Source organism: Gilliamella sp. Pra-s60, from assembly GCF_009795755.1.
Classification (GTDB): Bacteria; Pseudomonadota; Gammaproteobacteria; order Enterobacterales; family Orbaceae; genus Gilliamella.
Genome location: NZ_WTFA01000003.1, coordinates 1 through 57,671, shown reverse-complemented (window position 1 = coordinate 57,671; position 57,671 = coordinate 1). Strand labels below are relative to the sequence as shown.

Annotated in this window: 44 protein-coding genes, 1 tRNA gene, 1 other RNA gene and 2 pseudogenes (1 of these 48 running past the window's edge); 27 read left to right on the top strand and 21 right to left on the bottom strand. The window is 36.2% G+C overall.

The window, feature by feature from the left end; translation table 11 throughout:
* From nrdB to GQ596_RS03305, 3 genes are all read left to right on the top strand, one after another.
* Positions 1 to 1,006 carry the 3' portion of a class Ia ribonucleoside-diphosphate reductase subunit beta gene (gene nrdB, locus GQ596_RS03315; protein WP_160400464.1) on the top strand. It extends 125 nt beyond the left edge of the window, so 1,006 of the gene's 1,131 nt are visible here — the last part of the coding sequence; the start codon falls outside the window, past its left edge; the stop codon is at positions 1,004 to 1,006.
* A gap of 174 nt (positions 1,007 to 1,180) precedes the next feature.
* Positions 1,181 to 3,841 carry a bifunctional uridylyltransferase/uridylyl-removing protein GlnD gene (gene glnD / locus GQ596_RS03310; RefSeq protein ID WP_160400266.1) on the top strand — a complete coding sequence of 887 codons (2,661 nt, stop codon included), beginning with the start codon at positions 1,181 to 1,183 and terminating at the stop codon, positions 3,839 to 3,841.
* Positions 3,842 to 3,866: 25 nt separating this feature from the next.
* A complete protein-coding gene (locus tag GQ596_RS03305) occupies positions 3,867 to 4,790 on the top strand; it encodes an AEC family transporter (RefSeq protein WP_160400265.1) in 924 nt (307 codons plus the stop codon).
* A 100-nt stretch (positions 4,791 to 4,890) separates the two neighbouring features.
* Here the strand turns inward: GQ596_RS03305 and GQ596_RS03300 are convergent, their stop codons facing one another.
* Positions 4,891 to 5,571, bottom strand: coding sequence for an HD domain-containing protein (locus tag GQ596_RS03300; protein WP_160400264.1), 681 nt, complete (start codon positions 5,569 to 5,571; stop codon positions 4,891 to 4,893).
* A gap of 352 nt (positions 5,572 to 5,923) precedes the next feature.
* Between GQ596_RS03300 and mprF the strand changes: the two genes are divergently transcribed.
* Positions 5,924 to 8,527, top strand: a complete 2,604-nt coding sequence (gene mprF, locus GQ596_RS03295) for a bifunctional lysylphosphatidylglycerol flippase/synthetase MprF (protein WP_202113732.1) — start codon at positions 5,924 to 5,926, stop codon at positions 8,525 to 8,527.
* Position 8,528: 1 nt separating this feature from the next.
* Entirely contained in the window at positions 8,529 to 9,809 is a 1,281-nt protein-coding gene (locus GQ596_RS03290) for a virulence factor family protein (protein ID WP_160400263.1), read from the top strand.
* Positions 9,810 to 9,891: 82 nt separating this feature from the next.
* Here the strand turns inward: GQ596_RS03290 and GQ596_RS03285 are convergent, their stop codons facing one another.
* Entirely contained in the window at positions 9,892 to 10,788 is an 897-nt protein-coding gene (locus GQ596_RS03285; protein ID WP_160400262.1) for a DMT family transporter, read from the bottom strand.
* 617 nt (positions 10,789 to 11,405) lie between these two features.
* On the opposite strand from GQ596_RS03285, the gene GQ596_RS03280 reads away from it, so the two are divergent.
* Entirely contained in the window at positions 11,406 to 12,383 is a 978-nt protein-coding gene (locus GQ596_RS03280) for a D-glycerate dehydrogenase (RefSeq protein WP_160400261.1), read from the top strand.
* Between the two features lie 64 nt (positions 12,384 to 12,447).
* Positions 12,448 to 12,812: a transfer-messenger RNA gene (gene ssrA / locus GQ596_RS03275) on the top strand.
* Between the two features lie 390 nt (positions 12,813 to 13,202).
* Here the strand turns inward: ssrA and GQ596_RS03270 are convergent.
* A complete protein-coding gene (locus GQ596_RS03270; protein WP_160400260.1) occupies positions 13,203 to 13,940 on the bottom strand; it encodes a carbonic anhydrase in 738 nt (245 codons plus the stop codon).
* Between the two features lie 485 nt (positions 13,941 to 14,425).
* Positions 14,426 to 14,501: transfer RNA gene (locus tag GQ596_RS03265), tRNA-Asn, on the bottom strand.
* A gap of 146 nt (positions 14,502 to 14,647) precedes the next feature.
* Here GQ596_RS03265 and GQ596_RS03260 point away from each other — a divergent pair.
* On the top strand, positions 14,648 to 15,223 hold the full coding sequence (locus tag GQ596_RS03260; protein ID WP_160400259.1) for a TIGR00730 family Rossman fold protein: 576 nt from the start codon (positions 14,648 to 14,650) through the stop codon (positions 15,221 to 15,223).
* A gap of 55 nt (positions 15,224 to 15,278) precedes the next feature.
* Here the strand turns inward: GQ596_RS03260 and GQ596_RS03255 are convergent, their stop codons facing one another.
* From GQ596_RS03255 to GQ596_RS03200, 12 genes are all read right to left on the bottom strand, one after another.
* Positions 15,279 to 17,033 (bottom strand): fructose-specific PTS transporter subunit EIIC, encoded by a 1,755-nt coding sequence (locus GQ596_RS03255; RefSeq protein WP_160400258.1) that lies wholly within the window; start codon positions 17,031 to 17,033, stop codon positions 15,279 to 15,281.
* A 9-nt stretch (positions 17,034 to 17,042) separates the two neighbouring features.
* Positions 17,043 to 17,978, bottom strand: coding sequence for a 1-phosphofructokinase (gene fruK, locus GQ596_RS03250; protein WP_160400257.1), 936 nt, complete (start codon positions 17,976 to 17,978; stop codon positions 17,043 to 17,045).
* On the bottom strand, positions 17,979 to 19,151 hold the full coding sequence (fruB, locus tag GQ596_RS03245) for a fused PTS fructose transporter subunit IIA/HPr protein (RefSeq protein ID WP_160400256.1): 1,173 nt from the start codon (positions 19,149 to 19,151) through the stop codon (positions 17,979 to 17,981).
* Positions 19,152 to 19,363: 212 nt separating this feature from the next.
* Positions 19,364 to 20,368, bottom strand: coding sequence for a catabolite repressor/activator (gene cra / locus GQ596_RS03240; protein WP_160400255.1), 1,005 nt, complete (start codon positions 20,366 to 20,368; stop codon positions 19,364 to 19,366).
* A gap of 184 nt (positions 20,369 to 20,552) precedes the next feature.
* Complete coding sequence (locus GQ596_RS03235; RefSeq protein ID WP_160400254.1) at positions 20,553 to 21,308, bottom strand: ATP-binding cassette domain-containing protein; 756 nt, start codon at positions 21,306 to 21,308, stop codon at positions 20,553 to 20,555.
* Positions 21,305 to 22,276 (bottom strand): iron chelate uptake ABC transporter family permease subunit, encoded by a 972-nt coding sequence (locus GQ596_RS03230; protein ID WP_160400253.1) that lies wholly within the window; start codon positions 22,274 to 22,276, stop codon positions 21,305 to 21,307. The genes GQ596_RS03235 and GQ596_RS03230 overlap by 4 nt, the downstream gene beginning before the upstream one ends.
* Positions 22,266 to 23,222: an iron chelate uptake ABC transporter family permease subunit gene (locus GQ596_RS03225; RefSeq protein ID WP_160400462.1), complete on the bottom strand. Its 957-nt coding sequence runs from the start codon at positions 23,220 to 23,222 to the stop codon at positions 22,266 to 22,268. Before GQ596_RS03225 ends, GQ596_RS03230 begins: the two co-directional genes overlap by 11 nt.
* An 11-nt stretch (positions 23,223 to 23,233) precedes the next feature.
* A complete protein-coding gene (locus GQ596_RS03220) occupies positions 23,234 to 24,187 on the bottom strand; it encodes a siderophore ABC transporter substrate-binding protein (RefSeq protein WP_160400252.1) in 954 nt (317 codons plus the stop codon).
* A gap of 219 nt (positions 24,188 to 24,406) precedes the next feature.
* On the bottom strand, positions 24,407 to 25,864 hold the full coding sequence (glnG, locus tag GQ596_RS03215) for a nitrogen regulation protein NR(I) (RefSeq protein WP_160400251.1): 1,458 nt from the start codon (positions 25,862 to 25,864) through the stop codon (positions 24,407 to 24,409).
* 11 nt (positions 25,865 to 25,875) lie between these two features.
* Positions 25,876 to 26,925, bottom strand: coding sequence for a nitrogen regulation protein NR(II) (glnL, locus tag GQ596_RS03210; RefSeq protein WP_160400250.1), 1,050 nt, complete (start codon positions 26,923 to 26,925; stop codon positions 25,876 to 25,878).
* A gap of 77 nt (positions 26,926 to 27,002) precedes the next feature.
* Positions 27,003 to 28,412, bottom strand: a complete 1,410-nt coding sequence (glnA, locus tag GQ596_RS03205; RefSeq protein ID WP_160400249.1) for a glutamate--ammonia ligase — start codon at positions 28,410 to 28,412, stop codon at positions 27,003 to 27,005.
* Between the two features lie 226 nt (positions 28,413 to 28,638).
* The gene (locus GQ596_RS03200; protein WP_160400248.1) at positions 28,639 to 29,613 is read right to left on the bottom strand and encodes a DUF4952 domain-containing protein; all 975 of its coding nucleotides are present in this window, start codon (positions 29,611 to 29,613) and stop codon (positions 28,639 to 28,641) included.
* Between the two features lie 129 nt (positions 29,614 to 29,742).
* Between GQ596_RS03200 and GQ596_RS03195 the strand changes: the two genes are divergently transcribed.
* The 16 genes and pseudogenes from GQ596_RS03195 to GQ596_RS03125 all read left to right on the top strand — a co-directional run bounded on the left by GQ596_RS03195 (position 29,743) and on the right by GQ596_RS03125 (position 42,675).
* Positions 29,743 to 30,183: a rhodanese-like domain-containing protein gene (locus tag GQ596_RS03195; RefSeq protein ID WP_160400247.1), complete on the top strand. Its 441-nt coding sequence runs from the start codon at positions 29,743 to 29,745 to the stop codon at positions 30,181 to 30,183.
* 23 nt (positions 30,184 to 30,206) lie between these two features.
* Entirely contained in the window at positions 30,207 to 30,683 is a 477-nt protein-coding gene (gene secB / locus GQ596_RS03190) for a protein-export chaperone SecB (RefSeq protein ID WP_160400246.1), read from the top strand.
* 40 nt (positions 30,684 to 30,723) lie between these two features.
* Positions 30,724 to 31,737: an NAD(P)H-dependent glycerol-3-phosphate dehydrogenase gene (gene gpsA / locus GQ596_RS03185; RefSeq protein ID WP_202113730.1), complete on the top strand. Its 1,014-nt coding sequence runs from the start codon at positions 30,724 to 30,726 to the stop codon at positions 31,735 to 31,737.
* A 319-nt stretch (positions 31,738 to 32,056) separates the two neighbouring features.
* Positions 32,057 to 34,198: a bifunctional acyl-ACP--phospholipid O-acyltransferase/long-chain-fatty-acid--ACP ligase gene (gene aas / locus GQ596_RS03180; protein ID WP_160400245.1), complete on the top strand. Its 2,142-nt coding sequence runs from the start codon at positions 32,057 to 32,059 to the stop codon at positions 34,196 to 34,198.
* A gap of 15 nt (positions 34,199 to 34,213) precedes the next feature.
* Positions 34,214 to 35,401 carry a lysophospholipid transporter LplT gene (gene lplT, locus GQ596_RS03175; RefSeq protein ID WP_160400244.1) on the top strand — a complete coding sequence of 396 codons (1,188 nt, stop codon included), beginning with the start codon at positions 34,214 to 34,216 and terminating at the stop codon, positions 35,399 to 35,401.
* The gene (gene murQ / locus GQ596_RS03170) at positions 35,388 to 36,284 is read left to right on the top strand and encodes an N-acetylmuramic acid 6-phosphate etherase (protein ID WP_160400243.1); all 897 of its coding nucleotides are present in this window, start codon (positions 35,388 to 35,390) and stop codon (positions 36,282 to 36,284) included. Before lplT ends, murQ begins: the two co-directional genes overlap by 14 nt.
* 160 nt (positions 36,285 to 36,444) lie before the next feature.
* Positions 36,445 to 36,820: pseudogene (locus GQ596_RS11240) on the top strand (PTS sugar transporter subunit IIA); the annotation flags it as partial.
* 56 nt (positions 36,821 to 36,876) lie between these two features.
* Positions 36,877 to 37,419 (top strand): annotated as a pseudogene (locus GQ596_RS11235) (PTS system mannose/fructose/N-acetylgalactosamine-transporter subunit IIB); the annotation flags it as partial.
* Positions 37,420 to 37,439: 20 nt separating this feature from the next.
* Positions 37,440 to 38,240: a PTS mannose/fructose/sorbose transporter subunit IIC gene (locus tag GQ596_RS03160; protein ID WP_160400241.1), complete on the top strand. Its 801-nt coding sequence runs from the start codon at positions 37,440 to 37,442 to the stop codon at positions 38,238 to 38,240.
* Between the two features lie 16 nt (positions 38,241 to 38,256).
* Positions 38,257 to 39,168 (top strand): PTS system mannose/fructose/sorbose family transporter subunit IID, encoded by a 912-nt coding sequence (locus GQ596_RS03155; protein ID WP_160400240.1) that lies wholly within the window; start codon positions 38,257 to 38,259, stop codon positions 39,166 to 39,168.
* 169 nt (positions 39,169 to 39,337) lie between these two features.
* On the top strand, positions 39,338 to 39,712 hold the full coding sequence (locus GQ596_RS03150) for a DUF956 family protein (RefSeq protein ID WP_160400239.1): 375 nt from the start codon (positions 39,338 to 39,340) through the stop codon (positions 39,710 to 39,712).
* 257 nt (positions 39,713 to 39,969) lie between these two features.
* Complete coding sequence (gene rpsP, locus GQ596_RS03145) at positions 39,970 to 40,218, top strand: 30S ribosomal protein S16 (RefSeq protein ID WP_034900786.1); 249 nt, start codon at positions 39,970 to 39,972, stop codon at positions 40,216 to 40,218.
* A 26-nt stretch (positions 40,219 to 40,244) separates the two neighbouring features.
* Positions 40,245 to 40,772, top strand: coding sequence for a ribosome maturation factor RimM (gene rimM / locus GQ596_RS03140; protein WP_237398352.1), 528 nt, complete (start codon positions 40,245 to 40,247; stop codon positions 40,770 to 40,772).
* 16 nt (positions 40,773 to 40,788) lie between these two features.
* Entirely contained in the window at positions 40,789 to 41,541 is a 753-nt protein-coding gene (gene trmD / locus GQ596_RS03135; protein WP_160400237.1) for a tRNA (guanosine(37)-N1)-methyltransferase TrmD, read from the top strand.
* A 33-nt stretch (positions 41,542 to 41,574) separates the two neighbouring features.
* Entirely contained in the window at positions 41,575 to 41,925 is a 351-nt protein-coding gene (gene rplS, locus GQ596_RS03130) for a 50S ribosomal protein L19 (protein ID WP_034900792.1), read from the top strand.
* Positions 41,926 to 42,072: 147 nt separating this feature from the next.
* Positions 42,073 to 42,675, top strand: a complete 603-nt coding sequence (locus tag GQ596_RS03125) for a MarC family protein (RefSeq protein ID WP_160400236.1) — start codon at positions 42,073 to 42,075, stop codon at positions 42,673 to 42,675.
* A gap of 79 nt (positions 42,676 to 42,754) precedes the next feature.
* On the opposite strand, the gene GQ596_RS03120 is transcribed toward GQ596_RS03125, so the two are convergent.
* From GQ596_RS03120 to lysA, 4 genes are read right to left on the bottom strand one after another with little or no spacing between them, the layout of a single operon-like run.
* Complete coding sequence (locus GQ596_RS03120) at positions 42,755 to 44,149, bottom strand: amino acid permease (protein WP_202112508.1); 1,395 nt, start codon at positions 44,147 to 44,149, stop codon at positions 42,755 to 42,757.
* Positions 44,150 to 44,202: 53 nt separating this feature from the next.
* Positions 44,203 to 45,309, bottom strand: coding sequence for an alanine/ornithine racemase family PLP-dependent enzyme (locus GQ596_RS03115; RefSeq protein WP_160400235.1), 1,107 nt, complete (start codon positions 45,307 to 45,309; stop codon positions 44,203 to 44,205).
* 25 nt (positions 45,310 to 45,334) lie between these two features.
* Positions 45,335 to 46,741, bottom strand: coding sequence for an APC family permease (locus tag GQ596_RS03110; RefSeq protein ID WP_160400234.1), 1,407 nt, complete (start codon positions 46,739 to 46,741; stop codon positions 45,335 to 45,337).
* Between the two features lie 52 nt (positions 46,742 to 46,793).
* On the bottom strand, positions 46,794 to 48,191 hold the full coding sequence (lysA, locus tag GQ596_RS03105; protein WP_160400233.1) for a diaminopimelate decarboxylase: 1,398 nt from the start codon (positions 48,189 to 48,191) through the stop codon (positions 46,794 to 46,796).
* Positions 48,192 to 48,449: 258 nt separating this feature from the next.
* On the opposite strand from lysA, the gene GQ596_RS03100 reads away from it, so the two are divergent.
* Complete coding sequence (locus tag GQ596_RS03100) at positions 48,450 to 49,889, top strand: sigma 54-interacting transcriptional regulator (RefSeq protein ID WP_160400459.1); 1,440 nt, start codon at positions 48,450 to 48,452, stop codon at positions 49,887 to 49,889.
* 19 nt (positions 49,890 to 49,908) lie between these two features.
* Here GQ596_RS03100 and GQ596_RS03095 read toward each other — a convergent pair whose 3' ends face one another.
* Positions 49,909 to 51,090 carry an NAD(P)/FAD-dependent oxidoreductase gene (locus GQ596_RS03095; protein WP_160400232.1) on the bottom strand — a complete coding sequence of 394 codons (1,182 nt, stop codon included), beginning with the start codon at positions 51,088 to 51,090 and terminating at the stop codon, positions 49,909 to 49,911.
* A gap of 378 nt (positions 51,091 to 51,468) precedes the next feature.
* Here GQ596_RS03095 and gltB point away from each other — a divergent pair, with 378 nt between their 5' ends.
* Both gltB and GQ596_RS03085 read left to right on the top strand, forming a co-directional pair.
* Positions 51,469 to 55,926: a glutamate synthase large subunit gene (gltB, locus tag GQ596_RS03090; RefSeq protein ID WP_160400231.1), complete on the top strand. Its 4,458-nt coding sequence runs from the start codon at positions 51,469 to 51,471 to the stop codon at positions 55,924 to 55,926.
* Between the two features lie 13 nt (positions 55,927 to 55,939).
* Entirely contained in the window at positions 55,940 to 57,352 is a 1,413-nt protein-coding gene (locus GQ596_RS03085; protein ID WP_160400230.1) for an FAD-dependent oxidoreductase, read from the top strand.
* Positions 57,353 to 57,671 lie beyond the last annotated feature (319 nt).

Here is a 57,671-nt window from a genome sequence, read left to right as displayed (position 1 = left end):
AAAACAACTGTCCTTTTTTTGGCGCCCTGAAGAAGTAGATATATCACAAGATCGCATCGATTATGCCGCTTTACCAGAACATGAAAAACATATTTTTATCAGTAATTTAAAATATCAAACGTTACTCGATTCAATCCAAGGCCGTAGCCCTAATGTGGCACTACTTCCACTTATTTCAATTCCTGAACTTGAAACATGGGTAGAAACGTGGTCATTTTCAGAAACGATTCATTCTCGCTCTTATACACATATTATTCGTAATATTGTTAACGATCCTTCTGTGGTTTTCGATGATATCGTCACCAATAAAGAGATCCAAAAAAGAGCTGGTGATATTGCAGGTTATTATGATGATTTAATTAGCTACGCAAGCTATTATAATTTATTTGGCGAGGGCAAACATAACATTAATAATCGCACTGTTTCGATTAATTTACGTGAACTTAAAAAGAAACTTTACCTTTGCTTAATGAGTGTTAATGCACTTGAAGCAATTCGTTTTTATGTCAGTTTTGCTTGCTCATTTGCATTTGCCGAACGTGAACTTATGGAAGGTAACGCAAAAATTATCAAGCTTATTGCCCGCGACGAAGCCCTCCATTTAACTGGCACACAATTTATGATTAACACGCTACGCAGTGGTGAGGACGATCCCGAAATGGCTGCTATCGCCAAAGAGTGTGAACAAGAGTGTTATGACCTCTTTTTGCAAGCAGCAAATCAAGAAAAAGAGTGGGCAGAATACCTGTTTGAAGGTGGTTCAATGATTGGTTTAAATAAAGATATTTTATGCCAATATGTCGAATACATTACCAATATCCGCATGCAAGCAGTTGGGCTAAAATTACCATTTGAAGCAAAATCTAATCCAATTCCATGGATCAACAATTGGCTGGTATCTGACAACGTACAAGTTGCGCCACAAGAAGCCGAAATGAGCTCTTACTTAGTTGGGCAAATTGATGCTGAAATGAATGAGGATGATTTAAGCGATTTTACCTTATAAGATTTATACTAAATCCTAATCATTACCTTAAACCTATTTACCTAAGGAACAGATCAACTGTTCCTTTTTTATGTTAATGTTCAGTAACAAATCATCATCTTATTCTAACGCTAACTTGACACTCATTGAAAATCGGGTAACGATATGGCTATTGAATTGTCTTAATTTGATAATATGTCCATGACAAGAACGCATTTATGTTACCCTGTATCACCGCTTCATTTTAGTGATGAACAAATAAATATTCCTTATCTAAAACAGCAGCTTGAAGCATTCCAACAATGGTCTATGGTGCAATTTGAGCAACAGGTTGATATTGATACACTCGTGCATTTACGTAGTGAATTTATTGATCATTTGCTTGAACGTTTATGGGGCTTTTACCAAATTCCTAAACATGTTTCCTCTTTTTTTAAACGTAATCGTATTGCGTTGGTAGCGGTTGGCGGTTATGGTCGGGCTGAATTGCATCCATTATCAGATATTGATATTTTGATTCTCAGCGATTACCCTTTAACCAAGGAAATTGAAAAACAGATTGGTGATTTAGTCCGTTTATTATGGGACCTACATTTAGATATAGGGCATAGTGTTAGAACATTAAGGATCTGCCTACAAGAAGCAAAAAACGATATATCAATTATGACCAATTTGATTGAGTCAAGGCTTATTTCTGGCAATCAATTACTACTAGATGAGTTACACAAACAGATTTTTAGCGATAAAATCTGGCCATCTCGAGAATTTTATAAAGCCAAAGTACAAGAACAACAAGATCGTCACAAACAATATCATAGCACCTCTTATAATTTAGAACCCGATTTGAAAAATAGCCCTGGTGGTTTGCGAGATATGCAAATCATTCAGTGGATAGCGATCCGCCATTTTGGCGGTGAGTTTTTGCAAAAAATAGCAGACTTCAACTATTTAACGCCTGAAGATATTGAGGACTTTAAAACGTGTCGTAAATTTTTATGGCGCATACGTTTTGCGCTTCATTGTGTGATAACACGTTATGATAATCGTCTACTATTTGATCGTCAGTTAAGCATTGCCAAAATGTTAGGCTATAAAGGCGAAGGGAATGCGCCTGTTGAAAAGATGATGCACGATTATTATCGCGTTGCACACAATATTACCGAACTAAATCAAATGCTATTACAGCTGTTTTATGAATCTATTCTTGAGCATAATTCGAAAAATAAACCTTATGATATTGATGAGCATTTTCAAATTCGCGACAAGCTCATTGATGTAAAAGATGATGAGATCTTTAAAAAAGATCCTGTTATGATTATGCAGCTTTTTTATACAATGTTGCTTAATCCTCAAGTTATCGGTCTTTATTCAAATACCATTAGGCAATTGCGTTCAGCAAGACGTTTACTCACTAATTTACTTTGTGAAAATGCCAAAGCAAGATCGCTGTTTATGTTGATCATCAAACACCCTGATGCAATTGAAAAAGCCATTTTACCAATGCATAAATATGGCATACTTTCGGTTTATATTCCGGGTTGGAAACAGATATCTGGTATGATGCAATTTGACCTATTTCATGCATATACTGTTGATGAACATACCATCCGTTTACTACTTGAACTCGATAGTTTAAAAACCGAAAACGGCAAACAAAAACACCCCAATAGCGCAAATGTCTTTGCTAAATTGTCTAAACCTGAATTATTAGTCATTACTGGGTTATTTCATGATATTGGTAAAGGTAGGCATGGTGATCATTCCGAAATTGGCGCGCATCTAGTTGAAGAATTTTGTCAATTACATGAACTAGAAACCAAAGATACCGACTTAATTATTTGGTTAGTGCGTTATCATCTATTAATGTCGGTAACGGCACAAAGCCGCGATTTACAAGATCCTGCGGTTATCAATGAGTTTATTCAAATTGTCAAAAGCAAACGCCGTTTGCAGTATTTGCTTTGTCTAACCGTCGCCGATGTCTGTGCAACAAACGAAACGCTTTGGAATAGTTGGAAACAAAGTTTAATGCGCGAACTCTATTTTAGTGCTAAAAACTCTTTTGATTCAGGTATTCGCCAAATTCCTGAACAGCGAAGCATCGCACGACAAAATAAACAAGAAGCATTAGCAATTTTAGTTAAGCAAAATTATGATGAACAAACGATTAAAGCTTTTTGGCAAAGCTATCGTGTTGATTATTTTCTTCGTTATACAAAAGAACAAATTGTATGGCATGCACAACTTTTATTACAACATGATTTAACTAAAACACAGGTTGCGATAAACCCAAACCCGTATCATGGTGGTAGTGAGATTTTTATTTATTCTCCAGATAGACCTTACTTATTTGCAACTGTCTGTAATATATTAAGTATGCATAATTTAACGATTCACGATGCACTTATCATTACAAATAAAAAAGGGTTTGCGCTTGATACTTTTATTGTATTAGATCCTAACGGACAAACACTGCAAGAAGATCGAAATCAAGGTCTAATAAGTGCACTTAATAAAGCATTACAACAACCTGTTTATAAAGCTGTAACTATTAAACCACCTAAACAACGGCTGCGATCGTTTTTAGTACCAACTCAAGTTAACTTTCTGTCTGCTTTCAATGACAGCCAAACTTATATGGAACTTATTGCACTTGATAGACCGGGATTGCTTGCTTGTGTGGGCGAAATATTCGCTAACTTAGACTTATCATTACGCAGTGCAAAAATTGCGACTATTGGCGAACATATTGAAGATCTGTTTATTTTAACCAACAAACACAACCAAGCACTTGATGATAATACTTGTCAAAAACTTCGTGAATCAATCATTATTGCTCTTGATTCAATGAATTAATAAAATTAACCAAAAGATATAACTTATGCAATTTTTTATTATTTTATTTCCAATTTTTTGTATTTTTATTGTAGGATTTATTGCTCAAAAGGCCTTAAAGCTTGATGTTGCTAACTTATCAACAATGTCACTTTATGTCCTGTCACCTTTTTTAGCATTTAAAATATTTTATACCCACACCTTAACCACCGATTATCTATTTTATATTGCTTATATCTTTGGTTTGTGCTTTTCATTAGTTATGATCGTTTCAATTTGGTCGCTGATAATGAAATATTCTGATAAAGAGCGATGTGCCATGATTTTAAGCTCGTGTTTTATGAATAATGGAAATTATGGCACACCAGTACTTTTAGTCTTTTTTGGTGCCGTCGGGTTTGATTTAGGTGTCATTATGATGGTATTGCAGCAGTTTGTTATGAGCACTGTTGGTATTTACTACGCAGCAAAAGGAAGTGCTCGTGAAGATATCAGTAGTCAAAAAGATGTCATCAATAAAGTGATACGTATGCCCGTTGCTTATGGGGCTTTATTAGGAATTATATTTCAGCTATGTCATATTCCTTTATCTAAATCGATTATGACTTCAATTGGAATGGTTGGGGATGCTTCGATTGTGGTGATCATGATTATTTTAGGTATGCAACTGGCCAAAATAAAAATCAAACAACTCGATTATCCTAAACTTTCGTTTGCCTTAATAAATCGTATGGCGATTTCACCTATTGTGGCGCTTTGTATGGTCTATTTTATGCCAATAGCGCCTGTTTATAAACAAGTACTGATTGTGTTAGCTGCTATGCCAAGTGCAGCCAATACGACACTAATGTCAGTACAGTTTGATACAAAACCCGAACTGGTATCAAGTGCTACCTTTTTTAGTACGCTATTAAGCTTAATTACATTACCCATTGTGTTGTGGCTTGTTGGTGCACCAGTACCTTTTTAACCGTGAAAAGGTATAACTATCTTAAGACCGATTAAAGTTGGTTTCTAAGTTAGTCAATGCCTACTTACTTAATATAAGTATCAAAAAATTAAATTAATAATCAACTTTCACCCACCCACTCTTTTTCAAACTGGGCGACAAATTGAACTAAAAAGTGATGTCGCTGTTCAGCCATTTTTTTAGCAGTTTGTGTATTCATTATATCTTTAAGCAAAAAAAGTTTTTCGTAAAAGTGATTAATAACAGTATTAGGTTGCTTATAGCTCTGTTCATTCATTGATGTTCTTGGTGGAATTGAAGGATCGTGCATCATATTGTGTTTATTTCCACCATAATAGAAAGTTCGCCCAATACCAATTGCCCCTAAGGCATCTAAACGATCAGCATCCTGTACAATTTGCCCTTCAAGCGATAACGTTTTTTTATTTGAAAGATTTTTTCGATATGACATATTTTCGATAATAGCAAAAACTAGCTCAATTTCGTTATCAGTCAAAGCCAACGATATTAGATATTGACGTAGTTCTGTAATAGCTTGGTTAACATCGTCAACCACTTTATCGTCAATAACATCGTGTAAATAAGCACTCACAATCACAATAAAGTGGTTAGCTTTAGGTTCATGCTGTAAAATCTGCTCAGCCAATCTTACTACTCGCTCAATATGAGCTATATCATGGCCTGTAAAGTCATTGGCAAGTTTTTGCTTAACAAAAGATTGAATATTCAACACAATTTTTTGCTGCTGCTGTGTTAATTGTGTATTTGGTAATTTATTCATTCTGTTTTTACTCAAAAAATAGTTAATAAATACTTTACTGAACATAGTAACTCAATACCCATTTGTGATGAATAACTAATCTTAGTCATTTGCATATCATTGTGATAGGAATTTTATTATTTTAATAGCATTTATTGGCTGTCTCTTTTTGTGTACTTTTAGGATGATATTTCTATTATATAAATAAATAGACCACTAACTATTAATACTAAAAATGTCAAAAACCTGAAAACATAAATCAAAAAAAAATTAATGAGAATATTTTTTATACTTCCATGATTGTTTTAACGAGATTGGACAGGTAGAATGCGCAAATAAAAATATTATCAAAGCAAATATTGGAGTTGATTAAGTGAAAATATCAGCGCGTAAAGTTTTGCCTTGGCAGTTTATAGAATACTTCACCCGCTACCGCCAATTTTTAGCTCTACTATTTGGCCTATCAATCTTTTTTATTGCACTTATTGTATGTTGGCACTTACTTAAAGAAATCAATCTTAACGAGTTAAAACATGCTATAAATCACCTACCAGCACATGCAATTGTATTTTCAAGCCTATGTGCGATAGGTAGCTACTTAATGCTAATCTGTTACGAATGGTCTGCAGCTCGTTATGCAGGTGTTAAATTAAAACCCACAACGATTATTAGTGGTGGAATTTGTGCTTCGGCCATTGGTAATGCAATCGGACTATCAGCATTATCTGGCGGTGCAGTGCGGTGCAGGCTTTATTTTAAACAAGGTTTAACTACCATTGATGTGGCTAGGATGTCATTTTTTGTGACATTATCATTAGGATTTTCATTACCATTATTTGCAGCAATCGCCGCTCTTATTCACACTCATCAAACCATGTTAGCTCTCCATATGACCAAAAATAGCATATGGTTAACAGCCGGCACCGTATTTAGCATCTATGCCTTATTACTCGTTTTTTTATATTGTCATCGATTGCCAGAAAAACCAAATAAAGACACCCAATTATTTAAATTATATCGTTGGACAATCCGTTTACCTAACATACGCTTAGCAAGCTGTCAGCTTGTTATCACGCTATTTGATGCCATTTTCGCCGGTGCTATCCTTTATTTTTTATTGCCAGTGCAACCCAATTTTTTCACTTTTATTATGATTTATATCCTCGCATTAGTTGCGGGCGTATTAAGCCATGTACCTGGCGGTGTGGGGGTATTTGAAGCCATTATACTAGCGGCATTATCTTCAGAAATTGGTACTGCATCATTAACCGTTGCACTGGTTATTTATCGTATTATTTATATATTAATCCCCCTCATTCCTGCCACTATTTTATTGCTTGCAAACGAGGGAAAAAGCTTTTTATCTGCGCCACAAGTTAAACAAACAGAAACAGGCATTGCAGCTAGTGTCATGGCTGTGACAGTATTTTTTGCTGGTGTTGTAATGATGTTTTCAAGTGTCTTGCCAGGTTTTAACCGAAAATTAGTTGCCTCGCTCATTCCCGAAAAAGTAATCAATATTGCACATCTAAGTGCCAGCTTAATTGGTATTTTATTTTTATTACTTGCAATGGGACTTCGCCGACGATTATTTTCAGCTTGGGGCGTATCAGTCATATTATTACTGATTGGCAGTATGCTTTCATTACTACGAGGATTACACTGGATAGAAGCCGGTGTACTATTATTTGTTGCCATTTTATTAATCCATTTTAAACACGCCTTTTATCGAAAAAGTCGCTTAATTGTCATTCCATTTTCGTTTAATTTCTTTGCTATTTGTTTTTGCATGATAGCCCTTTTTGTTTGGGTAATATTATTCATCTATCAAGATGTACCTTATAGCCACTCATTATGGTGGCAATTTGAGTTAGATAGCAAAGTTCCTCGTGCATTACGAGCAGCGTTAGGGAGCTTTATTTTATTAAGTTGTGTAATGTTATTTTGGATTTTTCGTCCTGCATTGCCCATTTTACTCACACCAACTAATGAACAACTTAGCAAGGCTCGAAAAATTATTTTAGGCTCAAAACAGCCTGAAGGTGGGCTTGCCATGAGTGGGGATAAATCATTACTTTTCAATGCTAACGAAACCGCATTTATTATGTACGCAAGACGTGGACGAAGCATGGTCGCCCTTTATGATCCGATAGGGGATAACGCCGAAAAAGCCGATTTGATTTGGTCGTTTCGTGATTTATGTGACGAACATCACCTGCGCCCAGTATTTTATCAAGTCAAAGCAGCCAATCTGCCTTTCTATATGGATATTGGTTTGCGCACAGTTAAACTTGGCGAAGAGGCATTAGTTAACTTAAAAATATTTGATTTAACATCAAAAAATTATAAAGATCTTCGCTATACATGGAATCGTGGTCAACGCGATGGTCTTTCTTTAAAATTCTACTCACCAGGAACCGCACCACTTGATGAGCTAAAAGCGGTATCTGATGCTTGGCTTAAAAATAAAAATTCAAAAGAAAAAAGATTTTCGTTAGGTGCTTTTTCTAAACAGTATTTAGATAATTTTACAATCGCAGCTATTGAATATGAAGGACGAATTATTGCTTTTGTTAATCTGTTAGAAACAGATCAAAACTATTCAGCCAGTATCGACTTAATGCGCGTTGTGCAAGATATCCCCAAATTAACAATGGAATTTTTAATGGTCGGTTTGATTTTACACTATCAAGAAAAAGGCTTTAAATACTTTAGTTTAGGGATGGTACCACTTGCAGGTATGCAACGTCGTCGTGGCGCACCGATGATTCAAAGACTTGGAGCATTAGTGTTTCGTCGCGGTGGGCGTTTTTATAATTTCCAAGGATTACGCCGTTTTAAAGAGAAGTTTGCAACACATTGGGAACCCCGTTATATGGCCGTTCCTGCAGGACTTGATCCTTTAGTTGCGATCATTGACACAACCATGCTTATTTCAGGTGGAATAACTGGGCTTAAGAAAAGTAAGAAACCATAATATGAAAAAACTGTTACGCTATATTTTATTGCTAATAATCCTAATACTCATAACATTACTCGCCTTTCTTGGGGGGCATTGGATAAAAAATCAAAGCAGTGCATCAGTAAAAACGATAACAATTAGCAATGATTTTTCGATCATATCAGCAACGCCTAAACAAACAGCCGAAGCCGCAGCGATTATTATTGCGACCAATGAAAATCATTTTACAGAACAAAAACTGTTAGAGTTATCTAAAAAAATGGGAGCAAAGCTGGTTCAATTTGAACTAAAACCACAAGCAAGTTGTGCCGAACAACAAAACCGATTTAACCAAGCGGTAAAAATATTAGACGAGTCTGATTTTGCTGTTGCTGGAATGCGTGAGGGTGCTACTTTTGCTTATCGATGGTTGGCCGAACAACAAAGTGACGATGCAAAAGCATTATCAATAGAATTTACTTTAGACCATAAAGACTGCAATGATCCACTACCAACCCAAGCAAACCATGGAACATGGCAAGTAATTTGGAACAACCCACCAGAAGAAGAGGTGGCAGTCTTTCCGCGGGAACAAAAAAAAATCGCTGTCACTACATCAATTGGTGAATATCAAGCATCACCAGTTGAATTATTAAGCCTGCATCTTGCATCAGTTCTATTTGGAAAACATGAGCAGCTGCCTGTTATTGAATTACCAGCAACCATCAAAGAAGTTCATCCAAATACTGTGACGCTTTATTATTCGGGAGATGGTGGTTGGCGTGATTTAGATAAAGTATCGGCCGAATACATGGCTTCGCACGGTTATTCTGTTGTGGGTGTTGATGCATTAAAATTATTTTGGCAACACCGTTCGGTTGAGCGTAGTGCCAAAGATCTGGCTTACTTAATGCAACAATATCGTGAAAAATGGGGAACAACCCATTTTGTACTTACAGGATATTCATTTGGAGGTGACATTTTACCGTCACTTTATAACCGTTTACCAATGGCAGATCAAAATAGCATCCAAGCCATTGTTATGATCGCCTTTTCAAAAGATGCTAATTTTGAAATCGAAATCAGTGGTTGGCTTGGTCAATCAGGTAATGAAATGAAAACAGGTCCAGAAATCAGCAAAATCCCAGCAGGTAAACTATTTTGCATTTATGGTGAAGAAGAAAAAGACGAAACAGGATGTTTACAGCCTGAAATGAAAGGTGAAGCATTCAAATTACCCGGTGGACACCATTTTGATGAAAATTACCAACACCTTGGGCAAATTATTATGGATGCAATCGACAAAAGGACGCAATAACTTAATTAACCATCTCAAATATAAAAACTGTTTTCAATCCCAAGGCACTCATGTGCCTTGGGGATTTTTATAAGTATTAAAATTAATGTCTTTTTATGCGAATTTTACCTTCTGACAATAATACACCACAAAGCGTAAATAATGTGCCCATAGCTGCAATCCAAGTAAAAGGTTCATTCAAAATAACTACAGCTGCAATAATGGTAAGAATAGGCACTAAATATAAATAAATACTAATTTTAACTGCACCTACTAATTTAACAGCATAATTCCAAGAAGCAAAACAAATTGCCGAAGCGCCAATACCCAAAAATAATATATTGAGCAAGTTAACAGGAGAAGTAAAACGAGATAAATTCCATTCAAAATCCAGAAAAGACAACACGGGAAACATCAACATCAAACCATAAAAAAAGAATCGTCTTGTTAACAAAATCGTATTGTAACCATAATTACTACTTTTTTTTGTTAAAATCGAATAGCACGCCCAAAATAGACAAGCTAACATAGTGAGCAAATCGCCAAGCGGATTGAGCGAAAGTACAAACTGCCCATTAAAACTAATTAAGCCAACACCAACAACGGCAAATAAACAACCAATATAAAAACGCTTAGGCGGTGTTTCGACCTTTAAAAAAAATATCGATAATATTGCAGTAAATATTGGCGCTAAAGTGGTAATGATTCCAGCATTAGATGCCGTTGTATAGGTTAATGCAATATTCTCACACAAAAAGTAACAAGTGACACCACAAAACCCTGCGCACAAAAACATAAACTCTTGCTTAACACCCTGCCAAGCAAAAAACCGTGGTGATAAAACCCAAAGAACAACATAACCCAAACTAAATCGAAAAAATAAAATTTCAATTGGCTTAAAATCAATTAATAAAATTTTAGTCGCAATAAAGGTTGTTCCCCAAATAAACACTGTCATCAGTGCAATAAGGTGCCCTTGTGTTCTTTTTGAAAATAACATGAAAGCTCCCTAAGCTCACATAAATAAAATCATCACCAAAGCACCCAGTGTTGCTTGGTATTTATTTTTAGAATTAGCCACTCAACATAAAAAGAAAATATTATGGAAGGAATTGATAACAAAAAATAACACTAATAATTAAAATAGATATTATATTCCTGTTTAACTAAGTGCAAATTATTTTAACTAAACACAAGGCAAAAAAAATCCACTCGAATATTCGAGTGGAGGGCAAAAAATGAAAAACATAATCTGTTAATATAGACAAGCTAAACGACAAAAAGTTCAATTTAATTTCACTTATTTTTTAATTTTTAACAAAAATTAAATTAACATCATAATTTTTAACAAATAATTTTTTTCATTTTTTTTCAAATTTAAAAAAATTATCAATATAATAAACTTTATCTATTAATTTTAATCAAAATACTAAATACCATTACCCAATCGATACCACTAATCAAATTATTACAAACTTTATTTTTGCCTTATAAACATACTTTCTTAAAACTTATTAGCAAACATAACGTTTACTAATTTTGATTGAATTGCAATTCTAAAAATAATAGAGATATACTGTCATAAAATGATGTAATTAAAATTGTGTAGGAGAGTATATGAAAAAGAACGTCATTTTATTCAGTAATATTCCTGCTGACCAACAAGCAAGATTAGAACAAGCTTTCAATTTAACCGTATTGAACAACAACACAGACTTTAATTCAACAACTTATACTAATGCATTAGCTAAAGCTGACGGCATAATTGGCAACCTTCCTACTCGTGTTGATGATAACTTTTTAGCAAAAACGCCAAATCTAAAAGCAGCTGCCACTATTTCTGTTGGTTTTGATAACTACGACCTTCATGCCTTAAAAAAACGTGGCATCCGATTAATGAATACACCAAAAGTGTTAACTGAAAGCACTGCTGATCTGATATTTACACTACTTATGGCAACGGCTCGCCGAACCGTTGAATTATCTAATCTAATTCATAATGGCAAATGGGAAAAAGGGATCACTCCTGAATATTATGGAACTGATATTTATGGTAAAACCATAGGTATTTTAGGAATGGGACGAATCGGTCAAGCCATTGCCAAACGGGCTTATCGTGGTTTTGATATGAATATTGTCTATTATAACCGTTCCGCCCATACCGAAATTGAACAAGCCTATAATGCTAAACGTCTTGCACTTGACAACGTATTAAAACAAGCCGATTTTGTTGTTATCATCCTACCTTTAACTGAAGAAACAACAAAACTAATCACAAAAGAAAAACTTGCCTTAATGAAACCATCAGCAATACTCATTAATGGCGCACGCGGTAAAATTATTGATCAGCAAGCGCTATTTGAAGCACTAAAAAATAAAACTATCAAAGCAGCAGGCTTAGACGTATTTGAAATAGAACCACTTCCGACTAACTCACCATTATTACAGCTTGATAACGTATTATTATCACCTCATGTAGGATCAGCAACAGTAGAAACGCGTTACGCAATGGCAAAATGTGCTGTTGACAATATCATTACAGCATTAAAAGACGAAAAACCAACCGAAAACTGGGTCAATCCCGAAGTCGGCTAACTTGTATTCATCCTTGAATTCACCTATAATGCCCTGATATTGTACTTAGTTACAATTCACAATTGGGGCTGATTCTGGATTCGACGGGATTTGCGAAACCCAAGGTGCATGCCGAGGTGCGGTAGGCCTCGTAAATAAACCGCAAAAAAATAGTCGCAAACGACGAAAACTACGCACTAGCAGCTTAATAACCTGTATAGAGCCTTCTCTCCCTAGCCTCCGCTCGTAGGACGGGGATCAAGAGGAGTCAAACCTAAACGAGATCGTGTGGAAGCCTTGCTTGGGGCGGAAGCATTAAATTTAATCAAGCTAGTTTATCAGTGGCGTGTTTGTTCGCAGCGGGTAGATGAAACTTAAAAACAAACTACGCATGTAGTACCAAGGATGTAGAGATTTCGGACGCGGGTTCAACTCCCGCCAGCTCCACCACCTATTCCCCATAAAACTCCATCAAAGACAATAATCTAATCATAACGCAATTAAACTATCTCTTACTCATAACGACAGAAACGAAATACGGTAAATCTATTACATTTCAACTTACTTAATTAACTAATTCGATAAGATAAAAGAGTGAACTCCCCCACAAAATCTGGATTGTTTAAAATCTACTTTTTTGGTGGTGGTTCATTATCCCTGTGCATACAGGGAATACGTGATCAACCTGCTACTAAATCCCTAGGTACTTGTATTCCCTATACACATAGGGATAAGATTGAATCCTCACCAAAATATTAGACAGCACCCGCCTCTATCATATAGATGATAAATGCGCAGATTCTTGGCTCTATTTATACTAACCTATAGAGCCAAGAAAAACTAATCAACAATAATACGACCATTCAAAGGTTGAACTGGGCGATTGTTGTCGTGATGCATGATTGAGTGGAATTTTTCGATTTGTTCGGCTGATGCACTACTTTCTTGTTCTAACACAATCCATCGAACACCTTCAGTACAAGGTGGTGTTGTTAGTGAACCGCTAAAGCGATAAAAATCCAATTTATTTGGCAGTAAAGCCTTAATATCGACTGATTGAGATAATGTGGCGGTACTTCCTTCTTCTTCTGGCATTTGTTGCCAAGCTTTCGCTAATTCAGGGTTAGATTTTCCTTTATTAAACATCAAGGCAACAACCGCTAAGTCACCATTTTTGTTTTTATAAACAAAATGAGCTTCCATCGGAAAATGTTTACCTTTAATTTTATTTTCGCTTGGCGAATGAAAATGGAACTGTTGTAAGGTAAACAGTTCGTTGTCAATTTCAAGCGTATTACCATCATTAACATTAATTTGAATTGTATGACCGTTATTGATGATTTCTTGCTTACTTTGTTTAAATGCTAGTTTAAGTTTATCGTGGTGCGTTTTAAAAACATGTTCAATATTGATTGGCGATTGATTTTTTCCTGTTTCGCAGGTTGAAAACTCTGGCGAAAGGTGTCCCCAATTTTCTGGATTATTTTCGCCGTCATAACCCCAATGAGGCGCCGATTCTGTTGCAGCACAAGATAGGCTGGTAACCATTAAAGCCGTAATTATTGCATTAAATTTCATTTTTTTTATGCTAGAAAGTTGATTAGTGGGAACCAAATTATACGCCTCAAAAAAGCACCTTACTAGAATCGCACATCATCACTTTTTGATATTTTTATAAAAAAATTGTTTGACATTTAAACAAAAAAAAATAAGCTAAAAAATAACCTGCTTTATTTGCTGTTGATTTTACTCCGTCTAAGGCAATGCATAAAGCCAATAGCATTTTCTTATTATTAGAGCAAAAAACTTCAATAAAATCAATACCTTTCCTGACCGATTTTTGAGTGCTAATTAGATTATTTTTAGTAAAAAAAATCTAGCTTTTTATAGCAATAAAAAATTTAGCATAATCGTTTTTTACTTATTAATTTATTTCGAAATAATCAAGGGTTACATCATTCCCTGTTTTATAGATGCTTTCATTATTGTGCTAATAGGTGATCAAAAAGTGTTTTTAGGGCATAAAAAAACCTGCCATAAGCAGGTTTTAACAATTCGGTAGTTGGCTCCTCCAACAGGACTTGAACCTGTGACATACGGATTAACAGTCCGCCGTTCTACCGACTGAACTATGGAGGAACACTTAACAAGCGAAATATTAACGATCTATTATCACAAAGTCAATTAGTAAAACATTAAATGCAATCAATTGCTCACCTTGTAAACAAATTTAAAGTAACTATGCTAAAATAGCGATTAACTAACATAACAGGTAAAATCAATTGATGAAAAAAAATATTTGTGTTTTTTGTGGTGCAAGTGAGGGCAGTCGTCCAAAATATCGCGAGCAAGCCGAACAATTGGGTAAAATCTTAGCTCAGCAAAATAGGCGTTTGATTTATGGCGGTGGTAATAAGGGATTAATGGGCATTATTGCTAATGCGACACTAGCGCATGGTGGCGAGGTGATTGGTATTATTCCTGAACGCTTAGTCAAAGCCGAAACTGCACACCACGGTATTACTCGTTTAGAGGTAGTAGATAATATGCATCAACGTAAGGCAAGACTGTCCGAACTTGCTGATGGTTTTGTTGCAATGCCAGGTGGAACAGGTACGCTGGAAGAAGTTTTTGAAGTTTGGACGGGAATGCAAATCGGTTATCATGAAAAACCTGTCGCTTTATTTGATGCTGCTGAATTTTGGCAACCTATGCTCAATTTTTTACAACATGCGGTGAATGAAGGGTTTGTTCGAGATAGTTTTTATAAAACATTAATTGTTGATAATGACCCTGAAAGTATGCTTCAAAAAATGGATAACTTTATTCCTAAAGATTTGCAACGTTGGGTTAAAAAGTAGTTTGAAGAATAACAAAAACGCCATCATTTGATGGCGTTTTTGTTGATATCAGTTATTAAACTGTTTCAACTTCGTTAGTTGATTCTGGCTCTGGTTGTTTAATAAATGCATAAGCAACACCAGCAACAACTGCACCAACAACAATAGATAATAAGTAGCCAACCACAGGTTTAACCACCCCCGGAATCGCTAAAGCGAATAAACCACCATGTGGCGTCATTAATTGTGAGCCAAAGGCTAACGCCATACCACCAGTAATAGCGCCACCAATAATACAACATGGAATAACACGTAATGGATCACGCGCAGCAAACGGAATTGCCCCTTCTGATATAAAGCATAAGCCTAATACCAATGAAGCTTTACCACTTTCTTGTTCAGTTTTAGCAAACTTTTTGCGTGCAATAAGTGTTGCCAGTCCCATTGCTAAAGGTGGAACCATTCCGCCTGCCATAACGGCTGCCATTGGCATATATTGATGTTGTGAAATTACTGTGGTTCCGAATAAATACGCTGCTTTATTAATAGGTCCTCCCATATCAGTACACATCATCCCACCTAGAATTATCCCCAAAAGCACAGCGGTATTTGGATTTGAATTCAGTGAATCTAACCATGAATTCAAGAAAGCCATTAACCATGAGATAGGGATCCCTGTATATTCCATCGTAAGACCTGTTATTAGGGTTGCTAATAAAGGAATAATCAAAATCGGTTTTAACGCTTCCATACTTTTTGGTAATCGCAGATATCTTGTCATGAGCAAAACCAAATATCCGGCAAAATAACCAATAAAAATACCACCTAAAAATCCAGCCTTGGTTGACTCAGCGAGCATTCCTCCAACAAGTCCAGGAACAAGTCCTGGTCTATCGGCAATAGAATAAGAAATATATCCAGCCAACAGTGGAATCATAAGTTTAAAAGCTATATCGCCAATTTCTTTTAAGTGCGGCTCTCCAACAAGTTCATTTACTAAGACTTCTTTTACTACTTTTACGCCATTTTCGAAGACTGTTACCGTTTTTAATACGTCTCGAAATTCACCCAATGCAAATGATAGAGCAATAATCAAACCGCCAGCAACAACCATTGGTAACATGTACGAAATACCCGTTAAAAGGTGTTGATAAAATCCTTTTTTCTCTTTATTGGATTTAGCTACTGAAGCATTAGCGCTTGGTTGATACACGGTTGCTTCTTCAAATGCTTTATCAAATTCTTGCGCTGTTTTTTTCAGAGCTGGACCTGTTTTAGTGCGATAAAGTTTTTTACCTGCAAATTTGCTTAAATCAACGTCAATATCACAAGCAGCGATAACTACATCGGCCGAAGCAACTTCTTCTGGCGTAAGCTCATTACCCACACCAACCGAGCCACGAGTTTCAACTTTACACCACCAACCACGTTTTTTAGCTTCTTCTTCAATTGCTTCAGCCGCCATAAAGGTGTGAGCAACACCTGTTGGGCAAGCGGTAACAGCAACAATGCGTTTTACCCCTGTATTATTACTTGATGTTGGCGCAATATTATTGCTTGCTTGATAAACTACAGCTTTACTTTGTGCATCAGTTAAAACTTGTCTTGGATTAGCAAAAAGCGGGTTTAAATCCTCAACCACATAAACTTTTTTACCTGTCACAGCTTTATCGCTAATGGCACCCGAGCCAACAGCAATAATAACATCTGCTGATGCGGCATTTTCAACTACATTTAAATTTAATGCATTTGCAGCTAAAGTTAATTCAGCTTTAGCTAAACGTCCATTAACTGGACCTGCATAACTACCTTCAGTAATATAGATATTCATGAATACTCCTTATCCAGCAATTATTTCGATTTTTTCTAACATATTATTTACAGCTTGACGATCAGAAATCCCCACACCAGCCTGCCCAACCGATAATGCAGCAACGCTTGATGCAAAAACTAAAGTGTCTTTTATTGATTGTTCAGTCATTAAACCATACATTAAACCTGCAACCATTGAATCACCAGCACCAACAGTACTAACGACCCGACATTTTGGCGGTTTTGCCAACCAAGCTTCATGTTTAGTTACCCATAAAGCGCCTTTACTACCTAGTGATATGATGACATTATCAACACCACCATTAACTAGATCCATAGCAGCTTTTTTTACATCGTTTAATGTAGGTAGTTGATGCCCTATCCACATTTCGAGTTCTTTATCGTTTGGTTTAATTAACCATGGCTTAGCTTTTAAACCAGCAACGAGTGCATCACGGCTACTATCAAAAATAACTTTTGGACAAATGGCTTTGACTTGTTCCATCCAATGAGTGAATTTTTCAAGTGAAACACCGGCTGGTAGACTACCACTAATGGCAACCATATCTATATTTTTTAGCCATTCTAGCGAGCTGGTAACAAAATTTTGCCAGTCTTGTTCACTAATTGTGAAGCCTGAAAAGTTAAGATCGGTAACTTCGCTATTTTCTTCGGTCAATTTGACATTAATGCGTGTACGACCTTCGACAGTTTGAAACTTATCAACCACATTTAGTGATTTAAATAATAAATTAAAACCATCACGGTTTTCTTTACCTAAAAATCCACCAACGGTTAATTGAACGTCTAAATCTGATAAAACTTTAGCAACGTTAATACCTTTACCAGCTGCAAGTAAAGCATTGGTTTGGACTAAATTAACATCACCAAGTTCAACTTTAGGACAAAACCCCAAAAGGTCATAAGCTGGATTTAAGGTAATTGTTGCAATACGATAAGTCATTTAAGCACCCTCACCTAAACCACTTTCAATCGCTTTACCTATAGCATCAAGCGCTTGCTGCGCATCATCACCAACAGCAGTAAATTGTAATCGACTACCTTTTTTAGCACCTAATGCAACAATTTTCATTAAGCTAGTTGCACTTACTGGTTCCGCTTTACCATCTAAATTAGCAACTGTCACTTTGCTGTTAAATTCTTTAACGAGTTTAACTAAAACAGATGATGGGCGTGTATGTAAGCCGTTTTCGTTAGGAACAATAAACTCACAAGTAAGTACACCATTATTGGAGCTAACTTCTGATACAGAATTTTCTGTAGCAGTTTGTTGTTCAGCAACAAGTAGATTAATAAGTTTATCAGCATTGGCTGAGACTAGTTGGTCTAAATTTTGATTGAAAGCTAAATAGGCAATATTGTTAACAACACCAGAAATAGAATCATCAACAGCAGATATGGTAATAAGCAATTTAACAGGGTCACCATTTTCATTCAAATTATTCGTTGTACGGCTAATAGCAATGGCATTTTTTACGTTACCTGTTTTACTATCATTTAACCAAACACCTTGACCAAGGTAATTAGGTTTGTTGTCTAGTACATCAGTAATAAAAGTTGTATTTACCGCGTTTTGCTGCTTTAAACGTGAGGCATTTAAAGCTTGTAGCATAGCTAAACTGTCGGCAGGAATATCAAGTAACAATGATGATGAATCAACAACAATTTGGTTATCTTCAGTGCTTGTTTTACCCGTTAAAATGGCAATGGCTTCGTCGGCGGTTTGAATTTTTTTAATTCGTTCCTCTACTCCATCGGCACCAAGTACATGAGTTAATTGTCGAAGCAATTCTAAATGTTCGTCAGAACTTGCTGCAATACCAATAGCAAGATAAGCCTTTTCACCATCATCCCCCCACTCAACACCATTCGGAAAACAAAATACTTGCACCCCAGTTTTTTTGACTAGATGTCGAGTTTTGGTTGTACCATGAGGAATGGCAAGACCTATACCCAGATAGGTTGCCGCTTGTGATTCTCGTTCAAGCATTCCGTCAACATAACCTTGTTCAACAAATCCCGCACTAGTTAAGGCTGCAGCAATTTTTTTTATCGCTTCAGTTTTATTAGCGGCTTGTTCATTTAAATGAATGTTTTCTGTAACTAAATGAAACATATAATAAATACCTCAGGGTTGAATGTATGTCGATTAAAAAATTCACACAAAAGTAAATCTTTTAATCAACCTTATTGAATCGTTTCAGCAATAATGAATAGATTAACATGAATAATCCAATAAATTATGGCTATCAATAACCTATTTGTGATCTAGATCTTGTTTTTATTTAAACCGTCAAAATGATAATAAAAATTTTGCTTATCAATTTATTATCGTCCTAAGCTACCGCGATAGATCAATCGTCTTGGGATAATTGTTGTGCCAGATTGATAATTCTGATTATCCATATAGTCTAAAAAAAGTTTTATTGTGACGTTAGCAACTTCTTTATGATCTTGTGAAAGTGATATGACTTTACATGGTAAAAAGTCTAACAACTCGTTATCACCAAAAGTCGCAATGGTTAAGCTTTCAGGTAAATGACCAAATTTTCTTAAAATTGCATCGATCGTTCCTTGTAATAACGAAAAGGAAGTGGTGAAAATACCATTAGGCATTTCATTGTGTTCTAACCATTGACTAAAAGCTAAATCGGCATCGTGACGACTATAATTATTTGCATATAAAAAATCAACTTTATTGCAACGATTAAGTTTGGTATCGTTAAAACCATCAAGACGGAGTTGGCTAACCGATAAGCTAGGTAAAGCCCCAATATAAACAACAGAGCCTTCTACAAAATTATTGAATGCTTGAGCCAATAATGTTGAGTCTTGTTTATCTGCACCAACGATGTTTCTAAATTTTGTTGTAGATAATGTTCTATCAAGTGCAAATAGTGGGATTTTTTCGTTTCGCCAATCATCATAAAAAAGATAGTCTTGGGCAGAAACAAATGACGATGAAATCAATAATGCATCGACGCGACGTTGTTGTAGATGTTTAACGCACTCTTTTTCGATTTGTGGATTATCTTCTGAACATGCAAGTAATAATTGATACCCTTCTTTTCTTACCAATTGTTCTAAATAATTAGCAATACGGGTATAACTGTTATTTTCTAAATCAGGAATAATAATACCAATAGTGCGGGTTTTACCTGCTCTAAGTCCAGCTGCAACTGCGTTAGGTTGGTAATTGTACTCTTTTACCACCGACATGACTTTTTCGATTGTTTTATCACTAACGCGGTATTTTTTGGCTTTTCCATTAATCACATAGCTCGCCGTGGTTCTTGATACACCAGCCAAAAGTGCGATTTGTTCTAATTTCATAACACAATCTCAACTAAAATACTGTTATTTAACCTGAATCAAAACCATTTGTAAATCTGATTCTAATGTCTAGTCAATAAGTTAGCTATATTTTCATATTATAAAAAATTTAAGATGGCTACTCTAAAAAAATAGTACTTAGCCAAAATCTAAATACTATCAATAATAATAAATGCATTAATCATTAGTAATAGATAGCAATATTTTGACCACTAATATTTTCAATCTTGACAGCTGTATCAAAGATATCTTCCAAAATAGCCTCATTCATGATCTGTTGTGGAGTACCTTGATATACCAGTTCACCATTTTTCATGGCTAAAATATAGTCTGAATATACAGATGCAAAGTTGATGTCATGAATAACAATCATAATTGTTTTATTTAGCTCATCGGCAGCTCGGCGTAATTGTTTCATCATGGCGACAGCATGCTTCATATCGAGATTATTGAGCGGTTCGTCAAGTAATACATATTCCGTATCTTGACATAACACCATAGCAACATAAGCACGTTGCCTTTGTCCACCAGAAAGCTCATCTAAAAAACGATCTTTATATTGCGTAAGATCTAAAAACTCAAGAGCTCGGTGGATATGCTCGTAATCGTCAGCCGTTAAGCGCCCTTTGCTATAAGGATAACGCCCAAATCCGACTAATTCAAAAACAGTTAATCGGCTAGTAAAACGATTTTCTTGTCTTAATACAGATAAATAGGTTGCTAGCTTATCGCTTGGTGTGCTTACAACATCCATGTTTTGAATTTTTACTCGCCCTTCATCAGCAAATAATAGTCGACTTATAATCGATAATAATGTCGATTTACCAGCCCCATTTGGACCAATAATAGCAGTAATACCACCTTTTGAAATTGTCGCATTGACGTTTTTTAATACCGGTATTGTTTGATAGTTTTTACTAATATTATCAATTTCTATCACATCGGAACCTTTTTCAATAATAAGAAGATAAACAATGAACCACCTATAAATTCAATCACAATCGATAATGCACCAATCATATTTAGCACCCGTTCTAAGAACATTTGCCCGCCAACAAGAAATATCACCCCCAATAAAAAAGCAGTGGGAAGTAAAAAACGATGCTGGCTTGATCCACTAACACTATAAGCTAAATTAGCAATTAAAAGCCCTAAGAAAGTAAATGGTCCGACTAATGCTGTTGATATGGAAACCAAAACAGACACAAGCAATAAAATAACGGTGACACTTTTTTGGTAATCAATGCCTAGATTTATAGCATTATCACGTCCTAACGCCAGAACATCAAATTGATATCGCATTCGCCATAAAAACAAACCAATAATACAGGCAATAATTAATGAAAAGATAATCAACATTGGTTCGGCACGGGTAAAGGTAGCAAAAATTCGGCTTTGTAATATTGCAAACTCGGAAGGCGTCATTAGACGCTGTAATAGGTTAGAAAAGCTACGGAATAATGTTCCCAAAATAATACCGATTAATAATACTAAATGTAAATTTTGCTTGAGCTTAGTAAACAAACCCCGATATAAAAATAGTGAAAATAAAATTAATAAAAGTGATTCAAATATAAATCGACCAATAACACCAATATAGGGAATACCTTGTGCATCAAGACAGAAGATCACAACAGTTTGAATAAGTACAAACAGTGATTCAAATCCCATGATAGAAGGTGTTAATATCCGATTGTTAGTAACGGTTTGGAAAAGTAATGTTGATGTTGCTGCCGAAAAGGCAACTAAAATCATTGTTAGTATAATCCAAGTTCGATGCTTCAAAATGTAGTTAATATTTCCTTTAAGACCAATTGTCATAAAACAAACGACACACATTGATGCAATAACAAACAATAAAAAGACCCTTTTATGACTTGAAATATGACGGTTTTGATTAATTAACATAGCGTTTTCGACTCAACAATATTAAAAAAATAATAGCGCCAATTACGCCAAGAATAACACTCACTGGGATTTCAAAAGGATAGCGAATTATCCGCCCAATAATATCGCAAATCAAAACCAATCCACTGCCAAATAAACAAACCCATGGAATGGTTTTACGAATATTGTCACCAAATAATAAGCTGACAATATTGGGGACAATTAATCCAAGAAAGGGTAAAACGCCAACAACCACAACAACAATACCACCAATCAATGCAATGACAATAAGTCCAGTCAACATAACACGACGATAATTAAGTCCAACATTGATCGAAAAATCACGACCTAACCCAACAACAGTGAATTGATCTGCACTCCAACAAGCAAGTAATGTTAATCCGCCAACTAACCATAATAATTCGTAACGGCCTTGCAAAATAGCAGAAAAATCACCAGACTCCCAACCTGCTAGTGATTGTAACAAATCAAAATACATGGCAAAAAATGTAGTCGCTGCACTAATAATCGCGCCCAACATAACGCCAATAAGAGGTACCATCAGTGCCGATTTAAAAATGATTTTACGAGAAATTGCCATAAAGACCATCGTGCCAACCATTGCAAATAAGCTTGCAACAGTCATTTTAGTCATAACACTTGCACCAGGAGCTAACACCATCATGATTAATAAACCAAGACTGGCCGATTGCGTTGTGCCAACTAACGAGGGTTCAACAAATCGATTTTGAGTCAACAGTTGCATAATTAAGCCAGCAACACTCATTGCGCTACCAGCTAACAATAAAGCAACCGTTCTTGGCACTCGACTAACAAAGAAAATCTCACGCATGTTGCTATCAGACCATAGTTCTAATAGCGTCACGTTTCCGGCACCAATAAATAAACTTATTGCAGTCATGATCAATAAAATGAAAATGCCTGCAATAAAATAAAATGATTTAATCATGCTTTACATTAATGTGCAGGCTCAGCTTGCAAAGCTACGCTAATTTGTTCCATCAAATTGCTATAAGTTTGAATACCGCCAGAAATATAGATCGACGTTGAATCTAAGTAAACAATATGGTTATGTTGCCATGCTGAGGTTTTTTGAATTAATTCGTTATTCAATACTTGCTGTGCTGATTGTGCTTCTTTGTTACCAATTGCATTATCTCTATCTAAAACAAATAACCACTCAGGGTTAACACTTAAGATAAATTCCGAAGTAACAGCATTACCATGGCGCCCAGCTTCTTGGAAAGTTGTAGCGGGTTTGAATCCTAACACATCAAATACAAAACCAAAACGAGATTTCGCACTATAAGCAGACATTTTGCCACCATTAACCATAATAACTAATGCTGTTCCTGCTGTACTTGTTTTAGGTTTTAGCTGTTCTATTCTTTGATTAAAATCAGCTAATAATTTATTTGCTTCATTTTGTTTATGAAAAATCTCGCCCAATTGTTGTGTTCTTTGCGTTATGCTTCCTAAAAAGTCATTGTAATCAATATCTAATGAAATCGTTGGCGCAATATCATTTAATTTTTTATAAGCATCATTAGCACGACCACCAGCAATAATGATATCAGGCTGAATAGAACTTAATACCTCGTAATTTGGTTCAAATAAAGTCCCTACATTGGTGTAATCTTTACTGCCGTATTTAGATAAGAAAGTGGGATAATGTACATCTGATTGAGGTACTGCCGTCACAGGAATATTCAATGCGTCCATAATATCAAGCGTTGCAGTGTTAAAAACAACAACTTTTTTAGGGTTGTCTGGAACTTCTGTTTTACCTTGAGAATGTTCAATGGTCACCGTTTTTACCGGCGATTGCTGTTCTTCTTTATTATCACATCCCACTAAAACAAATAATACAGTAAGTAGTATGATGGACTTCGTTTTAATATATGAATACATTATAACTCCTAATTATCGGCCTGATTAAAAATCCATGAAAAGATAATTATAATAATTATCATTTACATTCCGATTGTAACGAAAAAAGGCATAAGGTTCAATGAACTTTAAAGATTAAAAAACACAATATGTAACAAAAGACAAGATAAATAGAAGTAAACAATAATCACAGGACTGAAAAGCTACCGATTTATTCGGTAGCATAAAAAATATTGATATTTAAAAATTTTGATTTGAATCAACAGATAAATCTTTAAGTTTTCGAGTTAACGTATTGCGTCCCCACCCTAATAGATGAGCGGCATCCTGTTTATGACCTCTAGTAAAATTGAGGGCACTTTTTAATAAGATACATTCAACATCATGTATCACTTCAGTCAAAATGCCTGTTTTCCCACTCATAAGGGCTTGTTTTGCCCATTGTTCAAATAATAGTTTCCAATCGGCTTGTTGTTGTGGCAATAGGGTAGTAGACAATGCTGAATATTCATCATTTGTCGCAACCGTTTTAGTTGTTGATGACAGCAACAATTCTGGCGGTAAATCTTGAACAAGAACTTCTTTGCTGGAAGACATTACAGTGATCCATCGACAGGTGTTTTCAAGTTGGCGAACATTACCTGGCCAGTTAAATCGACATAAAACATCTAATGCTTCGGGTCTTAATATTTTACTTTCTACACCAAGTTCTTTTGCTGTAGTATACAAAAAGTGCTCGGCAAGTTTTGGAATATCTTGCGACCTATCCCGTAAAGGTGGAAGTAATATACGAATAACATTCAAACGGTGAAATAAGTCTTCTCTAAATTTACCTTCTCTGACTCTTGCTTCTAAATCTTGATGTGTAGCAGCAATAATTCGCACGTCAACTTTAATGGGTGAATACCCCCCAATACGATAAAATTGCCCATCAGCTAAAACTCTGAGTAATCGAGTTTGAACATCAAGTGGCATATCACCAATTTCGTCCAAAAACAAAGTGCCACCATTAGCTTGTTCAAACCGTCCATGCCTAATTTGAGCTGCACCAGTAAAAGCGCCTTTTTCATGCCCAAACAGTTCAGATTCAATTAGGTCTTTAGGAATTGCGGCCATATTTAACGCAATAAAAGGGGATTGTGAACGTGGACTGTGGGTATGTAGAGCTTTAGCAACTAACTCTTTACCTGTGCCTGATTCGCCATTGATCAGTACACTAATTGATGATTTAGATAATCGCCCAATAATACGAAATACCTCTTGCATTGAAGGGGCTTCGCCAATGATTCCTGTTGATGCTTTTGTACTTGTATTATTGTTAGTTTTATTAGTTTGAGTTTGAGAAATCGCCCTTTCAACCAGTTGTATAACTTCATCCACATCAAAAGGTTTTGGAATATAATCATAAGCACCTTTTTGATAAGCATTCACTGCTGCATCAAGATCCGAATGCGCAGTCATAATAATAACAGGTAAATGAGGCAATTTTTCTTTAACATAATGAAGTAATGTTAAACCATCAAGCCCCGGCATTTTAATATCCGAAATTAACACCACTGGTTTTTCAACATAAGTGTCCAAAGCCTCCATAACCTCTTGCCCTGTCGAAAAACAGACACAATTAAAATTGGCATGTGTTAGTGCTTTTTCTAATACCCAGCGAATGGAGCTATCATCATCAACAATCCAAACATTCATTTTAATTTACCTCACTGCTTAATTGGCAAATAGACAGAAAACATTGTATGCCCTGGCCAACTATTAAATTCAATTTTACCACGATGTTGATCAACAATATTATGTGCAATAGAAAGCCCAATACCTGTACCACCTTCATAACCACTCACCATAGGATAAAATAAGGTATCTTGAATATGAACAGGCACACCCGGACCCGTATCTTCAATATCGATACGAGCACATAAGCGGTAACGTTGTCCGTGTAAAGTAACCTGAAAAGCCGTTCTTGTCCTAATAGTAATTGTGCCAGAATTAGAACCAATAGCCTGTAAAGCATTACGAACAATATTTAGAATCACTTGCTCTATTTGTTCAGAGTCATGAATAAAATCTGGTAAGCTTGGGTCATAATCACGAAAAATCTCAATATTGATTGGCTTTTCTAAACACAGTAAAGCATAGATTCGCTCTATTGCTTGATGGATACTTTGCTCTTTTTGTTGTAATCGTTGTTGTGGTCCTAATAATCTATCTACAAGATTTCGTAACCTGTCTGCCTGTTCAATAATGATTTTTGTATAATCTTGTAATTCATTTTTAGGTAATTCACGTGATAATAACTGAGCGGCACCTCTTAATCCTCCTAATGGATTTTTAATTTCATGAGCAAGTCCTCTAACTAATTCACGAGCCGCATTTTGCTGAGCTTGTTGCAGTTGTTCTTGACTAAGGCGTTTATGATTATTTAATGGAACCATCTCAATTAAAATACGACCATTACCCAATAGCTGAGCGGTCAACGATAAAATATGTAGTTCATTATTAATAACTAAATTAACTTCATTATCGGTAAAACCTTGATTTTGTTCTAATGCACCAAGCATTAAATTAATATCTAATGAAAAATAACTTAATAAATCTGGAAAATAACTTTCTAGTATTTTTTTGTTACTTTGTGCTAATAACTGTTGTGCTGCAGTATTGACGTAAAGAATATTGAGTTTTTTATCAAGTAGTAAAATACTTGTAATCATTGAATCGAGAACAAGATTAGCATCAGATTCATTAGCAAATGTCATCGTCGGTTTTCCGTCCTGATTTAGGAACCACCGCATGCTAGCGGTGGTTTAGTGATTTAAATTATTTTAAAAATAACTTATAAGCTATAGTACATTTCAAACTCAACTGGGTGTGGAGTCATACGTACACGATCAACATCTTGACGTTTTAAATCGATATAAGCATCAATAGTATCGTTAGTAAATACGTTACCACGAGTTAAGAATTCGCGATCCGCGTCTAGTGCGCTGAGAGCTTCCTCTAGTGAACCTGCAACTTGTGGGATTAATTTAGATTCTTCTGGTGGTAAGTCATATAAGTTTTTATCCATAGCATCGCCAGGATGAATTTTATTGATGATACCATCTAAACCAGCCATTAACTGTGCAGCAAAAGATAAATATGGATTACCAGCTGGATCTGGGAAACGAACTTCAATACGACGAGCTTTAGGGCTAGTTACAACAGGAATACGAATTGATGCAGAACGGTTACGCGCAGAGTAAGCAAGCATAACTGGCGCTTCATAGCCTGGTACTAAACGTTTATAAGAGTTAGTCGCAGGGTTAGTAAATGCATTAATTGCTTTAGCGTGTTTAATAATACCGCCAATATAGAATAATGCCATTTCAGAAAGACCTGCATATTTATCGCCAGCAAATAAATTTACACCATCTTTCGCTAATGATTGGTGACAGTGCATACCTGAACCATTGTCACCAAACATTGGTTTTGGCATAAATGTTGCTGTTTTACCATAAGCATGTGCAACATTTTGTACTACATATTTATAGATTTGTACTTCATCAGCTTTTTTGGTTAACGTATTAAAACGACATGCAATTTCGTTTTGACCCGCGGTTGCCACTTCATGGTGATGAGCTTCAACCACTAAACCAAGTTGTTCCATAATTAAACACATTTCAGAACGAATATCTTGTGATGAATCAACCGGAGGAAGTGGAAAATAACCACCTTTCACACCAGGGCGATGACCTTTATTGCCTTCTTCATATTTAGTACCAGAATTCCAAGCAGCTTCGATATCATCAATATGCACAAAGCTACCTGACATTGGCGAACCAAAACGAATATCATCAAATAAAAAGAATTCTGGTTCAGGCCCAAAAATAACGGTATCAGCAATACCTGATGATTTTAAAAACTCTTCAGCTCGTTTAGCAATTGAACGAGGGTCACGATCATACCCTTGCAACGTTGCTGGTTCTAATACATCACAACGTAGATTTAATGTTGCATCTTCAAAAAATGGATCAATTACCGCCGTTGAGGCATCAGGCATTAATACCATATCTGATTCATTAATTCCTTTCCAACCAGCAATTGATGATCCATCAAACATTTTGCCTTCTTCAAAAAAATCATCATCAATTTGATTAACAGGGATAGTTACGTGTTGTTCTTTACCTTTAGTATCAGTAAAACGTAAATCAACAAATTTTACATCATTTTCTTTAATCAATTTTAAAACTTTTTGTGTAGACATGTAGCTTCTCCATTAAGGACAAATAATAATTGTTCAGTTTAAAAGGCGTTCTTGCCGAGTTATTAGATTATATGCAAATATGATGCCAATTTTTTAACTCTATTTTTTAGTAGCTTTATAAGCAGCTATAGTAACATAAATATTACAATTGCACTAAAATAAAGCAACAAGCACCAAAATAATGCACCAAAATAGTCACATAAAAATTAAAACCAATTTTTATGTCCTATATATCTTCTCGTAGTGCTTTAATGCTCAAATAAAAAGTTATTTTATTCCAGTCATACTCGATCGTTTCTTCTGAACTAAATACCACACTATACAGCATATGATCTTTAGGATTTACGAATGATGTAGAGGGATAACCATCCGTACCCCAATAACAGCAAATTAATTTCAGTTCACTTATTCCCATGGTGTTAGCTAAATACTGATGTGCTTGTTTAGCATATTTACCTTCAATTTTATAAATGACTTCAAGCGGTTTTCCTTGTCCTTTGTCATTTTTTATACAATCATTATATTTAAAGAAATCGGGTGCATCTGCATCAAACTCACGCAAAAAATCACGACAAGTTAAATCAGGATCATAGTAATAGTGAGGAAAATATTCAGGATGTTTGATTTTTACGTTACGAAGTTTTGTTTTCTTTAACTCAGAAATTTGTTCATTAAATTGGATTAATACATTTGGATTATTAGGAAATAAAGTTGCAAATAAGTCTGACTTTTGTTTTGCAGAAACATAATGGCTATTTGAAACAATATCAACAAACATTAAATTCCACAATTTTTCTTGTTGACTAATATAATGTGCAGCATTCACCTCGCTCATCATCAAATCATGATTAAATTGATTGAAATCTCGATAAACATCATAATAAAGATCAACCGCTTTATGTAGATCTTGCTCGGTACCATATCCATTTAAAATTAACCAAGCAAGGGAACGCTGAACATAAACTTTCTTGGGAAAATAAAGTTCAGTTTTCTTCATCAATTTCACATAATCACTATAAACTTTATGATAATCACCATTTTCTATATAACGATGTAAATCACTTAAGTTCTGCTCTATATAAGGATAAGAATTATCTATATCAATTTGCTGATTGATATAATCAGAATTGTCATCAGACCAAACAGGGAAAATTGAACAACAAAATAAACAAAACATGAAAATAAACTTTCGAATATACATTTATTTTTTCCTTAAAATTTAATAATCCCTATTTTTATAGAATAAGATTTCTCTTTTGGTACTGTATTTCAGTACATAATATAGTTATAATCAATACTTATATTTAAAAAATTAGGTAATCATACAAGTATGGAATTTATTACACTCGAAATTATACCTTTTGTAAAAAACCATCTTTTACTTTCATTAGGTTGGATAGTTTTATTTATTGCAATCATTGTATTAACCATTAAAGGAAAACTATCTAAAGTTAAAATTATTAATAATGCACAAGCTATCCAGATGATTAATAAGCAAGATGCCGTTATTATTGATATTCGTTCTGCGGATAGTTTTAAAAAAGGACATATCACAGATTCTCACAATGTTTTACCTATCGACATTAAAAATGCGAGTGCAAAAACAATTGAAAAATTTAAAGAGAAAATTGTTATTTTGATCGATGAGAATGGGTTATCATCAGCAGGTATAGGTGAAATACTTGTTAAACAAGGTTTTTTATATGTTCATGCCTTAAAAGATGGCATTGCAGGATGGAACGGCGAAAATTTACCATTAGTTAGAAAATAATTTTATAAAAATAAGGTTTTATTATGACAGAACAAAACAATACACAACAACCCGAAACACAATTTGCTATTCAACGCATTTATACTAAAGATGTTTCATTTGAAACTAACAATGTTCCTGAAATTTTTACCAAGCAATGGCAACCGGAATTAAATATTGAGTTAAACTCATCTTCACAAACATTAAGTGAAAATGTGTACGAAGTTGCGCTACGTGTCACTTTAACGGCAAAACAACAAGATGAGGTAGTATATATTTGTGAAGTAACTCAAGCAGGTATTTTTTCACTTATCGGATTTGACGACGGCCAAATTCAACATTGTGTTGGCGCTTACTGCCCAAATATTTTGTTCCCTTACGCGCGTGAAGTTATTTCCAGTTTAGTTAACAAAGGAACATTCCCTCAAGTAAATTTAGAACCAGTAAATTTTGAAGCTTTATTCATTAATTATCTTCAACAACAGCAACAACAAGCGGAATCGACCGAAACATTACAATAATAATGTTTTAGTTAATTAACGATAAGTTTATTGGAATATTATGAAAAAAAATGCTGCAGTTACAGTAATTGGCGCAGGCTCCTACGGGACTTCTTTAGCTATTTTACTAGCACGAAATGGTCATTCCACTCTATTATGGGGACATAACCCAAATAAAATGACCATTTTGCAGCATGATAGGCAAAATAAACAATTTTTACCCGATATTCCTTTTCCAGATTTATTACAAATTGAAAGTGATTTAAAAACAGCAGTTTCAGCTGCACCTATTTTACTCATAGTGGTACCAAGCCACGCTTTTGCAAGCACACTAACGCAAATCAAACCTTTTTTGCGCAAAGAGACTAAAATAGTTTGGGCAACAAAAGGACTAGAAGTTGATACAGGTCGATTATTACAAGATGTCGCAAGAGAGATTTTAGGTAATCAAATTTCATTAGCAGTTATTTCAGGCCCAACATTTGCCAAAGAAGTAGCATCCGGCCTACCTACAGCAGTAACTGTCGCATCGACTGATGATCAGTTTTTAGCTCAACTACAACATTTATTTCATTGCAGTAAAAGCTTTCGTGTTTATAGCAGCAAAGATTTTATTGGTGTGCAACTTGGTGGTGCAATTAAAAATGTTATCGCTATTGGCGCAGGATTATCTGATGGTCTTGGTTTTGGAGCTAATGCTAGAACAGCGTTAATTACCCGTGGACTTGCCGAAATGATGCGATTAGGTGAAGTATTGGGCGCAGATCCTGCAACCTTTATGGGAATGGCAGGACTTGGTGATCTTGTTTTAACTTGCACAGATAATCAATCCCGTAATCGTCGTTTTGGAATTTTACTTGGTCAAAATAAATCAATTCAAGAAGCCCAAGATGCCATTGCACAAGTTGTTGAGGGGCGTAATAATACCAAAGAAGTCTGGTTACTAGCCCAAAAATACCATGTTGATATGCCAATAACCGAACAAATTTATCAAGTTCTTTATGAAAATAAAGAACCCAAACAAGCTGCAATGGCATTACTTGGACGGTCACAAAAAGAAGAGCTAAAAAGCTAGTTTTTATACTCAAATATCTACCTAAAACTTTTTAATAAAAACTACTTTTCAATACCGACTTTTTTAATTAGATCAATAATATCATGTTTTAACAAACACTCGCTTTTTGATATCTAACATTAAAGGTTAGGCACGCATAAACAAAAAATTGGTAATTTTTTTAGTTTTTTATATTTAATATCCATTTTTTAAATCAAAAATCATTGTGAATAAAATTTTAACAATTTGTTTTATATAACAAAAATCACCTTTCTTGTATATTTTCTATATTTTCACTATTATTACAGAGTGTAATTTTGCACGATACTTGAGAAATCAGATGTTATTTAAAATATTAAAATTTTTCTTAAAGATCTTATTCCATGTAAAAATTCATGGTAATTTTGAAAACTTAAAACAAGATAGACTTCTTATTACTCCTAATCATGTATCTTTCCTTGATGGTATTCTAATCGGTGTATTTTTACCTGTAAGACCCGTTTTTGCTATTTATTCGGGTTATATTAATCACTGGTTAGTCCGCTTAGCAAAGCGTTATGTTGATTTTGTGCCAATGGATCCTCTCAGTCCAATGGCAATTAAGCGATTAGTTAGAGAAATTGAAAAAGGTCGCCCTATAGTGATATTTCCTGAAGGAAGAATTACTATAACAGGTTCTTTAATGAAAATTTATGATGGCGCTGCTTTTGTTGCAGCACGTTCTCAAGCAACCATCGTACCAGTTTGGATAGAAGGAGCAGAATTTACTCTGACCAGCCGTTTAAAAGGATTGTTTAAACGTCGCTTATTTCCAAAAGTAACCATTCATGTACTTGAACCGACATCAATTGCAATGCCTGATGCACCTAAGGCTAGTGAACGACGTTATATTGCAGGTGAAAAACTTCATCAAATTATGATGAATGCTCGTATGGCAAGTCGTCCCAAGTTAACACTTTTTGAAGCATTATTAGAAGCACAAGTTCGCTATGGCGTTAAATCGAGAATGGTGCAAGATCCAACAACACATGAAGCTTCTTATCGTAATCTACTCAAACAAATTATTGGCGTTAGTTGCATTATTGCCAAAATCACCAAAGACAAAGAGCGAGTGGGTGTTTTGTTACCAAATGCAACCATTACTGTTGCAACTATTTTTGGTTTATCAGTAAAAAATCGAATTCCAGCAATGCTTAACTATACCGCTGGAACAAAAGGTTTGAACTGTGCTATTACGGCTGCCGAAATTAAAACGATTATTACTTCACGCAAATTTATTAGAAAAGGTAAACTTGATTATCTACTTGAAGAAATCAAAGATGTTAAGTGGTGTTTTCTTGAAGATCTACGTCATAATTTAACCGTTACAAATAAACTTTATATCGCAATTCATCAGTATATTCCTCGATTAGTTAAATGCTCTCAGTCAAGTGATGATGAAGCACTAATACTATTCACCTCAGGTTCAGAGGGAAACCCAAAAGGTGTTGTCCATAGCCATGGAAGCCTACTTGCTAATGTTGAACAAATTCGGACTGTTATAGATCCAACCCCCGCAGATCGCTTCATGTCGGCTTTACCGCTATTCCATGCCTTTGGTATTACCGCAGGGTTATTTTTACCACTATTTTCAGGTAGCCGTACATTTTTATATCCAAATCCATTACATTACCGTATGGTCCCTGAAATTATTTATGACCAAAACTGTACGGTCTTATTTGGTACTCCAACTTTCTTGGCAAACTATGCCCGTTATGCACATCCATATGATTTTATGCGTTTACGCTATGTTGTTGCAGGTGCTGAAAAGCTATCAGACGCAGTACGAGAACAATGGAAAGATAAATATGGTATTCGTATTTTGGAAGGTTATGGTGTTACCGAATGTGCACCAGTTGTAGCACTTAATGTTCCCATGGCATTTAAAGCGGGTACTGTAGGGCGATTATTGCCGGGCATGACATCAAGATTAATTCACGTTCCAGGTATTAGTGATGGCGGTGAATTACAAGTCAAAGGACCTAATGTTATGAAAGGTTATTTACGTGTTGAAAACCCAGGCAAACTTGAAGAACCAGTCGCTATCGATGAACATGGAAAGTCCGAAAAAGGTTGGTATGATACTGGTGATATCGTTGCTATCGATAGAGAAGGATTTGTAACGATCAAAGGACGCCTGAAACGATTTGCCAAAATTGCAGGCGAAATGGTTTCATTAGAAAGTGTTGAAACCTTAGCAAAAAAAATCGACTCAGATGCAATGCATGGAGCAACAGTTAAAGCTGATGTGGCTAAAGGTGAAGCGATTGTCTTATTTACGACTTCTGAAAAATTAAATCGAGAACAACTTAACCTAGCCGCTCAAGAATTAGGTATCCCTGCATTAGCTGTTCCTCGTGATATTCGTGTGGTTAAAGCATTACCATTACTAGGTACAGGTAAAATCGACTTTATTACCCTACGAAAAATGGCTGATGAATAAACAAAGAGATGTCATATGAAACAGCACCCACTATTAAGCAAAGGCATGGTCGCGACCATGCTAGCGCAGTTTTTTTCAGCATTTGCCGATAACGCAATTTTTTTTGCCATCTTAGCTTTCATTAAAAATTTGCATTATCCAACCTGGAGCCAATCGGTATTACAGATTAGTTTTGTCGCACCGTTTATCATACTTTCACCTTTTGTGGGTCAATTTGCTGACAGCATGTCAAAAGGCAAAGCAATGATGATTTCAAATAGTATCAAATTATTAGGTGCAGGTTGTATTTGTTTAAATATAAGTCCTTTTGTTAGTTACTTTTTAGTTGGCATAGGAGCTGCTGCTTATTCTCCTGCTAAATACGGAATTTTAGGTGAACTCACTACAGGCAATAATTTAGTTAAAGCAAATGGATTAATTGAAGCATCTACCATTGCGGCAATTTTGCTTGGTTCGCTAGCTGGTGGTCATATAGCTGACTTTAATATAAATGCATCCTTACTTACTTGTATATTAATGTATGGACTAGCGGTTATTGCTAATTTTTTCATTCCTAAGTTACCTGCTGCACGGCAAAATATTTCATGGCAATTTATCGATATGGTAAACGATTTTACTAATACAGTAGAAATCATATGCAACAATAAACGTGTTTTATTTACGCTATTAGGTACCAGTTTGTTTTGGGGAGCAGGTATTACTTTACGTTTTCTATTAATTAGTTGGGTTCCTGCTATTTTAGATATTCATGACAACGCTACACCAACAAACCTTAACGCGATAGTTGCTATCGGAATTGTAATTGGTGCAGGGCTAGCAAGTACATTTATTTCAATTAACAACACATTACGTTGTATTCCGGCAGGAATAATGATGGGAATAGCTGTAATCGCCTTTACATTACAAGGCCATATCATTTCATCTTATATATTACTTATTGTTATTGGTGCATTAGGCGGTTTCTTTTTAGTGCCATTAAATGCATTTATTCAAAAAATAGGCAAAGAATTGGTTGGTGCCGGCAGTGTTATTTCCGTACAAAATTTGAGTGAATATACTGCAATGATGGTAATGTTAGGGATTTATACGTTAGCAGTTGCGTTAAAATTATCAGTAATTACCATAGGCGTTGGCTTTGGTAGTTTATTTGCTATAGTAATATTTTTGTTATGGTTAGGACTAAAAAAGAATGCAAAAAATTAACCTATCGGGTATGTTAACCGAAAGTCGTAACCCAAATAGTGAAACAATAGATAACTGTTCCACGCTGGAAATACTACAAATAATCAACAATGAAGATAAACAAGTTGCACTTGCTGTTGAAAAAGAGCTAATAAACATAGCAAAAGCTGTCGATGCAATTAGCCAGAGCTTTTTAAATCAAGGACGATTAATCTATATTGGTGCAGGTACTTCTGGCCGGCTAGGTATTTTAGACGCAAGTGAATGCCCACCTACTTATGGCACACCGCCCGAACAAGTTATTGGCCTAATTGCAGGAGGAAACTCTGCTATTTTTAAAGCAGTTGAGAACGCCGAAGACAATTCTGATTTGGCGATTAATGACCTAAAAAAAGTCAATTTTAACCCAAATGATATTTTAGTTGGCATTGCTGCTAGTGGGCGCACACCTTATGTAATAGGCGGTATGCAATATGCCAAATCAATCGGAGCAACTGTCGTCAGTTTATGCTGCAACCCTAAAGCCCCAATGATTAACATAGCAGATATAGCAATCACACCTATTGTTGGTGCTGAGGTAATTACTGGCTCGTCAAGAATGAAAGCCGGTACAGCACAAAAACTGGTACTAAATATGCTAACTACAGCCAGCATGATTAAAATAGGTAAAGTGTACGGCAATCTCATGGTTGATGTCGAAGCAACCAATGCAAAACTCATTGAGCGACAAATATCAATCGTCATGCAATCCACCGATTGTAGTCGAGAAATGGCTATTCAAGCATTAAATCAATGCCAAAAGCATTGTAAAACTGCCATTTTAATGATACTTTCAGGTCTAAATGCTGCACAAGCTAAGCAAATCCTTAACAAAAATAACGGTTTTATTCGTCGGGCATTATAGCGCTCACCAATCTTACTTTTTTAATAAAAAAAAGTATTTTTTTATTATAATGTGATGAGTAAATATTTTTTAGCTTATTTTGTAGTGTAAAATAACTGAGTATTTTTATTTTATAGACTTTATATTATGTAATTAATATAAAAATTAGGAGGTAGTTATTATGGTTGGAATTATCCTAGCAACTCATGGGGAGTTTGCTGAAGGTATTCTACAATCAGGAACGATGATATTTGGAGAGCAAGAAAATGTTAAAGCTGTTACCTTGCATCCAAGTGATAGTCCGGAAAGTTTAAAAGAGCGAATGCTTGAAGCAATAGCTACATTTGATAATCAAGACGAAATACTTTTTTTAGTTGATTTATGGGGAGGAACACCATTTAATCAGGCCAACAATTTATGTGGAGAGCATAACAACTGGGCTATTGTAGCTGGTTTAAATCTACCTATGTTAATTGAAGCCTATTCCTCTCGCTTTTCAATGGAAAGTGCTAAAGAAATTGCCGCTGCAATTATTGAACCAGGTAAAGAAGGCGTTCGTACAACGGTCGAGACTCCAACAAGTAATACTCAATCAAGCAAACAATCATCGACTATTCCAGAAGGTACAGTACTTGGGGATGGCAAAATGAAAATTGTATTAGCTCGTATTGATTCCCGCTTATTGCATGGTCAAGTTGCTACTGCTTGGACTAAATCAACAACCCCTAATCGTATTATTGTCGTTTCTGACTCAGTATCCCAAGATAAGTTAAGAAAAAAACTCATTGAAGAAGCAGCCCCTCCTGGTGTAAAAGCCAATGTTGTTCCTATCAAAAAAATTATTGAAGTATCTCGCGATCCACGTTTTGGAAATACAAAAGCTTTACTTTTATTTGAAACACCGCAAGATGTATTACGAACAATAGAAGGTGGTGTTGACATCAATGAGATTAATGTGGGATCGATGGCTCACTCTGTAGGCAAAGTTATGGTAAACAAAGTACTATCAATGAATGCTGAAGATGTCGAAACATTTGAAAAATTAAAAACAAAAAATATAAAATTTGATGTTCGCAAAGTTCCTAACGATTCTAATAGCAATATGGACGAATTACTAAAAAAAGCGAAAGAAGAATTAGCGCAACAAAAGAATTAGTTTATTTAAGGGGTTATATTATGACATTATCAATTATTGCTATCATTTTGGTGATATTTATCGCCTTTTTAGCAGGGATGGAAGGTATTTTAGATCAATTCCAATTCCATCAACCTTTAGTTGCTTGTTCATTAATTGGATTAGTGACAGGTAATTTAGAAGCAGGTGTTGTACTAGGTGGTTCATTGCAAATGATTGCACTTGGTTGGGCTAACATTGGTGCAGCCGTAGCACCCGATGCAGCACTAGCATCTATTGCTTCTTCAATTATTTTAGTGCTAGGTGGACAAGGTGTTGCTGGTGTATCTACTGCCATTGCTATCGCTATTCCTTTGGCTGTTGCAGGGCTATTTTTAACTATGGTAGTTCGAACCATTGCCGTCCCGTTAGTACATATGATGGATGCGGCAGCAGAAGAAGGCAATTTCCGAAAAATTGAATTATTACAAATTTCAGGTATTTGCTTACAAGGTTTAAGAATCGCAATTCCAGCAGCAGCATTACTCTTTATTCCTGCCGAAGTAGTTAAAAGCGCACTAGACGCAATGCCAAAATGGCTAACAACAGGTATGGCTATTGGTGGAGGAATGGTGGTTGCTGTTGGTTATGCAATGGTAATCAATATGATGGCAAACCGTGAAGTATGGCCATTTTTCATTATTGGTTTTGTAGTCGCAGCTATATCACAGCTTACACTAATTGCACTTGGTGCATTAGGTATTGCATTAGCACTGATTTATCTCAATCTTTCTGAACGTGGCAATTCATCAAATGGTGGCAGTAAAGGTGATCCACTTGATGATATTTTAAATGATTACTAGGAACTTGGAGAAAAAAATGACTGATAGAATTCAATTAAGTAAAAAAGATCGTTTAGCTGTTGCTTGGCGCTCAACTTTCCTTCAAGGTTCTTGGAACTATGAACGTATGCAAAATGGTGGTTGGGTTTATTCAATGATTCCGGCTATCAAAAAATTATATACTAACAAAGAAGATCGTTCAGCAGCCCTTAAACGTCACTTAGAATTTTTTAATACTCACCCTTATCTAGCTTCGCCTGTCCTTGGCGTAACGCTTGCACTTGAAGAAGAACGAGCTAATGGAGCAGCTGTTGACGATGTAGCTATTCAAGGGGTAAAAGTCGGGATGATGGGACCATTAGCTGGTGTTGGTGATCCAGTATTCTGGTTTACTGTCCGCCCTATGCTTGGTGCACTTGGTGCTTCGCTAGCGCTTAGTGGCAATATTATGGGACCAATTTTATTCTTTTTCTTATGGAATATTATTCGATGGTCTTTTATGTGGTATACCCAAGAATTTGGTTATCGTACAGGTTCAAAAATTACTGATAATTTATCTGGCGGTTTACTACAAAAAATTACTAAAGGTGCCTCTATTCTAGGGATGTTCATCCTAGCAGCCTTAGTGCAAAGATGGGTGTCAATAAAATTCCAGCCTGTTGTTTCAAAAGTAAAATTAGATAACGGTGCATTCATTGACTGGAACTCATTACCTGCTGGAGCAGAAGGCATTCAAAAAGCATTGATGCAAATCCAAAATGGATTATCACTTACTCAAGAAAAAGTGACCACCTTACAAAATAACTTAGATCAATTAATACCTGGACTCGTTCCTTTACTATTGACCTTCTTCTGCATGTGGTTACTTCGTAAAAAAGTATCACCAATTTTAATTATCCTTGGATTATTTATTGTTGGTATAGTTGGGCATGTAATCGGCCTGTTATAAAATATAAAGTTTTATAATATTTTCTAAAAAAGTACTATATTTTAATATATAGTACTTTTTATATATCACCATTTTATTATATCTTTCGATAAAACCATTGTTTTTACTCATTTAACGTTTAAAAATAATAGGTTAATTTATAAAACTACCAATTTATTTATGGATAATAATGGTTCAATCATTAAACACTAAATTAGACTTAACCACACAAGCAACAGCTTTCGTTGGTTTTACAGAATATGGCAATATTATGATTGGCGACAAAGCCTTTGAGTTCTACCACAAAAATGACCCTCGTAAATATATACAAATACCTTGGGACGAAGTAGACTACGTTGTCGCATCTGTGCTATTGGGCGGTAGATGGATTCCCCGCTATTCAATTCAAACCAAAAAAAATGGAACTTTCACCTTTGCATCTAAAGACCCCAAAAAAGTATTAAAAGCCATTCGAGTTTACGTTGACGGACAAAAAATGGTTCGCTCACTGGGTTTTTTTGATGTTTTAAAACGGGCTTTTTTTCGAAAAAATAAAAAGAAATAGCACCATCATTGCGATAACTCTCGATAAATAAAATAAAACGGACTATTTTTAGTGCTCTTTGTGGCACTAAAATTAAATAAATCATAATTATACTATTTTTTCTATTCTTTTTTGTAAGTTAGCTTAAACAAACAACATAGAATCACATCAACAACAATCAGCCATTGCACTTTTTACTAGAAAGAGTATAATTCTGGGGCTTTGATTTTGTCCATGTTGGGCAAAAAAAAGATTATTTTTTAACTTAAGAGGATGTTATGGTAACTATTCGTTTAGCTCGTGGCGGCTCTAAAAAGCGCCCTTTTTATCAAGTAGTTGTCACTGATAGCCGTAACCCACGTGATGGTCGTTTTATTGAGCGCGTTGGCTTTTTTAATCCAATTGCACAAGGTAAAGCAGAAGAATTACGTTTAGATCTTGATCGCGTAAATCACTGGGTTGGTTTAGGTGCAACTGTTTCTGATCGTGTTAACGCACTAATCAAACAAGCACAAAAAGCTGCTTAATAAAGTTATTAAGAGTCACTGTAATGATGAATACTGAGAACCTCATTGTTGTTGGCAAGCTTGGTTCAAGCTACGGAATTCGTGGGTGGATCAGAATTTTTTCGTTTACAGAAATTCCAGATAGTATTTTTGATTATACTCCTTGGTATATCCAGCGTGCTGGACAATGGCAAGAAATAATCGTAGAAAGCTTTAAACCGCATAATCAAGACATGATTGTGAAACTCAAAGGCATTGATGATCGAGATCAAGCTAATGCACTAACTAATGCTGAAGTATTTGTTGATGCAGAAAAATTACCCGCACTTAGCAATGGTGATTTTTATTGGAAAGATCTCATTGGTTGCCGAGTAAAAACAGTTAATGGTTATGATTTAGGGCTGGTGACTGATTTAATGGAAACCGGATCTAATGATGTATTGGTGGTAAAAGCAAATCTAAAAGATGCATTTGGAACAACAGAACGTTTGATTCCTTTTGTTGAAGATCAATTCATTAAACAAGTTGATTTAACAACAAAAACGGTTTTGGTCGATTGGGATCCCGCTTTTTAATTGGTAAGGTAACAATATGTGGATTGGCGTAATTAGCCTTTTTCCCGAAATGTTTCAAGCTATTACCTGTTATGGCGTAACTGGTCGAGCAGTAAAAAATGGTCTGTTAACAGTAGATTATTGGAATCCGCGCAATTTTGCGCATGATAAACATAAGACTGTCGATGACAGACCTTATGGTGGTGGTCCAGGCATGTTAATGATGGTACAACCACTTAGGGATGCGATTCATGCGGCAAAAGCAGTTGCAGGTGACAATACAAAAGTAATCTATCTTTCCCCGCAAGGGCGCAAATTAGACCAACAAGGTGTTTGCGAATTGTCAAAAAATCAAAAATTAATTTTGATTTGTGGACGATACGAAGGCATAGATGAACGCGTTATCCAAACCGAAATTGATGAAGAATGGTCAATTGGGGATTACGTGTTAAGTGGCGGAGAGATACCGGCGATGACAATGATTGATGCACTAGCAAGATTTATTCCTGGCGTATTAAATCACCAATCATCAGCAGAAGAAGACTCTTTTGCTAACGGTTTACTTGATTGTCCACACTATACTCGGCCTGAGGTGTTAGATGGAATGGCGGTGCCTGATGTGTTAATGTCTGGTCACCATGAAGCGATTCGTCGTTGGCGATTAAAGCAATCACTAGGACGAACTTGGTTAAGAAGAGAAGATCTTCTTGCAAATCTAGCTCTGACTGATGAAGAGCAATGTTTACTTGCTGAATTTAAACATGAATACAGCAATAAACAAAGCAATTAATATTTCAGTGAAACTAGCATAAGAGATAACATTATGAAAAATGCAATTATTCAGCAATTAGAACAAGAACAAATGAAAAAAGACATCCCGTCTTTTCGCCCTGGTGACACGGTTGAAGTAAAAGTATGGGTTGTTGAAGGTAACAAAAAACGTCTTCAAGCTTATGAAGGTGTCGTCATTGCGATTCGTAATCGTGGTTTACATTCAGCATTTACAGTACGTAAAATCTCGAATGGCGAAGGTGTTGAACGAGTATTCCAAACTCACTCACCAATTGTTGATTCAATTACTGTGAAACGTCGTGGTCAAGTACGTCAAGCTAAACTATACTACTTACGCGAACTTCGTGGTAAAGCTGCTCGTATTAAAGAGCGCCTTAACTAATTTTTTATTGTTTATCAATAAAAATATCAGATTAAGATGGTCACCTTCGTGGTGACCGTTTTTATATATAATAAAAAAAATTCAACCCAACAATTATTGTTGGTAAATTAACGTAGTTTTTAAAAGAATTAATATAAAAGGTGGACTATGATTGACTATATTTTTGCAATTTTATCAACAACGGTAAAATTATTTGCATTAATGACACCACCTGCTGTCTTAAGCGCATTTTTAAGTGGCACAAAACAATATAATGAAGAGCTTAAACGTAAAACTGCACTCAAAACATCTTGCGCTGTTTTCATCATTGGTATCGTACTCTTCTTTTTTGGCAATACTATGTTTAGTGTTTTTGGCTTTACGCTTGACGCATTCCGAATTGGTTCAGGGGTATTACTATTTATTACTGCGGTTTCACTCATGAACGACTCGCCTGAAAAAAACAAAATTAATAGCGATGAAGATATCAGTGTAGTTCCCCTTGCAATCCCACTATGTATGGGGCCTGCATCCATTGGTACTATTATTGTGATGGGAACAAGCTCACTAGGATTTGCTGCCAATATGACTGGTGCTATCTCTTTATTTATTGCTTCATCTGGAATTTATGCAATGCTTTTATGCGCAAAAAGAATTGCTAAAGTATTAAAAAACACAGGAATTGCAATTTTATCAAAGTTAACGGGGCTATTGATATCAGCAATTGCTGCACAGGTTGTATTTACAGGTATATCAGCTTTTTTAAAATAAGACACAAAAATAAAAAGCGATTGTATGTAATCATACTAAAATAATATTATTAGATGATTACATACACATACAAATTACATTAATCATTTTTGATTATATTATGTTTTTTATAAAACAAATAAGAAATAAGAATAACAATAATTAATATAACTTCCGACAATAAAATAAATTGCCCAGAATCACCAAACCAAACACCAACAATAATAACACTATTTATAATAATGGAAATAACAGCAAGCCAAGGGAAAAGTGGTGATTTAAACTTTATCATCTCTTTAGAGTATTTACCGCTATTTACACCTTTACGAAAACGATATTGACACCAAGCAATAATAATCCACGCAAAGCACCCTACTTGCCCTGTACCTGCTACTAAATAAATATAAAGCTTTTCAGCCGCAATATATTTAGAAAACAAAGAAACTAATGCAATAATGGCTATAAATAATATGCCCTTTGTTGGAACACCTCGTCGATTCACTTTTGAAAAATATTTTGGAGCCAAGTTATCTTGAGCCATAGACCATAACATTCTTGAGCTTGCATAAATAGCTGAATTAGCAGCAGATATAGCCGCACAAAAAATCACAAAAAGCATTATATACGAAGCAAATGTAATTCCAGCTTGATTAAATACCCACACAAATGGACTGATTTCAGTATGTTCTGTTCCATATGGATACACAAGCGCCAAAACAGCAATGGCCAAAACATAAAATAAAATAATACGAAAAGCAACACCAGTAATAATTTTAGGTAAAACAGATTGAGGAGACTCTGCTTCACCTGCTGCATTTCCAATTAATTCGACACCTTGAAATGAATAAGTAACAATAGTCATACAAACAAATATTGCTAAAAAGCCATTAGGAAACCAGCCTTTTTCGGTTTTAAATGTTGGTAAAATATGCGTTTCAGCATATTGGTGATTAAGTAAATAAATCCCCACACCAATAAATGCAATAATCGCAAGAACTTTAATAGTTGAAAACCAATACTCACTTTCTCCAAATGCACGAACAGAAGTTAAATGCACTGAAGTAAGAACAATTAAAATTAACAAACTAAAAAGATAAATAGGAATCGACGGGAAAGTTTGGTGAGCAATCATTGATGCGGCAGTTAAATCGGCCGCCATAGATAGCACCCAACTTAACCAATATAACCAACCTATGGTATAACTCCAAATTGGATTAGGTATAAACATTAATGCATAATGTTGAAAAGAGCCAGCATGAGGGAATGCACAAGAAAGCTCACCTAAACATAACATAGTTGAAAGCATAATGCTTCCTGCCATTAAATAGGCAATAATGGTTCCTAATGGACCAACCGTACTAAGTGGAGATGCGATACCGATAAATAACCCAGTGCCAATAGAACCACCTAAAGAAATCATCAAAAGATGACGATTTTTTAGATTTTTCTTCAAACTACTGGGATAAGGACTTTCTTGTGATTCTGATGTTGTCATGTAAACCGCCTAATAATCAATAAAAACTGCTGGTTTCCCAGCAGCTAACACAATTAATAAATAAACCGTTTTTCTACACCATTTGTTTGGCAAGCCATCAGTAAGGCAGTGTAATCAAGTTCAAAACCGATCATATCACCGACATGTAATGTTTCAGAAACATCTTCAATATCAACAATAGTATGATCACTTGTTTGCCCTAAAACAGTAATTTTATCATTGATAGGCACACAGCTTTCTGCGGGTACATCTTGTCTTCCAAAGGCAAGAAGTGCTCGTTTGCGTGTACCGTTATCAACAAACGTCTTACTGTTTAAAAAAGCATCCACACCTAACTCACCAACAGGAACCGTTGGCTTGCTATTGAGCTCAATAACTTGCGCATATAATTTATACAAATTACTACACGCTTTATCAACAGGTTTGCTTGAATGATGAAACTCATCCAGGTATTTCATATCCACATACTCAATACCAAATTCATGCAATCCTCCTATTCTTAAGTGATTCAACCCTTCCGGCCAAATACCTTTATCTAATAGGTGATAGCTTGTACAATTACCAGCCGATAAATATTTAATTTTAATATTACAAGACTCTTCTACTTTACGCGCAATATGTAAAAAGTCCACTCCATTTTTTACTGTTGGTAAAACAGTACCATAACAGTTAAAATTGGTACCAAGCCCATATAGCTCAACACCTGGTAAAGAAAGAATTAATTTAACCGTATCAATAATTTCATCAATATGTTCAAACCAAATACCTTCTCGTAAATCACCCATATCTACCATCAACAAAACTTGATGAACTTTTTGTTGCTTAACTGCTTCATCAGAAAGAGCTTGAATAACTTGCTTCTCGCTATTTAGGCTAATATCAGCGTATTTAACCACATCACTAATTTCACTTAAACAAGGGCTACGTAATAAACATGTTTTACAATTTAAAGCTTCTTTCAATTTTTTTAAATTGTAGGTTCTTGACTCAGCAATCACATCGATACCGCCGTCAAGCACAGCTTTGGCGGTTTCTACGCAGCCATCAAAAACTTTATTGACAGCCATTACTTCAATGCCGTGCTTAGCTAACAACTCTTTTTCAACACGAGCATTATTTCTTAATTTGCGCAAATCAATTTCTAATATAGGTTTGTACATACAATTACTCCTCTATATATTATTACTATTGCAAACGGTTACGCTTTTGTGCTCGATAGTAGATCCATTCAGCTAAACCAATAGCAAGCACAGCACCCCCTACTATTTTTGCGATATACTCAACATATCCCCCCATATCAATTTGAGCCGGTGGAATAAAAACCAAAATTACAGCAAATAGCGTTGATAAAAATCCTAATGCAGGTAAAACAATCGGCATAATCTTACCTGGAATCTTAAAGCTACGCGGTACATCAGGTTGAGTAAAGCGTAAACGATAATACGCAATAAACATCACTAAATACGGAATAAAATAACAAATTGTTGTAAGTGCTGTTAACATCCAATATGCCGCCGCAATACTTGGAGACACAAATGTTGAAAAACAAAGTACAGTGACAATAATTGCTTGAATAATTAAAGCAAAAGCAGGTGTTTTATACACAGGGTGTAAACGACCAATACGTTCACCAAGCAAATTATCTTCTTTTGATGCTTCTTGTAACATATAAATAGGGCCTACTAACCATGAGTTAATTTGTCCTAATGCACCAAAGAATAAACAAATTGCCATAACAGGTAATAACCAAGGCATATGTAATTCATTGGCCGCAGCTTCCATCGCTTGCATAACACCAGCAACAATATCGGTATCTGCAGCAGGTAACAATGTATTAATTGCCCATGAACCCACCATATAAATACCAACAATTACAATTGCTGAAACTAACATTGCTTTTGGAAAATCACGTTGAGGATCGCGCGTACGTCCTGCAATCATTGGTGCAACCTCAAGGCCAGCAAATGCAAACATCATACTAGACAAAAATACGATAGTATCCCAACTACTTAAATCAGGGATCCAATCACTAACATGACTATAACTCGTTGCCATTGGGTGTCCAGTAAACAACCATACCACGGCTAAAACAATAATAATGGCAGCAGGAATAAATACACCAAGCCACGCACTTACACTATTGATAATTTTAGTCCATTGCATGCCTCGAATATTCATCAACGTTAAAATCCAAAACACAACCATGGAACCAACGCCAATAAAAACTTGATTTTGAGCTAACTCAGCACTAAACATATACCCAATTGCAGTAAAACCAAATTGCAACATTAACGGAAAGAAAAGAACACAAGAAAACAAAAAGCAAACAACAACAATCCAACCAATACGTTTACCAAACGCTTCTTTTACCCATACAAAAATACCGCCATCTTTTGGCCAACCGGTTGAAAGCTCACCGCAAACCATTGCTAACGGAAAGAAAAGACAAAATGCAGCAAGTAACCAAAGTACCATTGCTGACGCCCCATAAGGAGCAACATTCGGAATTTGACGCAAACTGAGTATTGCAATGACATTCATAAACACAATGTCTTTAATACCAAGTAGGCTTGAATCTTTAGAATCACTCATAATAACCTCACTTTATAATATCTGGAGCATAAAATGCCCCAGATATTAATGATTAATATATGTCGTACCCAACCATATCTTCGTAAGTATCCTCACGGCGAATCAATCGATCTTTACCTTCTTTATCTATCATAACAACAGAAGTACGAGGACGATTGTTATAAACAGTTTGGCTTTCGATGGTATAAGCACCAGCATCAAGGAAAGCCACAATATCACCGATTTGAGTGTCCTTTGGCATCAAGAATTCTTCACCTTTAACACCGACATGGAAATAATCACCACCATCACATAAAGGACCTGCTAATTTGATGTATTCATCATGTGTTTCATTGATTTTTGAAGCATTATAAACATAGAAAAACCAATCAAAATGTTGACTATCAGATAACACACTATAACCCGCATCAACAAATTTCCACTCAACGTGTTCTTCAATGTTACCGTCTAAATCATAATTGGTTTTACGTTTTTCACAGGCAACTTCAGTTACAAGCACACCTGCTGAGCCTGTTACTTTACGACCTGGCTCAATACAGATTTCAACATCAGTACGCCATTTGTGGACTTCACTAATAACCGCATCAGCAAAATCTTGTGCAGTAATACCAGCATACATATTGTCTTCTAATGGATTACCATTTTCTTCATCATATTTATATGGAACAGGAATCCCCCCACCAACGTTGATTAAATCAAATTTAATACCAAGCACTTCTTCTAAGCGACGTGATTCATCAACTAAAACTTTTGTTGCTTTAGCAAAAGGCTCAGCTTCAGGTACCTGATCACCAACATGCATATGTAAACCACGTAAATGGACATATGGCATTTCTAAAATACGACGACAGGTTTCTTCTGCTTGTTCTAAATCAATACCTGATTTAGCATGATAAGCAGTGACTAATTCCGCGTGAGTTGCTGATGGAACATTTGGCTCAACACGAACACAAACATTCGCTACTTTTTTCAAATGTCTTGAAATTTCATCAATAATATCAAGTTCATACAAACTATCCACATTGATAATATAAAGATCATTTTGAATAGCAAACTCTAAATCCACAGGTTTTTTAACCACACCATTGAAAACAATTTGGCTACCAGGAAAACCAATATCTAAACATTTACGCACTTCAAACATTGAGTTGGCTTCTGCGTAAATACCCGCATCTTTAATTGCTTTAAGCACACCCATTACAGAACAGGTTTTTGATGCATAGAAAATTTTTGTGTTTGGATGCGCTTTAAATGCATCTTTGATTTCTTGCACATTACGATCAATTTCCTTTTCAGAAAACACATAAAAAGGTGTTGGATATTTTTTGGCTAACTTTTCTAAATTAATACCATCAAAACATAGTTTGCCACTTTCAGCACTAAAACGACGATCTTTAGTTACAAGATCTGTGCGTATTTTGTTATAATTTGACATAATTGTGTCAGACATATGACCTCCAGTTAATTAGTACATAAAAAAGTACATAATGAATAAGAAAAATGGCTTCTCACCTGTAATGCAATCAGTATGCCAACTTAAAAAACAATAATAATCAAATCATTAATAATAATTATCACAAAATAAAATTAGTCATATAGTGTAAAATATATCTTTATGACAAAAATTCGTCATTTTAGAAAGAGTTGAAAAGGATTTAAATTAACCTAAGCAAAACTTAAAAATAATTCAAAATTAAAAGGCGCTCATATCATGACAATCGATCCTGAATTATTACAATCGCTAGATATATTTAAACATTTTTTTGATCTAATCCATCAGCCAATAGCTATTATCAATAAAGAAGGCAAATATATTTATTACAATCAAGAAAGTGCAGAACTAGATGGTTACCCTATGGAGCAAGCTATTGGTGAACCCATACTTAAGGTTTATCCAAAGATGAGAAAAGAAGACAGCACCATGCTGCAAGCACTACAACAGGGTAAAGAATATCAAGATAATTACCAAAGCTATTACAATCATGTTGGTAAACTTGTTGATTACATGCACACAACAGTACCACTTTATAACAATAATAAAGAAATTATCGGCGCAATAGAAATAGGGCGAAATTTATCAACTGTTAGACAACTACAAGATCAAGTATTTACCCTAAATAGCAAGTTATACCAAAACAAAGAACAGCCATTACCTGAAATCGTTTTTGTTTCCCAAAAAATGCAACAAGTTATTGATCAAACCAATATGTTAGGAGCAAATGATGTTCCTGTATTAATTGTTGGCGAAACAGGCACAGGTAAAGAGCTATTTGCCCGCTTAATACACCAAACAAGCCAACGCCGACACAAACCTTTCATATCCCTAAATTGTAGTGCGTTACCAACAACACTAATTGAAAGCACATTATTTGGCACAGTAAAAGGCGCATTTACGGGCGCAGAAACTCGACAAGGTTATTTAGAGCTTGCAAATGGTGGCACATTGTTTCTTGATGAATTAAATGCCATGCCTTTAGATATGCAAAGCAAATTATTACGATTCCTACAAGAAAAAACCTACTGGCCACTGGGTGGTAATAAAGAAATGTATTCTGATGTTCGTATTGTTGCAGCGATGAACGAATCACCAGCAGAATTACTAAAAACAGGTAAAATGAGAAGCGACCTGTTTTATCGATTAAACGTAGGTTTAATAAAACTCCCAGCATTACGCGACAGAACAGAAGACATTCCCGTTTTAGCGCGCTATTTTATTGATAAACATAAACACGATATAAATATCGTCATCAGCGGTATTAGTGAACATGCACTACAACAATTAATATCAGCCCCTTGGCCTGGCAATGTACGAATGCTTGAAAATGCCATAGTCAGAAGTATGGTATTACAAAGCACTCCCGGTGAATTACAACATATCACACTTGATGAAGAACTATTTGATCTCAATAGTTCATTTTATCAAGGCGATGAAAGCAGTAAGCCAAACAAAACAACACAAATCACATCACCAAACGGGAAAAATTTAACCGAACAAGTAGAAAACTACGAACGACAGCTTATTATTGATGCCTTAAATCAAGCTAATGGCAAAATTATTGCAGCGGCAAAAATATTAAACATTTCACGCACAACGCTACAATATAAAGTCAAAAAATACCACATCCAAATGGGAGTGATTGATGATTAATCTAATCACCCAAAAACGATCAACCAAATGCTTGCGCACAAGCGAATGCACTACTCCAAGCCCATTGAAAGTTATACCCCCCTAACCAGCCTGACACATCAACAACTTCACCAATAAAATAGAGATTGGGCTGGGTTTTCGCCTCCATGGTTTTTGATGATAACCCATCGGTACTCACACCGCCTAATGTCACCTCGGCGGTACGGTATCCTTCAGTACCATTGGGAATAATCGCCCATTGGGTTAAAGAATCATAAAGATTTTGTTGCTGCTTAGGATTAAGTTGCTTCACTGTCAAATCGGCCACTAAATTTAATTGCATTAATGCTTCAACAAGCCTTTTAGGTAAAACCTGAGCTAAACAATTTTTTATATTTTGATTACGATTTTGCTCTAATAATGGTTTAAATTCTGTTTCAAAATGCATATTCGGCAACAAATTAACCTTAATTATATCCCCCGCTTGCCAATAGCTTGAAATTTGTAAAATAGCAGGACCAGATAATCCCCGATGAGTAAATAACAGATTATCTTTAAAACTGATTTTAGGTATTGATACCTCAACTCGCACAGCAATACCAGACAATGTTGAAAGCACATCTAACAAAGGTTTATGCAGAGTGAATGGCACTAACCCTGCTTTTACAGGAACAACGGGCAAATTAAATTTCTCGGCAATTTTATACCCCACTGACGTCATCCCCAACGCAGGCATAGATTGCCCACCGGTTGCAATAATCACTTTATCGCACTCAATCACACCTTTTGAAGTGTGTAATTTAAATTTTCCTGCATCCGATTCCATGTCATTAAGTTGCGTTTGCATTATAAAATTGACGCTCCCTTTTTGACACTCATTAACTAACATATCGACAATCTGCTGGGCTGAATCATCACAAAAAAGCTGCCCGTGTTCTTTTTCATGATAAGCAATATGATATTGATTCACCAAATGAATAAAATCCCACTGTGTATAACGCTTTAATGCCGATTTACAAAAATGCGGATTTTGTGACAAATAATGCTTAGGCTCAACATTCAAATTAGTAAAATTACATTTTCCCCCGCCAGACATTAAAATTTTACGGCCTAACTTTTTACCATTATCAATCACGGTAACATCATACCCCTTTTGCCCCAGTAAACCAGCACAAAAAAGCCCAGCGGCGCCAGCGCCTATAATTGTAATTTTCGTTTGCATTATTAAAAGATTAAAAATAGAAGATAACAAATTATAACAGCATACAATTGCTACTCATAGCCATTAGCTCGAACAGTAGTTTTTATACTGAAACATACATTTACCTGAAACCTCTTAACAAAAAGAAAAACAACTTATATCAAAAATATCTCCACAGATTACTAAAACATGGCTTTAAATAATAAAAACGTTAAAAAATCATTATGATAAATGCAATTATTAGCTTTATTAATAACGTCCATATTAGTTATTAAAAGGTTGACTTATAAGTAATATTTATTTGACCAAAATACGATTTTTCTTTAATTTTGTAGCCAATATGGGATTAATGCCTATACCTTCTCAAAATGACAAAAGCGATGAATTAGAGGCAATGATATGTTATATAACCAGCATCATGAAAAAGATAACTGCGGATTTGGTTTAATTGCACATATTGAAGGGCAACCAAGTCACAAAGTGGTGCGTACAGCAATTCACGGCTTGGCCAGAATGCAACACCGTGGCGCAATTTTATCTGACGGAAAAACCGGCGATGGCTGTGGGCTTTTATTACAAAAACCCGACCGTTTTTTTAGAGTCGTCGCCCAAGAAGCAGGCTGGCGATTAGCGACCAATTACGCCGTTGGTATGTTATTTTTAAGTCAAAACGAAGCTGAAGCACAAGCTAGTCGTGATATAGTAGAACAAGAGCTTGCTGAGGAAACCCTATCAATCCTAGGTTGGCGTGAAGTACCGATTGATAAAAGCGTACTTGGCGAAATTGCATTATCATCACTACCAAAAATCGAACAAGTATTTGTCAACGCTCCAGCGGGTTGGACAAAAATTGATTTAGAGCGTCGCTTATATATGGTACGCCGTCGTATTGAAAAGCGAGTTCAAGACGACACCTTTTACGTTTGTAGCTTCTCGAATCAGGTCAATATCTATAAAGGCTTATGTATGCCAAAAGATTTACCTCGATTCTATTTAGATTTAGCCGATATCCGCATGGAAACAGCAATATGCTTATTCCATCAACGATTTTCAACCAACACTGTACCCCGTTGGCCTTTAGCGCAACCTTTTCGACACCTTGCTCACAATGGCGAAATCAACACCATTGAAGGCAACCGTCAATGGGCGCAAGCCAGATCATATAAATTTAAAACGCCACTCATTCCAGACTTACAAAATGCAGCACCGTTTGTCAATGTAACGGGGTCTGATTCAAGCTCATTAGATAATATGCTTGAACTGTTTTTAGTTGGTGGCATGGACATTGTGCGAGCCATGCGCTTACTTGTACCACCCGCATGGCAAAATAATCCTGACATGAACGAAGATCTCAAAGCCTTCTTTGATTTCAACTCAATGCATATGGAACCATGGGATGGCCCAGCAGGAATTGTCATGTCTGATGGTCGTTATGCCGCCTGTAACTTAGACCGTAATGGACTTCGTCCTGCTCGTTATGTTATTACCACTGACAAACTCATTACCTGCGCTTCTGAAATCGGTATTTGGGACTATCAACCAGACGAAGTGGTCACCAAAGGGCGTGTTGGTCCGGGGGAATTGTTAGTTATCGACACCGAAGAAGGTCGCATTTTACAATCGTCAGAAACAGACAACGACTTACAAAAACGCCATCCTTATAAAGAATGGATGGAAAAAAACGTCAAACGACTTATTCCTTTTGAAAGCTTGTCTGACGATAATATCGGATCGCGTGATTATGACGATACCTTACTAGCAACCTATCAAAAACAATTTGGTTACAACGCCGAGGAACTCGACCAATGCATTCGAGTACTTGGTGAAAACGGACAAGAAGCTACAGGCTCAATGGGTGATGATACACCGTTTGCGGTATTATCAAGCCGACCTCGTCTAATCTATGACTATTTCCGCCAAAAATTTGCACAAGTCACAAATCCACCCATTGACCCATTACGTGAAGCACATGTTATGTCGCTATCCACCAGCATTGGTCGAGAAATGAACGTCTTTGCCGAAGCCGAAGGACAAGCTCACCGTGTTGCGTTCAAATCTCCTGTTTTAGTTTATTCTGATTTTAAACAATTAACCGCATTAGAATCACGCTACTACAAATCAGAAACACTAGATATCACCTATGAAATTGACGGTAGCCTGCGCGATGCCATTGAACAGTTATGTGGCGATGCCGAAGCAAAAGTGCGTAATGGAACCGTATTACTCATATTATCAGATAAAAACATCGCAGCCGATCGCCTGCCAATTCCAGCACCAATGGCAGTGGGTGCGGTACAACAACGTTTGGTTGAAAAGAATTTACGTTGCGATGCCAATATCATTGTAGAAACAGCAAGTTGCCGTGACCCACATCAATTTGCCGTACTGCTTGGTTTTGGTGCCACAGCCATTTATCCTTACTTAGCTTACGAAACCTTAGCACAAATGGTTGATAATGGCACAATCAACAAAACTCACCGTCAAGTAATAACCAATTACCGCAATGGAATTAATAAAGGCTTATACAAAATTATGTCTAAAATGGGCATTTCGACCATTGCTTCTTATCGCTGTTCAAAATTGTTCGAAGCGGTAGGACTACACAAAGAGGTCGTTGAGCTTTGTTTCCAAGGGGTAACTAACCGTATTAGTGGTGCGAATTTTGATGATTTTGCGCAAGATCAATTCAATTTATCCAAACAGGCATGGTTACGTCGTAAACCATTAGACCAAGGGGGATTACTAAAATTTGTTCACGGTGGCGAATATCACGCTTATAACCCTGATGTTGTACAATCACTGCAAAAAGCAGTCAATAATGGCAGTTATGAAGATTACAAACGTTATACTGATATTGTAAATAACCGCCCAGCGGCTACATTACGTGATCTATTAAAGCTCAACCCGCCTGAAAACGCCGCCATTCCACTTGAACAAGTCGAACCCGAAGAATCGTTATTTAAACGCTTTGACTCGGCCGCTATGTCAATTGGTGCGCTCAGTCCAGAAGCACACGAATCGCTTGCCCAAGCCATGAACACATTAGGTGGCTACTCAAATTCTGGCGAAGGGGGTGAAGATCCTGCTCGTTATAACACCATAAAAGTTTCCCGAATTAAACAAGTTGCATCAGGACGCTTTGGGGTAACACCAAGCTATTTGATGAGTGCTGATGTAATTCAGATCAAAGTTGCCCAAGGAGCAAAACCGGGTGAAGGTGGACAACTACCGGGCGACAAAGTCACCCCTTATATTGCCAAATTACGGTTTTCTGTACCGGGTGTCACACTCATTTCGCCACCGCCTCATCACGATATTTACTCGATTGAAGATTTAGCGCAATTAATCTTTGATTTAAAACAGATCAACCCAAATGCCATGATTTCGGTCAAATTAGTTTCTGAACCGGGTGTTGGTACTATCGCAACAGGCGTTGCAAAAGCCTATGCCGATTTAATCACCATTTCGGGTTACGATGGTGGAACGGGTGCTAGCCCGTTAACATCGGTCAAATATGCTGGCTCACCATGGGAACTTGGCTTGGTTGAAACCCAACAATCTCTTGTTGCCAATGGCTTACGACACAAAATACGCCTACAGGTTGACGGTGGTTTAAAAACCGGTACTGACATTGTCAAAGCCGCGATATTAGGTGCTGAAAGTTTTGGTTTTGGAACAGGCCCAATGGTTGCCTTAGGTTGTAAATACCTACGTATTTGCCACCTAAATAACTGTGCAACGGGCGTTGCAACCCAAGACGAAAAATTGCGCAGCCATCACTATCATGGCCTACCAGAAAAGGCTATCAACTACTTCCGCTTTATTGCTCGCAATACACGTGAAGTCATGGCTGAACTTGGCGTAAGCCGAATTGTCGATTTAATTGGGCGAACTGACTTACTCTTAGAGCTTGATGGTATAACCGCTAAACAACAAAAACTGGATTTATCAGGACTGCTTCAAACAGCAACTCCACTTGAAGGCAAACCAGTTTACTGTATTGAAGATAACAAGCCATTTGACAAAGGCGTGCTAAACAAAGAAATCATCACCCAAGCCCAACAATCGGTGGATGAACGCCAAAGCAAAAGCTTCTATTTTGATATACAAAACACCGATCGCTCAGTGGGCACAAGCCTATCTGGCTACATTGCCCAAAAATATGGCGATCAAGGCTTAGTCACCGACCCAATTTTGCTAAACTTTAACGGCACAGCGGGGCAAAGTTTTGGCGTATGGAATGCCGGTGGCGTAAACTTAACCCTAACAGGCGATGCCAATGACTATGTTGGTAAAGGCATGGCTGGCGGACGCATTGTCATTCGCCCACCACAAGGGTCGGCATTTTTAAGTCATGAAGCCACTATCGCAGGCAACACCTGCTTATATGGAGCAACAGGCGGTAAATTATTTGCCGCAGGGCGAGCAGGCGAACGTTTTGCTGTCCGCAACTCTGGCGCAATTAGCGTTGTTGAAGGCATTGGCGATAACGGCTGTGAATATATGACAGGCGGCATTGTTTGCGTACTGGGTAAAACTGGCGTTAACTTTGGTGCGGGTATGACTGGTGGGTTTGCTTATATCTTAGATGCTGACGGCGAACTGCACAACCGCATTAATAAAGAGCTAGTTGAAATGTTAAATGTGGCAGATTACGCCATTCACGAAGAACACCTTCGTGGTCTAATTATGGAGCATGCTCAACTTACCCATTCATCACGCGCAGAAGAAATTTTGGCAAATTGGAATGATTATTCTAAACAATTTGTATTAGTCAAACCAAAATCCAGTGATGTAACAGCATTACTTGGGCACCGCAGTCGCTCATCGGCAGAACTGCGTGTTCAGGCACAATAAGGAGAACACGAAAATGAGTCAAAATGTTTATCAGTTTATCGATTTACAACGTGTTGATCCGCCTAAAAAATCGTTAAACATTCGCAAAATTGAATTTGTTGAAATTTACGAAGGATTTTCAGCCTCACAATCACAAGCGCAGGCCGATCGTTGCCTTGCTTGTGGCAACCCATATTGTGAATGGAAATGCCCTGTACATAACTATATTCCCAATTGGTTAAAACTGGTTAACGAAGGCAAAATATTAGAAGCGGTTGAACTTTCACACCAAACCAACAGCCTGCCTGAAGTTTGTGGTCGCGTCTGCCCACAAGATCGCCTTTGTGAAGGCTCTTGCACCTTAAATGCTGAATTTGGCGCTGTCACCATTGGTAATATTGAACGCTATATCACTGATGAAGCATTCAAAATGGGCTGGAAGCCAAACCTCAATAATGTAGAACAAACAGGCTTAAAAGTTGCCATTATTGGCGCAGGACCCGCTGGTCTTGCTTGCGCCGATGTCTTAGTTCGCAATGGTGTAACGCCAGTGGTGTTTGATCGCCATCCCGAAATTGGCGGACTATTAACATTTGGCATCCCTGCATTCAAATTAGACAAAGAAGTCCTTATTAACCGACGCCATATTTTTACCGAAATGGGCATAGAATTCAGACTAAATACCGAAGTGGGCAAAACCGTACAATTAGCCGACTTAATCAATGAATTCGATGCCGTATTTATTGGCACAGGTACCTACCAATCAATGCGAGCAGGGCTTGAAAACGAAAACGCCAACGGCGTTTATGATGCCTTACCGTTTTTAATCGCCAATACCAAGCACATTATGCAACATCAGCAAAGCCAAGATACACCTTACATTGACATGAAAAATAAGCGTGTTGTTGTACTTGGCGGTGGTGATACGGCAATGGACTGTGTACGCACCTCCATTCGCCAAGGTGCAACTGAAGTGACCTGTGCCTATCGTCGAGACGAAGCCAACATGCCCGGCTCAAAGCGCGAAGTGAAAAACGCCAAAGAAGAAGGCGCACAGTTCCAATTTAACGTACAGCCACTCAGTATTGAAATTAATAGTACAGGACAAGTCACGGGTATAAAAATGGTTCGAACAGAACTCGGCGAACCCGATGCAAAAGGTCGACGTTCACCGATGGTGATTGCAGGTTCAGAATTTGTCTTACCTGCTGATGCGGTTGTAATGGCATTTGGATTTAAACCCCACGCCATGCCTTGGTTAGTAGAGCACGGTGTTGATTTTGATGCACAAGGCCGAATCATCGCCCCAGAAACCAACGGCTACCAAACCACTAATGCTAAAATTTTTGCCGGAGGCGATGCCGTTCGAGGGTCAGATTTAGTGGTAACGGCAATTAGTGAGGGACGCAAAGCGGCTGAAGGTATTTTGAATTACTTGGAAGTCTAAAAATTATTGGCATTTAAATTAAAATAAAATTAACTGTGTGGAAGCCCGTTTTTTAAGCGGGCTTTTTTATTGTTAATGCAAGTGGGTGGTTTTGTTTGAAAAAAGTTAGATAAAAACCTTAATAAAATCAATACCTTTCCTGACCACTTTTTGGAGAGTTTTTGCAGTTTTTTTATAAAAAAGTGACTCATAAAAGCCACTTAAGGTTATGTTATCTGTCTTATTCCGGCGTCGGACAAATTTGTCTGGAACAAATTTGAACATCTGAGCATAGCGAAGATGGCCTCGTAGCGGTGAGTATCAGGATGATACGAGTAAT

What these genes read in the sequence shown, in the direction of transcription:
- GQ596_RS03280 (WP_160400261.1), top strand. Translation starts at nt 11,406, where the DNA reads ATGAAAAAGAACGTCATTTTATTCAGTAATATTCCTGCTGACCAACAA.
- lysA (WP_160400233.1), bottom strand. Translation starts at nt 48,191, where the DNA reads ATGTCTGACACAATTATGTCAAATTATAACAAAATACGCACAGATCTT.
- GQ596_RS03085 (WP_160400230.1), top strand. Translation starts at nt 55,940, where the DNA reads ATGAGTCAAAATGTTTATCAGTTTATCGATTTACAACGTGTTGATCCG.
- GQ596_RS03255 (WP_160400258.1), bottom strand. Translation starts at nt 17,033, where the DNA reads ATGAATATCTATATTACTGAAGGTAGTTATGCAGGTCCAGTTAATGGA.
- GQ596_RS03115 (WP_160400235.1), bottom strand. Translation starts at nt 45,309, where the DNA reads ATGTACAAACCTATATTAGAAATTGATTTGCGCAAATTAAGAAATAAT.
- lplT (WP_160400244.1), top strand. Translation starts at nt 34,214, where the DNA reads ATGAAACAGCACCCACTATTAAGCAAAGGCATGGTCGCGACCATGCTA.
- glnG (WP_160400251.1), bottom strand. Translation starts at nt 25,864, where the DNA reads ATGAATGTTTGGATTGTTGATGATGATAGCTCCATTCGCTGGGTATTA.
- GQ596_RS03300 (WP_160400264.1), bottom strand. Translation starts at nt 5,571, where the DNA reads ATGAATAAATTACCAAATACACAATTAACACAGCAGCAGCAAAAAATT.
- fruK (WP_160400257.1), bottom strand. Translation starts at nt 17,978, where the DNA reads ATGACTTATCGTATTGCAACAATTACCTTAAATCCAGCTTATGACCTT.
- GQ596_RS03230 (WP_160400253.1), bottom strand. Translation starts at nt 22,276, where the DNA reads ATGTTAATTAATCAAAACCGTCATATTTCAAGTCATAAAAGGGTCTTT.
- gltB (WP_160400231.1), top strand. Translation starts at nt 51,469, where the DNA reads ATGTTATATAACCAGCATCATGAAAAAGATAACTGCGGATTTGGTTTA.
- gpsA (WP_202113730.1), top strand. Translation starts at nt 30,724, where the DNA reads ATGAAAAAAAATGCTGCAGTTACAGTAATTGGCGCAGGCTCCTACGGG.
- GQ596_RS03195 (WP_160400247.1), top strand. Translation starts at nt 29,743, where the DNA reads ATGGAATTTATTACACTCGAAATTATACCTTTTGTAAAAAACCATCTT.
- glnD (WP_160400266.1), top strand. Translation starts at nt 1,181, where the DNA reads ATGTCCATGACAAGAACGCATTTATGTTACCCTGTATCACCGCTTCAT.
- glnA (WP_160400249.1), bottom strand. Translation starts at nt 28,412, where the DNA reads ATGTCTACACAAAAAGTTTTAAAATTGATTAAAGAAAATGATGTAAAA.
- GQ596_RS03150 (WP_160400239.1), top strand. Translation starts at nt 39,338, where the DNA reads ATGGTTCAATCATTAAACACTAAATTAGACTTAACCACACAAGCAACA.
- cra (WP_160400255.1), bottom strand. Translation starts at nt 20,368, where the DNA reads ATGAAATTAGAACAAATCGCACTTTTGGCTGGTGTATCAAGAACCACG.
- rplS (WP_034900792.1), top strand. Translation starts at nt 41,575, where the DNA reads ATGAAAAATGCAATTATTCAGCAATTAGAACAAGAACAAATGAAAAAA.
- GQ596_RS03160 (WP_160400241.1), top strand. Translation starts at nt 37,440, where the DNA reads ATGACATTATCAATTATTGCTATCATTTTGGTGATATTTATCGCCTTT.
- GQ596_RS03220 (WP_160400252.1), bottom strand. Translation starts at nt 24,187, where the DNA reads ATGTATTCATATATTAAAACGAAGTCCATCATACTACTTACTGTATTA.
- trmD (WP_160400237.1), top strand. Translation starts at nt 40,789, where the DNA reads ATGTGGATTGGCGTAATTAGCCTTTTTCCCGAAATGTTTCAAGCTATT.
- fruB (WP_160400256.1), bottom strand. Translation starts at nt 19,151, where the DNA reads ATGTTTCATTTAGTTACAGAAAACATTCATTTAAATGAACAAGCCGCT.
- GQ596_RS03290 (WP_160400263.1), top strand. Translation starts at nt 8,529, where the DNA reads ATGAAAAAACTGTTACGCTATATTTTATTGCTAATAATCCTAATACTC.
- GQ596_RS03285 (WP_160400262.1), bottom strand. Translation starts at nt 10,788, where the DNA reads ATGTTATTTTCAAAAAGAACACAAGGGCACCTTATTGCACTGATGACA.
- GQ596_RS03125 (WP_160400236.1), top strand. Translation starts at nt 42,073, where the DNA reads ATGATTGACTATATTTTTGCAATTTTATCAACAACGGTAAAATTATTT.
- murQ (WP_160400243.1), top strand. Translation starts at nt 35,388, where the DNA reads ATGCAAAAAATTAACCTATCGGGTATGTTAACCGAAAGTCGTAACCCA.
- GQ596_RS03095 (WP_160400232.1), bottom strand. Translation starts at nt 51,090, where the DNA reads ATGCAAACGAAAATTACAATTATAGGCGCTGGCGCCGCTGGGCTTTTT.
- GQ596_RS03155 (WP_160400240.1), top strand. Translation starts at nt 38,257, where the DNA reads ATGACTGATAGAATTCAATTAAGTAAAAAAGATCGTTTAGCTGTTGCT.
- GQ596_RS03270 (WP_160400260.1), bottom strand. Translation starts at nt 13,940, where the DNA reads ATGAAATTTAATGCAATAATTACGGCTTTAATGGTTACCAGCCTATCT.
- GQ596_RS03260 (WP_160400259.1), top strand. Translation starts at nt 14,648, where the DNA reads ATGAAAAAAAATATTTGTGTTTTTTGTGGTGCAAGTGAGGGCAGTCGT.
- GQ596_RS03110 (WP_160400234.1), bottom strand. Translation starts at nt 46,741, where the DNA reads ATGAGTGATTCTAAAGATTCAAGCCTACTTGGTATTAAAGACATTGTG.
- aas (WP_160400245.1), top strand. Translation starts at nt 32,057, where the DNA reads ATGTTATTTAAAATATTAAAATTTTTCTTAAAGATCTTATTCCATGTA.
- rimM (WP_237398352.1), top strand. Translation starts at nt 40,245, where the DNA reads ATGAATACTGAGAACCTCATTGTTGTTGGCAAGCTTGGTTCAAGCTAC.
- GQ596_RS03120 (WP_202112508.1), bottom strand. Translation starts at nt 44,149, where the DNA reads ATGACAACATCAGAATCACAAGAAAGTCCTTATCCCAGTAGTTTGAAG.
- GQ596_RS03305 (WP_160400265.1), top strand. Translation starts at nt 3,867, where the DNA reads ATGCAATTTTTTATTATTTTATTTCCAATTTTTTGTATTTTTATTGTA.
- GQ596_RS03200 (WP_160400248.1), bottom strand. Translation starts at nt 29,613, where the DNA reads ATGTATATTCGAAAGTTTATTTTCATGTTTTGTTTATTTTGTTGTTCA.
- glnL (WP_160400250.1), bottom strand. Translation starts at nt 26,925, where the DNA reads ATGACATTTGCTAATGAATCTGATGCTAATCTTGTTCTCGATTCAATG.
- rpsP (WP_034900786.1), top strand. Translation starts at nt 39,970, where the DNA reads ATGGTAACTATTCGTTTAGCTCGTGGCGGCTCTAAAAAGCGCCCTTTT.
- secB (WP_160400246.1), top strand. Translation starts at nt 30,207, where the DNA reads ATGACAGAACAAAACAATACACAACAACCCGAAACACAATTTGCTATT.